Annotated in this window: 54 protein-coding genes (2 of these 54 cut by a window edge); 40 read left to right on the forward strand and 14 right to left on the reverse strand. The window is 64.4% G+C overall.

Translation table 11 applies throughout. The features are described 5' to 3' along the window. The 4 genes from hflK to ABIB73_RS11460 all read left to right on the forward strand — a co-directional run. Positions 1–813 carry the 3' portion of an FtsH protease activity modulator HflK gene (hflK, locus tag ABIB73_RS11445; protein ID WP_354224003.1) on the forward strand. It extends 324 nt beyond the left edge of the window, so the window shows 813 of its 1,137 coding nt (coding positions 325–1,137); the start codon falls outside the window, past its left edge; the stop codon is at positions 811–813. Beyond that, entirely contained in the window at positions 810–1,706 is an 897-nt protein-coding gene (gene hflC / locus ABIB73_RS11450) for a protease modulator HflC (RefSeq protein WP_354224005.1), read from the forward strand. The genes hflK and hflC overlap by 4 nt, the downstream gene beginning before the upstream one ends. Positions 1,707–1,777: 71 nt before the next feature. Continuing rightward, positions 1,778–1,984 carry a DUF2065 domain-containing protein gene (locus ABIB73_RS11455; protein ID WP_188100998.1) on the forward strand — a complete coding sequence of 69 codons (207 nt, stop codon included), beginning with the start codon at positions 1,778–1,780 and terminating at the stop codon, positions 1,982–1,984. Between the two features lie 157 nt (positions 1,985–2,141). Further along, positions 2,142–3,659: a Do family serine endopeptidase gene (locus tag ABIB73_RS11460; RefSeq protein ID WP_354224007.1), complete on the forward strand. Its 1,518-nt coding sequence runs from the start codon at positions 2,142–2,144 to the stop codon at positions 3,657–3,659. A gap of 119 nt (positions 3,660–3,778) precedes the next feature. On the opposite strand, the gene serB is transcribed toward ABIB73_RS11460, so the two are convergent. Beyond that, positions 3,779–4,684 (reverse strand): phosphoserine phosphatase SerB, encoded by a 906-nt coding sequence (serB, locus tag ABIB73_RS11465; protein WP_354224009.1) that lies wholly within the window; start codon positions 4,682–4,684, stop codon positions 3,779–3,781. An 11-nt stretch (positions 4,685–4,695) separates the two neighbouring features. Between serB and miaA the strand changes: the two genes are divergently transcribed. The 8 genes from miaA to ilvC all read left to right on the forward strand — a co-directional run bounded on the left by miaA (position 4,696) and on the right by ilvC (position 12,695). Then, positions 4,696–5,652 carry a tRNA (adenosine(37)-N6)-dimethylallyltransferase MiaA gene (gene miaA / locus ABIB73_RS11470; RefSeq protein ID WP_354224011.1) on the forward strand — a complete coding sequence of 319 codons (957 nt, stop codon included), beginning with the start codon at positions 4,696–4,698 and terminating at the stop codon, positions 5,650–5,652. A 329-nt stretch (positions 5,653–5,981) separates the two neighbouring features. Next, entirely contained in the window at positions 5,982–7,757 is a 1,776-nt protein-coding gene (locus tag ABIB73_RS11475; RefSeq protein ID WP_354224013.1) for an acetolactate synthase 3 large subunit, read from the forward strand. 4 nt (positions 7,758–7,761) lie between these two features. Then, positions 7,762–8,733: a threonine dehydratase gene (locus ABIB73_RS11480; RefSeq protein WP_354224015.1), complete on the forward strand. Its 972-nt coding sequence runs from the start codon at positions 7,762–7,764 to the stop codon at positions 8,731–8,733. A 22-nt stretch (positions 8,734–8,755) separates the two neighbouring features. Then, on the forward strand, positions 8,756–9,298 hold the full coding sequence (gene ilvN / locus ABIB73_RS11485) for an acetolactate synthase small subunit (RefSeq protein ID WP_354224017.1): 543 nt from the start codon (positions 8,756–8,758) through the stop codon (positions 9,296–9,298). A gap of 3 nt (positions 9,299–9,301) precedes the next feature. After that, positions 9,302–9,991, forward strand: a complete 690-nt coding sequence (locus ABIB73_RS11490) for a class I SAM-dependent methyltransferase (RefSeq protein ID WP_502918413.1) — start codon at positions 9,302–9,304, stop codon at positions 9,989–9,991. A gap of 65 nt (positions 9,992–10,056) precedes the next feature. After that, positions 10,057–10,932: an EamA family transporter gene (locus tag ABIB73_RS11495; protein ID WP_354224019.1), complete on the forward strand. Its 876-nt coding sequence runs from the start codon at positions 10,057–10,059 to the stop codon at positions 10,930–10,932. A gap of 7 nt (positions 10,933–10,939) precedes the next feature. Beyond that, positions 10,940–11,542, forward strand: a complete 603-nt coding sequence (locus tag ABIB73_RS11500) for a LysE family translocator (protein WP_354224021.1) — start codon at positions 10,940–10,942, stop codon at positions 11,540–11,542. A 133-nt stretch (positions 11,543–11,675) separates the two neighbouring features. Then, positions 11,676–12,695: a ketol-acid reductoisomerase gene (gene ilvC / locus ABIB73_RS11505; RefSeq protein WP_354224023.1), complete on the forward strand. Its 1,020-nt coding sequence runs from the start codon at positions 11,676–11,678 to the stop codon at positions 12,693–12,695. A 423-nt stretch (positions 12,696–13,118) separates the two neighbouring features. Here the strand turns inward: ilvC and ABIB73_RS11510 are convergent, their stop codons facing one another. Continuing rightward, positions 13,119–13,739 carry a hypothetical protein gene (locus tag ABIB73_RS11510; RefSeq protein ID WP_354224025.1) on the reverse strand — a complete coding sequence of 207 codons (621 nt, stop codon included), beginning with the start codon at positions 13,737–13,739 and terminating at the stop codon, positions 13,119–13,121. 105 nt (positions 13,740–13,844) lie between these two features. On the opposite strand from ABIB73_RS11510, the gene ABIB73_RS11515 reads away from it, so the two are divergent. Both ABIB73_RS11515 and ABIB73_RS11520 read left to right on the forward strand, forming a co-directional pair. After that, a complete protein-coding gene (locus tag ABIB73_RS11515) occupies positions 13,845–14,510 on the forward strand; it encodes a TetR/AcrR family transcriptional regulator (protein WP_354224027.1) in 666 nt (221 codons plus the stop codon). A 239-nt stretch (positions 14,511–14,749) separates the two neighbouring features. Continuing rightward, a complete protein-coding gene (locus tag ABIB73_RS11520; protein ID WP_354224029.1) occupies positions 14,750–16,462 on the forward strand; it encodes a sulfatase-like hydrolase/transferase in 1,713 nt (570 codons plus the stop codon). Positions 16,463–16,601: 139 nt separating this feature from the next. On the opposite strand, the gene ABIB73_RS11525 is transcribed toward ABIB73_RS11520, so the two are convergent. Both ABIB73_RS11525 and ABIB73_RS11530 read right to left on the reverse strand, forming a co-directional pair. Further along, on the reverse strand, positions 16,602–18,161 hold the full coding sequence (locus tag ABIB73_RS11525; protein ID WP_354224031.1) for a glycine betaine ABC transporter substrate-binding protein: 1,560 nt from the start codon (positions 18,159–18,161) through the stop codon (positions 16,602–16,604). Next, on the reverse strand, positions 18,158–18,940 hold the full coding sequence (locus ABIB73_RS11530) for an ATP-binding cassette domain-containing protein (RefSeq protein WP_354224033.1): 783 nt from the start codon (positions 18,938–18,940) through the stop codon (positions 18,158–18,160). Before ABIB73_RS11530 ends, ABIB73_RS11525 begins: the two co-directional genes overlap by 4 nt. A 134-nt stretch (positions 18,941–19,074) precedes the next feature. Between ABIB73_RS11530 and ABIB73_RS11535 the strand changes: the two genes are divergently transcribed. Continuing rightward, complete coding sequence (locus tag ABIB73_RS11535; RefSeq protein WP_354224035.1) at positions 19,075–19,893, forward strand: ABC transporter ATP-binding protein; 819 nt, start codon at positions 19,075–19,077, stop codon at positions 19,891–19,893. Further along, positions 19,893–20,681, forward strand: coding sequence for an ABC transporter permease (locus ABIB73_RS11540; protein ID WP_354224037.1), 789 nt, complete (start codon positions 19,893–19,895; stop codon positions 20,679–20,681). Before ABIB73_RS11535 ends, ABIB73_RS11540 begins: the two co-directional genes overlap by 1 nt. 48 nt (positions 20,682–20,729) lie before the next feature. Here the strand turns inward: ABIB73_RS11540 and ABIB73_RS11545 are convergent, their stop codons facing one another. After that, positions 20,730–21,179 carry a cupin domain-containing protein gene (locus ABIB73_RS11545; protein ID WP_354224039.1) on the reverse strand — a complete coding sequence of 150 codons (450 nt, stop codon included), beginning with the start codon at positions 21,177–21,179 and terminating at the stop codon, positions 20,730–20,732. A 138-nt stretch (positions 21,180–21,317) separates the two neighbouring features. Here ABIB73_RS11545 and ABIB73_RS11550 point away from each other — a divergent pair, with 138 nt between their 5' ends. The 9 genes from ABIB73_RS11550 to ABIB73_RS11590 all read left to right on the forward strand — a co-directional run bounded on the left by ABIB73_RS11550 (position 21,318) and on the right by ABIB73_RS11590 (position 29,148). Then, complete coding sequence (locus tag ABIB73_RS11550; protein WP_354224041.1) at positions 21,318–22,346, forward strand: ABC transporter substrate-binding protein; 1,029 nt, start codon at positions 21,318–21,320, stop codon at positions 22,344–22,346. Between the two features lie 29 nt (positions 22,347–22,375). Next, positions 22,376–23,080, forward strand: a complete 705-nt coding sequence (locus tag ABIB73_RS11555; RefSeq protein WP_354224043.1) for an NUDIX hydrolase — start codon at positions 22,376–22,378, stop codon at positions 23,078–23,080. Positions 23,081–23,175: 95 nt separating this feature from the next. Further along, a complete protein-coding gene (locus tag ABIB73_RS11560; RefSeq protein ID WP_354224045.1) occupies positions 23,176–24,498 on the forward strand; it encodes an ABC transporter substrate-binding protein in 1,323 nt (440 codons plus the stop codon). A gap of 15 nt (positions 24,499–24,513) precedes the next feature. Next, complete coding sequence (locus ABIB73_RS11565; protein ID WP_354224047.1) at positions 24,514–25,281, forward strand: ABC transporter ATP-binding protein; 768 nt, start codon at positions 24,514–24,516, stop codon at positions 25,279–25,281. A 3-nt stretch (positions 25,282–25,284) separates the two neighbouring features. Next, positions 25,285–25,989 carry an ABC transporter ATP-binding protein gene (locus tag ABIB73_RS11570; protein ID WP_354224049.1) on the forward strand — a complete coding sequence of 235 codons (705 nt, stop codon included), beginning with the start codon at positions 25,285–25,287 and terminating at the stop codon, positions 25,987–25,989. A 13-nt stretch (positions 25,990–26,002) separates the two neighbouring features. Beyond that, complete coding sequence (locus ABIB73_RS11575; protein ID WP_354224051.1) at positions 26,003–26,884, forward strand: branched-chain amino acid ABC transporter permease; 882 nt, start codon at positions 26,003–26,005, stop codon at positions 26,882–26,884. Then, positions 26,881–27,900: a branched-chain amino acid ABC transporter permease gene (locus tag ABIB73_RS11580; protein WP_354224053.1), complete on the forward strand. Its 1,020-nt coding sequence runs from the start codon at positions 26,881–26,883 to the stop codon at positions 27,898–27,900. The genes ABIB73_RS11575 and ABIB73_RS11580 overlap by 4 nt, the downstream gene beginning before the upstream one ends. Then, positions 27,860–28,783: a polyphosphate kinase 2 family protein gene (locus ABIB73_RS11585; RefSeq protein WP_354224055.1), complete on the forward strand. Its 924-nt coding sequence runs from the start codon at positions 27,860–27,862 to the stop codon at positions 28,781–28,783. Before ABIB73_RS11580 ends, ABIB73_RS11585 begins: the two co-directional genes overlap by 41 nt. Before the next feature lie 122 nt (positions 28,784–28,905). Beyond that, on the forward strand, positions 28,906–29,148 hold the full coding sequence (locus tag ABIB73_RS11590; RefSeq protein WP_354224286.1) for a DUF3551 domain-containing protein: 243 nt from the start codon (positions 28,906–28,908) through the stop codon (positions 29,146–29,148). Between the two features lie 522 nt (positions 29,149–29,670). Here ABIB73_RS11590 and ABIB73_RS11595 read toward each other — a convergent pair. Further along, entirely contained in the window at positions 29,671–30,150 is a 480-nt protein-coding gene (locus ABIB73_RS11595) for a hypothetical protein (protein ID WP_354224057.1), read from the reverse strand. 164 nt (positions 30,151–30,314) lie between these two features. Here ABIB73_RS11595 and ABIB73_RS11600 point away from each other — a divergent pair, with 164 nt between their 5' ends. The 11 genes from ABIB73_RS11600 (at position 30,315) to ABIB73_RS11650 (ending at position 44,883) form a co-directional block, all read left to right on the forward strand. After that, positions 30,315–32,654, forward strand: a complete 2,340-nt coding sequence (locus ABIB73_RS11600; RefSeq protein ID WP_354224059.1) for a mechanosensitive ion channel family protein — start codon at positions 30,315–30,317, stop codon at positions 32,652–32,654. 183 nt (positions 32,655–32,837) lie between these two features. After that, on the forward strand, positions 32,838–33,836 hold the full coding sequence (locus ABIB73_RS11605; RefSeq protein ID WP_354224061.1) for a tripartite tricarboxylate transporter substrate-binding protein: 999 nt from the start codon (positions 32,838–32,840) through the stop codon (positions 33,834–33,836). 163 nt (positions 33,837–33,999) lie between these two features. Further along, complete coding sequence (locus tag ABIB73_RS11610) at positions 34,000–35,652, forward strand: NAD-dependent malic enzyme (protein ID WP_354224063.1); 1,653 nt, start codon at positions 34,000–34,002, stop codon at positions 35,650–35,652. Between the two features lie 135 nt (positions 35,653–35,787). Further along, entirely contained in the window at positions 35,788–36,180 is a 393-nt protein-coding gene (locus tag ABIB73_RS11615) for a BlaI/MecI/CopY family transcriptional regulator (protein WP_354224065.1), read from the forward strand. Further along, positions 36,177–38,696: a M56 family metallopeptidase gene (locus tag ABIB73_RS11620; RefSeq protein WP_354224067.1), complete on the forward strand. Its 2,520-nt coding sequence runs from the start codon at positions 36,177–36,179 to the stop codon at positions 38,694–38,696. Before ABIB73_RS11615 ends, ABIB73_RS11620 begins: the two co-directional genes overlap by 4 nt. Before the next feature lie 194 nt (positions 38,697–38,890). Then, positions 38,891–40,816 carry a serine hydrolase gene (locus tag ABIB73_RS11625; RefSeq protein ID WP_354224288.1) on the forward strand — a complete coding sequence of 642 codons (1,926 nt, stop codon included), beginning with the start codon at positions 38,891–38,893 and terminating at the stop codon, positions 40,814–40,816. Positions 40,817–41,007: 191 nt separating this feature from the next. After that, the gene (locus ABIB73_RS11630; protein ID WP_354224069.1) at positions 41,008–42,477 is read left to right on the forward strand and encodes a DUF1800 domain-containing protein; all 1,470 of its coding nucleotides are present in this window, start codon (positions 41,008–41,010) and stop codon (positions 42,475–42,477) included. Positions 42,478–42,479: 2 nt separating this feature from the next. Then, positions 42,480–43,730 (forward strand): DUF1501 domain-containing protein, encoded by a 1,251-nt coding sequence (locus ABIB73_RS11635; protein WP_354224071.1) that lies wholly within the window; start codon positions 42,480–42,482, stop codon positions 43,728–43,730. Positions 43,731–43,760: 30 nt separating this feature from the next. Then, positions 43,761–43,928 carry a hypothetical protein gene (locus tag ABIB73_RS11640; RefSeq protein WP_354224073.1) on the forward strand — a complete coding sequence of 56 codons (168 nt, stop codon included), beginning with the start codon at positions 43,761–43,763 and terminating at the stop codon, positions 43,926–43,928. Positions 43,929–44,081: 153 nt separating this feature from the next. Further along, positions 44,082–44,612 (forward strand): septal ring lytic transglycosylase RlpA family protein, encoded by a 531-nt coding sequence (locus ABIB73_RS11645; RefSeq protein WP_354224075.1) that lies wholly within the window; start codon positions 44,082–44,084, stop codon positions 44,610–44,612. A gap of 118 nt (positions 44,613–44,730) precedes the next feature. After that, the gene (locus ABIB73_RS11650) at positions 44,731–44,883 is read left to right on the forward strand and encodes a hypothetical protein (protein WP_354224077.1); all 153 of its coding nucleotides are present in this window, start codon (positions 44,731–44,733) and stop codon (positions 44,881–44,883) included. Between the two features lie 106 nt (positions 44,884–44,989). On the opposite strand, the gene ABIB73_RS11655 is transcribed toward ABIB73_RS11650, so the two are convergent. The 3 genes from ABIB73_RS11655 to ABIB73_RS11665 form a co-directional block, all read right to left on the reverse strand. After that, positions 44,990–45,295: a hypothetical protein gene (locus tag ABIB73_RS11655; protein ID WP_354224079.1), complete on the reverse strand. Its 306-nt coding sequence runs from the start codon at positions 45,293–45,295 to the stop codon at positions 44,990–44,992. A gap of 95 nt (positions 45,296–45,390) precedes the next feature. Further along, positions 45,391–45,666 carry a hypothetical protein gene (locus ABIB73_RS11660; protein WP_354224080.1) on the reverse strand — a complete coding sequence of 92 codons (276 nt, stop codon included), beginning with the start codon at positions 45,664–45,666 and terminating at the stop codon, positions 45,391–45,393. A gap of 132 nt (positions 45,667–45,798) precedes the next feature. After that, a complete protein-coding gene (locus tag ABIB73_RS11665) occupies positions 45,799–48,489 on the reverse strand; it encodes a flavin-containing monooxygenase (RefSeq protein WP_354224081.1) in 2,691 nt (896 codons plus the stop codon). A 189-nt stretch (positions 48,490–48,678) separates the two neighbouring features. Between ABIB73_RS11665 and ABIB73_RS11670 the strand changes: the two genes are divergently transcribed. Further along, positions 48,679–48,927 (forward strand): hypothetical protein, encoded by a 249-nt coding sequence (locus ABIB73_RS11670; protein ID WP_354224083.1) that lies wholly within the window; start codon positions 48,679–48,681, stop codon positions 48,925–48,927. A gap of 83 nt (positions 48,928–49,010) precedes the next feature. Then, positions 49,011–50,483, forward strand: a complete 1,473-nt coding sequence (locus ABIB73_RS11675) for a carboxylesterase/lipase family protein (protein ID WP_354224085.1) — start codon at positions 49,011–49,013, stop codon at positions 50,481–50,483. A 7-nt stretch (positions 50,484–50,490) separates the two neighbouring features. Here ABIB73_RS11675 and ABIB73_RS11680 read toward each other — a convergent pair whose 3' ends face one another. Beyond that, entirely contained in the window at positions 50,491–50,670 is a 180-nt protein-coding gene (locus tag ABIB73_RS11680) for a hypothetical protein (RefSeq protein ID WP_354224087.1), read from the reverse strand. A gap of 158 nt (positions 50,671–50,828) precedes the next feature. Here ABIB73_RS11680 and ABIB73_RS11685 point away from each other — a divergent pair, with 158 nt between their 5' ends. Next, positions 50,829–51,626: a DODA-type extradiol aromatic ring-opening family dioxygenase gene (locus tag ABIB73_RS11685; RefSeq protein ID WP_354224089.1), complete on the forward strand. Its 798-nt coding sequence runs from the start codon at positions 50,829–50,831 to the stop codon at positions 51,624–51,626. Between the two features lie 62 nt (positions 51,627–51,688). Here ABIB73_RS11685 and ABIB73_RS11690 read toward each other — a convergent pair whose 3' ends face one another. The 3 genes from ABIB73_RS11690 to glgC are packed head-to-tail and all read right to left on the reverse strand — an operon-like array spanning position 51,689 to position 54,690. After that, complete coding sequence (locus ABIB73_RS11690) at positions 51,689–51,949, reverse strand: SemiSWEET transporter (RefSeq protein ID WP_354224091.1); 261 nt, start codon at positions 51,947–51,949, stop codon at positions 51,689–51,691. Between the two features lie 30 nt (positions 51,950–51,979). Continuing rightward, positions 51,980–53,431 carry a glycogen synthase GlgA gene (gene glgA, locus ABIB73_RS11695; RefSeq protein ID WP_354224093.1) on the reverse strand — a complete coding sequence of 484 codons (1,452 nt, stop codon included), beginning with the start codon at positions 53,429–53,431 and terminating at the stop codon, positions 51,980–51,982. Beyond that, positions 53,428–54,690, reverse strand: a complete 1,263-nt coding sequence (gene glgC, locus ABIB73_RS11700) for a glucose-1-phosphate adenylyltransferase (RefSeq protein ID WP_354224095.1) — start codon at positions 54,688–54,690, stop codon at positions 53,428–53,430. Before glgC ends, glgA begins: the two co-directional genes overlap by 4 nt. Positions 54,691–55,044: 354 nt before the next feature. Between glgC and ABIB73_RS11705 the strand changes: the two genes are divergently transcribed. Next, positions 55,045–55,458, forward strand: coding sequence for a hypothetical protein (locus ABIB73_RS11705; protein ID WP_354224097.1), 414 nt, complete (start codon positions 55,045–55,047; stop codon positions 55,456–55,458). Between the two features lie 132 nt (positions 55,459–55,590). Here the strand turns inward: ABIB73_RS11705 and ABIB73_RS11710 are convergent, their stop codons facing one another. Next, a protein-coding gene (locus ABIB73_RS11710; RefSeq protein WP_354224099.1) for an ABC transporter substrate-binding protein crosses the window boundary here: on the reverse strand, positions 55,591–55,841 show its 3' end. 730 nt of this gene lie beyond the right edge of the window; only the last 251 of its 981 coding nucleotides appear in the window; its start codon lies beyond the right edge, outside the window; it ends in the stop codon at positions 55,591–55,593.

Here is a 55,841-nt window from a genome sequence, read left to right on the forward strand (position 1 = left end):
ACAGTGCTGCTGCCGAAGGCGCTGCGCGTGTCCACCATTTCCATCGGCATGACGCTGATCGACGATCCGGCCCGGCGCGGCCGCTCGATCCGCGACGTGCCGGAAGAGAGCCTGATGCTGACCGGCGACGAGAACATCGTCGATGTCGACTTCACCGTGTTGTGGCGCATCAAGCCCAACGGCGTCGGCAACTTCCTCTTCAATATCCAGAATCCCGAGGGCACCGTGAAGGCGGTCGCCGAAAGCGCGATGCGCGAGGTGATCGGCCGCTCCAACATCCAGCCGATCCTGACTGGAGCGCGGACGCAGACCGAAACCACGGTGCAGGACCTGATGCAGAGGACACTCGACGGCTACGGCGCCGGCATCCAGATCGCCCAGGTGCAGATGCAGAAGGTCGACCCGCCTGCACAGGTGATCGATGCGTTCCGCGACGTGCAGGCGGCGCGCGCCAATCTCGAGCAGTTGCAGAACGAAGCGCAGACCTACGCCAACAAGGTCGTGCCGGACGCGCGCGGCCGCGCGGCGCAGATCATCCAGGCGGCCGAAGGCTACAAGGAGCAGGCGGTTGCCGAGGCCAAGGGCCAAAGCTCGCGCTTCCTGAAGGTGTACGAGGAATACAAGAAGGCGCCCGACGTGACGCGTGAACGGATCTATCTGGAGACGATGGAGCGCGTCCTCGGCGGCTCCGACAAGCTGATTTATGACGGAGGCTCCTCGGGCCAGGGCGTCGTGCCCTATCTCCCGCTCAGCGAATTGACGGCCAAGCGGCCCGCCACGACCGGCCAGCAGTCGAGCGGAGGCACCCGATGAGGTCTCCGGTTACAGGTATCGTCGCGCTTCTCGGGCTTCTCCTGGTCCTGATCGTCGCCTACATGTCGCTGTTCACGGTGCAACAGACCGAGCAGACCATCGTGCTGCAATTCGGTAAGCCGGTCGACGTCGTCACCGATCCCGGGCTGCACTTCAAGGCGCCCTGGAATTCCGTGATCAACATCGACAAGCGGATCCTCGACCTCGAGAACCCGTCGCAGGAGGTCATTGCGTCCGACCAGAAGCGCCTCGTGGTCGACGCTTTTGCGCGCTACCGCATCAAGGACGCGCTGCGCTTCTATCAGAGCGTGGGTTCCATTCAGGCCGCCAACCTCCAGCTCACATCGCTGCTGAACGCGGCGTTGCGCCGCGTGCTCGGCGAGGTCAACTTCATCACCGTGGTGCGTGATGAGCGCGAGAAGCTGATGGGGCGCATCCGCGAGCAGCTGGACCACGAAGCCGACGGCTACGGCATCGAGGTCGTCGACGTCCGGATCCGGCGCGCCGATCTGCCGGAGCAGAACAGCCAGGCGGTCTACCAGCGCATGCAGACCGAACGTCAGCGCGAAGCGGCCGAGTTCCGCGCGCAGGGCGGTCAGAAGGCGCAGGAGATCCGCTCCAAGGCCGATCGCGAGGCAACCGTAATCATTGCCGAAGCGAACTCGACCGCCGAGCAGACGCGCGGCGTGGGTGACGCCGAGCGCAACCGTCTGTTCGCCGAAGCTTACGGCAAGGATGCTGACTTCTTCGCCTTCTACCGGTCGATGACGGCCTATGAGAACGGGCTGAAGGCGAGCGACACCCGTTTCCTGCTGCGGCCGGATTCGAATTTCTTCCGCTATTTCGGTAACCCGAGCGGAAAGACGGCGACCGAGACACCGGCGAAGCCGTAAGCTAGACCTAGGGCGGCACTTCTGCCGCCCTTCGTCCAGACAAGAACAGCATAACGGGAGGTTCCAATCCGATGAGGTCCATTGCGTTCGCCGACTTCCTCATCGGCTTAGGCATCCTGTTCGTGCTGGAAGGCTTGATGTTCGCGGCAAGTCCCGCCTGGATGCGCAAAGCGATGAAGAGCGCAATCGCCACGCCGGACAACATCCTGCGCGCGGTCGGGATCGGTTCGGCTGTCGCCGGATTGATCCTGATCTGGGTTATGCGGCGGCCCATTTAGAGGGCTGCACCAACGCCAAAGTGAAGGCGAAGGGCCGGTTTTCGCCGTATTGTCCGGGTCTTGAGGCCGGTTAAGGTCCGTGCTTGCGCCGTCCCCCTGTTCGAGCGCAGTCTTCGGGCGAATCCTTGGCGTCGAATCCTTTTCTCTGGAGACCACAATGACCGCTGCCATCATTGCCCCGTCCCGCTTGCGCCCGATCCGCTTGCGATTTGGGCTGGCCGCGCTCGCCTTCGGCGCTTTCAGCGCTTTCGGTTCGCCGGCCCATGCGCGCGGACCGGAGGGCATCGCCGACGTCGCCGAGAAGGTGATCGACGCGGTCGTCAACATCTCGACCTCGCAGACCGTCGAAGCCAAGGGTGGCGGCGGCAGCAACACCATGCCGCAACTGCCGCCCGGCTCGCCCTTCGAGGAATTCTTCGACGACTTCTTCAAGAACCGTCGCGGCCCCGGTGGCGGCAGCAAGGGCGGCGATAACGGCAACGGCCCGCCGCGCAAGACCAACTCGCTCGGCTCCGGCTTCATCATCGACACCTCCGGCGTCGTCGTGACAAACAATCACGTCATTGCGGACGCCGACGAGATCAACGTCATTCTCAACGACGGCAGCAAGATCAAGGCCGAGCTGGTCGGCGTCGACAAGAAGACCGACCTTGCCGTGCTGAAGTTCAAGCCGCCGAAGCCGCTGGTTTCGGTGAAGTTCGGTGACTCCGACAAGCTGCGCCTTGGCGACTGGGTGGTCGCGATCGGCAACCCCTTCAGCCTAGGGGGCACCGTGACGGCCGGCATCGTCTCGGCCAAGAACCGCGACATCTCGTCGGGGCCCTATGACAGCTACATCCAGACCGACGCCGCCATCAACCGCGGCAATTCCGGCGGCCCGTTGTTCAACCTCGATGGCGACGTCGTCGGCGTCAACACGCTGATCATCTCGCCCTCCGGCGGCTCGATCGGCATCGGCTTCGCCGTGCCGTCGAAGACGGTCGCGGGCGTGGTCGACCAGCTCCGCCAGTTCGGCGAATTGCGGCGCGGCTGGCTCGGCGTCCGCATCCAGAGCGTCACCGACGAGATCGCCGAAAGCCTCAACATCAAGCCGCCGCGCGGCGCACTGGTCGCCGGTATCGACGACAAGGGCCCGGCGAAGCCTGCCGGCATCGAGCCCGGCGATGTCGTCGTCAAGTTTGACGGCAAGGACATCAAGGACCCGAAGGATCTCTCCCGCGTCGTCGCCGACACTGCGGTTGGCAAGGAGGTCGACGTCGTCATCATCCGCAAGGGCGAAGAGCAGACCAAGAAGGTCACGCTCGGCCGCCTGCAGGATCCGGACAAGGTGCAGGCCGCGGTGAAGACCGACGAGCCCGCGCCAGAGAAGCCGGTGACGCAGAAGGCGCTCGGCCTGGATCTCGCGACGATCAGCAAGGATTTGCGCACGCGCTACAAGATCAAGGACACCGTCAAGGGCGTGGTCGTCACCAATGTCGACGCCAATTCGGACGCCGCCGAGAAGCGGCTCTCCGCCGGCGACGTCATCGTCGAGGTCGCGCAGGAGGCCGTCTCCAGCGGCGCCGACATCCAGAAGCGGGTCGATCAGCTCAAGAAGGACGGCAAGAAGTCCGTGCTGCTGCTGGTCTCGAATGGCGATGGCGAACTACGGTTCGTGGCGCTGAGCGTGCAGTAAGGCAGGCTGCTCGCCTCTCGTCATGCCCGGGCTTGACCCGGCCATCCACGCCTTTGCCGCGCGGACAGACTCAGACGTGGATGACCGGGACAAGCCCGGGCATGACGACGGAGAGGACGTTAGCCCTCCACAAACTCGTCCCGCCGATACCCCTGCGCATACAACAGTGCGGTGAGATCGCCATGGTCGATCCGTGCCGCCGCGGCAGCCGCCACGGCCGGCTTGGCGTGATACGCAACTCCCAGCCCCGCCGCCTGGATCATCGCCAGATCATTGGCGCCGTCGCCGACGACGACCGAGTCGATGTCGTCGAGATCGAACGACTCCATCAAATCCACCAGCGTCGCGAGCTTTGCGGCGCGGCCCAAGATCGGCTCCTTCACCTCGCCGGTGAACTTGCCGTCACGCACAACGAGCTCGTTGGCGCGGTTCTCCTGGAAGCCGATCTTGGCGGCAACAGCTTTGGTGAACAGCGTGAAGCCGCCGGAGACGAGGCAGGCATAGGCGCCGTGCGCGCGCATGGTCGCTACCACCTCGCGGCCGCCCGGGGTCAGGGTGATGCGTTCGGCCAGCACCTTGTCGACAACGCCGACGGGCAGGTCCTTCAGCAGCGCGACGCGCTCGCGCAGCGCCGGCTCGAACTCGATCTCGCCGCGCATCGCGCGTTCGGTGATAGAGGCGACATGCGCCTTCAGCCCGGCAAAATCGGCAAGCTCGTCGATGCATTCCTGACCAATCATGGTGGAATCCATGTCGGCGAGAAAAAGCCTCTTGCGCCGGAAGCCGGCCGGCTGCACGACGATGTCGATGGGCAGGTCGCCGCGGAGTTCGCGCAACCGCTGTTCAATGGCGTGACGGTCGCCTTCGAGGTTACTGTCGGCGCCGAAGGGAATGTCGACCGCAACCCCGTCGAACAGCCAGTGCGCAGGTAGCGCCTGGGGCAGCACGGCGCGGGCGCCGTCGACGATGGTGCTATCGAGCGCGGGATTGTTGGGATTGCAGATCAGCGTGGCGACGAGGGACATTTGAGGTTTTCGTGAGCGAGGGGCAAGTCGGCAGAAGGCATGTTGGCAAGGCCGTGCTTATCGCAGGCCCGACCGCCAGCGGCAAGTCGGCGCTGGCGCTGGAGCTCGCGCTTGCCACCGGCGGCGTCGTCATCAATGCCGATTCCATGCAGGTCTATCGCGACCTGCGCATCATCACGGCACGCCCCACAGGGGCTGAGGAGGCGCGGGTACCGCACCGCCTCTATGGCCATGTCGACGCGGCCGTGAATTTTTCCGCCGGCGCCTGGGTGAGCGACGCGGCGAACGCGCTGGGAGAAGCGCAAGAGCAGAGGCGACTGCCGATCTTCATCGGCGGCACCGGGCTCTATTTCAAGGCGCTGACGGCGGGTCTCTCCGTGGTGCCGCCGATCCCTGCCGGGGTTCGCGAGGGCGTGCGCGCGCGGCTGGAGCGGAACGGCGTCGAGGCGCTGCACTCCGAACTCGCGCGCCGTGATCCGCGCGCGGCCAAGCGATTGAACCTGCGCGATCGCACCCGCATCGCGCGCGCGCTCGAAGTGATCGAGGCGACCGGGCGCTCGCTGCTCGATTGGCACCGCGAGGGCGAGCCGCCGCTGTTGCCGAAGGACAGTTTTCGCGCGGTGTTCCTCGCTCCCGAGCGCGACGAGCTCTATGCCCGCATCGATGCCCGCTTCGACGCCATGCTCGGCGCCGGCGCGTTGACCGAGGTCGAGCGGTTCGCGGCTCGCGGCCTCGATCCGCTGTTGCCGGCCATGAAGGCCCATGGCGTACCGGCGTTGATCCGGCACCTGCGCGGCGAACTCAGCCTGGAGGAGGCCGCCACCATCGGCCGAGCCGACACCCGCCACTACGCCAAGCGCCAATTCACCTGGTTCCGGCACCAATTGCCCGAGTTCGAATGGGTCAAGCCGGAGGAGGCGAGGGGATGGCTGTCGGCCGCCGTGAACGCGGCGCGGGACCCCGGCTGACGCGCATTTGTGTCCGGGTTCCCGAATTTCCCTCTCGCCGAACCCCGGGAACACCGCTACACTGCCAAAATCGCGCGGGAACGGCCGCATTGCCTTGACATCCGGGCTCTGGCCGCTATGTTTCGCGCAACCTTTGGGAAGCTGGGCACCTGCCATGCGTAACATTATTACCAAACTCCTTATCGCCGTCGTACCCAGGCACACCGCCGGGGGTGGCTAGCTGCCATCCACATGACAGGCGGTGTGCATGGGCCCTCTTCGGGGCCTTTTTTATTTCCCGAACCAGACACGAACGAAGCCGCTGACAACAGCGCATCCGGAGCAAGCCAATGAGTGACAAGAGCCACGATCCGAACCAGATGACCGGCGCCGCGATGATCGTCCGCGCGCTCATCGATCACGGCGTGACCGACATCTTCGGCTATCCCGGCGGTGCGGTGCTTCCGATCTATGACGAGATCTTCCAGCAGAGTGAAATCCAGCACATCCTGGTTCGCCACGAGCAGGGGGCAGGCCACGCCGCCGAGGGCTATGCGCGTTCGACCGGCAAGCCGGGTGTTGCGCTGGTGACCTCGGGGCCCGGCGCCACCAACATGGTGACGCCGCTGACCGACGCGTTGATGGATTCGATCCCGCTGGTCTGCATCTCCGGCCAGGTGCCGACGCATCTGATCGGCAACGACGCGTTCCAGGAATGCGATACCGTCGGGATCACGCGCCCCTGCACCAAGCACAACTGGCTGGTGCGCGACGTCAACGATCTCGCCAAGGTCCTGCACGAGGCGTTTTACGTTGCGACCACGGGCCGTCCGGGCCCGGTGCTGGTCGACGTGCCGAAGGACGTGCAGTTCGCGACCGGCACCTATCATCCGCCGCGCAAGTCCGACGTGCACCGCTCCTATGCGCCGCGGGTGAAGGGCGATGCGACGCAGATCCGCAAGGCGGTGGCGCTGCTCGCCAATGCCAAGCGCCCCGTGATCTACAGCGGTGGCGGCGTCATCAATTCCGGTCCCGAGGCGACCAAGCTGTTGCGCGAACTGGTCGAGGTCACCGGTTTCCCGATCACCTCGACGCTGATGGGCCTGGGCGCCTATCCGGCCTCGGGCAAGAACTGGCTCGGCATGCTCGGCATGCACGGCACCTACGAAGCCAACATGACCATGCATGATTGCGACGTCATGCTGTGCGTCGGCGCGCGCTTCGACGACCGCATCACCGGCCGCGTCGATGCGTTCTCGCCGGGCTCGAAGAAGATCCACATCGACATCGATCCGTCCTCGATCAACAAGAACATCCGGGTCGACGTGCCGATCATCGGCGATTGCGGCAATATCCTCGGCGACATTCTCCAGGTGTTCAAGGCCGAGGCGAAGAGGCCCGACGTCAAGGCGTGGTGGCAGCAGATCACACAGTGGCGCGCCCGCAACTCGCTCTATTACAGGAAGAGCAACGACGTCATCCTGCCGCAGCACGCGATCCAGAGCCTGTTCGAGGCGACGCGTGGCAAGGATACCTACATCACGACCGAGGTCGGTCAGCACCAGATGTGGGCGGCGCAGTTCTTCGGCTTCGAGGAGCCGCATCGCTGGATGACGTCGGGCGGTCTCGGCACCATGGGCTACGGCCTGCCGGCCGCGGTCGGTGTGCAGGTGGCGCACCCGGACAGCCTCGTCATCGACATCGCAGGCGACGCCTCGGTGCAGATGACGATGCAGGAGATGTCGACGGCGGTGCAGTACGAGCTGCCGATCAAGATCTTCATCCTGAACAACCAGTACATGGGCATGGTGCGGCAGTGGCAGCAACTGCTCCATGGCAACCGGCTGTCGCATTCCTACTCCGAGGCGCTGCCGGATTTCGTCAAGCTCGCGGAAGCTTATGGCGGCGTCGGCATCCAGGTGCACAAGCCTTCAGATCTCGACGGCGCCATCCAGGAGATGATCTCGGTCAAGCGCCCGGTGCTGTTCGACTGCCGCGTCGCCGCGCTGGAAAACTGCTTCCCGATGATCCCCTCCGGCAAGGCGCATAACGAGATGCTGTTGCCGGAGCAGGCCAACGACGAGGCCACGGCAAAGGCATTTGCCGGCGGCAAGGCGCTGGTGTGAGGCCATGTTCGACCTGAAGGAGCTCGAGCGCGCGCATGCGATCGTGGGGCAGGCGGTGCCGGCGACGCCGGCACGCGGCTGGCCGCTGCTCGCTGAACGCCTTGGCACCGAGGTGGTGGTCAAGCACGAGAACCACACGCCGATCGGGGCCTTCAAGGTGCGCGGCGGGCTGGTCTATCTCGAACGGCTGAAGCGCGAGCGGCCGGACGTCCCGGGCATCATCTCGGCGACACGCGGCAATCACGGCCAGAGCCTTGCCTTTGCCGCGAGCCGCCACGGCGTGCCGGCGGTGATCTATGTGCCCCGTGGCAATTCGGTCGAGAAGAATCGCGCGATGAGGGCCTTTGGTGCCGAGCTTGTCGAGCACGGCGAGGACTTTCAGGCCGCGCGCGAGGAGGCGGGACGCCATGCGCAGTTCGCCGGACTTCACATGGTACCCTCGTTCCACACCGATCTGGTGCTGGGCGTTGCGACCTATGCGCTCGAGCTGTTCCGGGCGGCCTCGGATATCGACATTCTCTACGTTCCGATCGGGCAGGGCTCCGGCATCTGCGGCTGCATCATGGCGCGCGATCTCTTGGGCCTGAAGACCGAGATCGTCGGCGTGCAGTCGACCGAGGCGCCGTCCTACGCGCTTTCGTTCGCGGCAGGCCACGTCGTGACGACCGAGACCAGCAACACGCTCGCCGACGGCATGGCGACGCGCATTCCGGATGCTGACGCGTTCGCGCTGATCCGCAAGGGCGCCTCGCGCATCGTAGAGGTCACCGACGACGAGGTCGCTACGGCGATCCGCGCCTACTGGACCGATACGCACAATCTTGCCGAGGGTGCTGGCGCTGCCGCGCTCGCCGCGGCGCTTCAGGAAAAGTCCAAGCTGTCCGGAAAGCGCGTCGGTCTCGTGCTCTCGGGCGGCAATATCGATTTCGATCTGTTCCGCCGTTGGGTCGGGACGGATGCGCCAGCGACGGCGTGACGAGAGAATAGAGGGGACGATAATGAACCAGCCCGCATCCGCCTATTTCATCGAGGAACGTCACGATCCCACCGAGACGCACACGCTCTCGGTGCTTGTGCAGAACGAGCCGGGCGTGCTCGCGCGCGTCATCGGTCTGTTTTCAGGGCGTGGTTACAACATCGAGAGCCTCACGGTCTCGGAGACCGAGAGCCAGAAGCATCTCTCGCGCATCACCATCGTCACCACGGGCACGCCGATGGTGATCGAACAGATCAAGCATCAGCTCGACCGCATGATCCCGGTCTACCGCGTCGTCGACATGACCCAGACCAAACGCTCGATCGAGCGCGAGCTTGCGATGGTGAAGGTGCGCGGAGAGGGCGATCACCGCGTCGAGGCGCTGCGGCTGGCGGACGCGTTCCGCGCCCGCGTGATCGATGCCACCACCGAGAGCTTTGTGTTCGAGATCACAGGCAATACCGACAAGATCAATCAATATATCGACTTGATGCGCCCGCTCGGCCTTGTCGAGGTGTCGCGCACGGGCGTTGCCGCGATCGGCCGCGGGCCTGAAGGGATGTGAGCCATGCTGGCGCGCGACTGGTACTATAACGAGCGGAACCGGATGGGCATCGAGCCCGCGGTGGCGTCGATCTATGACGCCCACGACGATGCCGATTTGCGGGCGCGCGCCGCGCTGAAAATGCTTGGAGTACAGCGCGGCTGGCGCATTGCCGACATCGGCTGCGGCAATGGCGTGCTGGCGACCGAAGCTGCACTGATGGGTGCCGAGGTCGACGCCATCGACATCTCGCCGGCAATGCTGGCGCTCGCCGCGATCTATGCCCGCGACCGCAAGGCACCCGTGCGTACGCAATCGGCAGGCCTGCTCAGCTTCGCCTATCAGCCGGAATCCTATGATCTGATCGTCAGCGAGTTCACGCTGCATCATCTGCCGGACTTCTGGAAGGCAGTGGCAATGTCGCGGATCTATCGCGCGCTGAAGCCGGGTGCGACCTTCTACCTGCGCGATATCGTCTACGCTTCGATGCCCGACGCGGTCGAGCGCGACGTCGAGCAATGGGCGGACTTCCACACCAAGAACCACGATTTCTCCCGCGAGAGCGTGGTGACGCATATGCGCGACGAATACTCCACCTTTGGCTGGGTGATGGAGCGGATGCTGGCCGATGTCGGCTTCGCGCTGGTTTCGGCCGACTATCACGCGCCGATGCACGGCACTTATCTCGTGCGCAAACCCAATTCTTCGACGTAAAGGCCGGCGAGCAAGGTCAGACCAGAACAACAGGGCTGCACGACAGAGCAGAACCGAGAACAACAATGAAGCCGGCCGATATCCTCATCGCCATCCTGGTGGCGATCATCTGGGGGCTTGCCTTCGTGGCGAGCCGGATTGCGCTCGACGAGTTTTCGCCGGAGCTGATGACGGCGATGCGCTTCAGCATTGCCGCGGTGCCTTGCCTGTTCGTTCGCAAGCCGAAGATTGCCTGGTCGCTCCTGATCGCGATCAGCTTCACGCTGTTCCTCGGCCAGTTCTTGTCGCAGGCCTATGGCATCGCCCATGGCGTGCCGGTGGGGCTCACCAGCGTCGTCGTGCAGAGCCAGGCGCTGTTCACGATCGGCTTGGCCGCGATCGCATTCGGCGAGCGGCCGACGCCGGCGCAGACGCTGGGCATCGTGATCGCGGCAATCGGCCTGCTGATGATCTGTGGCACCGTGGGTTATGATTTCAGTGTCGCTGCTTTCTCAGTGCTGATGATCGCTCCTGTCAGCTTCGCTGTCGGCAACATCCTGTTGCGCGGTGCCCGCGGCGTGCCGATGTTCGATCTGTTCGCTTGGCTGTGCCTCACGTCCGCAGTGCCGTTGTTCGCGTTGGCGCTGGTCGTAAACGGGCCGGCGCCGACCTGGCAGTCGCTGATCCATATGTCGCTGACCGGCCTCGTCTGCCTGCTGGTGATCGGCGCGGTCTCCACAAGCATCGCCTATTGGTTGTGGGGCCGGCTGCTGCGTGACTATCCGGCTGCGCAAGTGGTGCCGTTCGCGCTGCTCGTACCGTTCGTCGGCTCGGCCGCCTCCAGCATCGCGTTCGGCGAGAAGTTCGGCCCGTTGCGGCTCGCTGGCATGCTGACCGTGATCGGCGGCATCGCGGTGATGGTGCTGGCGAAGCGGCCGCAAGCGCTGCCGAAGACCGCGTGAGGTGAATATGGCCTACTCGCTCTTCTATGCCTTCCTCGCCTTTATGGTGGTGATGTACTTCACCCCCGGGCCGAACAACATCATGCTGCTGGCCTCGGGCCTGACCTACGGCTTTCGGCGCACCATCCCCCACATCGCCGGTATCGTTATCGGCTTCGCCTTCATGGTCGGTACCGTCGGCCTCGGGCTCGGCACGGTGTTTTTGGCCTATCCGATCCTGCAGACCATTTTGAAATATGCCGGCGCCGCCTACCTGATTTATTTGGCCGCAATGATCGCCTTCTCCGGCCCGGCCAAGCGGGGCGAGGGAGATGGCCGCGGCCCGATGACCTTCTGGGGTGCGGCCATGTTCCAGTGGATCAATGCCAAGGGCTGGGTGATCGTGATCGGGACCATCACCGCCTATGCGGCGATTGCCCAGTTCCCCGTCAACATCGCGATCCAGACCCTGATCAGCCTGCTCGTGGGCACGGTCTCGACCGTGGTCTGGGCCTTTTTCGGCACTGCACTGCGGCCGGTCCTGACCTCCGAACGGCTGGTCCGTGCCTTCAATATCCTGATGGCGATCCTGCTTTTGGCGTCGCTCTATCCTGTCTTCATGGATGCATGATGCCGCAGATTTCCATGCAGAAACGGGTTTCCCAGGGGGCTGAAAATGCTCTAGACAGCCCCCGAAATCCGCAAATCTCACCGTCCGAGACCTGACCCACGGCCGATTCTGGCCCACACCCGAGGAAACGACTATGCGTGTTTATTACGATCGCGACGCCGACCTGAACCTGATCAAGGGCAAGAAGGTCGTCATCGTCGGCTACGGCAGCCAGGGCCACGCTCACGCGCTGAACCTGAAGGATTCCGGCGTCAAGGAAGTCGCGATCGCGCTCCGCAAGGGCTCGGCCTCGGCCAAGAAGGCGGAAGCCGCCGGCTTCAAGGTGATGGAAGTCGCCGAAGCCGCCAAATGGGCCGACCTCGTCATGATGCTGACCCCGGACGAGCTCCAGGGCGACATCTATCGCGAGCACCTGCACGACAACATGAAGAAGGGCGCAGCCCTCGTCTTCGCGCACGGCCTCAACGTCCATTTCAACCTGCTCGATCCGCGCGCCGACCTCGACGTGCTGATGATCGCGCCGAAGGGCCCCGGCCACACCGTACGCTCGGAATATCAGCGCGGCGGCGGCGTGCCCTGCCTGATCGCGATCGCCAAGGACTCGTCCGGCAACGCCCATGACCTCGGCCTGTCCTACGCCTCCGCTATCGGCGGCGGCCGCGCCGGCATCATCGAGACCTCGTTCAAGGAAGAGTGCGAGACCGACCTGTTCGGCGAGCAGGTGGTGCTCTGCGGCGGCCTGGTCGAGCTGATCAAGGGCGGTTACGAGACCCTGGTCGAAGCCGGCTACGCGCCGGAGATGGCCTATTTCGAGTGCCTGCACGAAGTGAAGCTGATCGTCGACCTGATCTATGAAGGCGGCATCGCCAACATGAACTACTCGATCTCCAACACCGCCGAGTACGGCGAGTATGTCACCGGCCCGCGCATCGTCACCGACGAGACCAAGAAGGAGATGAAGCGGGTGCTCAACGACATCCAGTCCGGCAAGTTCGCCCGCGACTGGATGCTCGAGAACAAGGTCAACCAGACCTCGTTCAAGGCGACCCGCGCCAAGCTCGCCCAGCACCCGATTGAGGAAGTCGGCGCCAAGCTGCGCGACATGATGCCCTGGATCAAGAAGGGCGCACTGGTCGACAAGAGCAAGAACTAAGTCGTCGCCGTAGCGACGCGGCGTATCGCTTACGCCGCGTTGGGACACGGGAGCGAAAACACAAGCTTCGCTCGCCAAACTAATTCTTAAACCTTCGCGACTATATCTGAGCGAGATCGCAAACAGCGGTCTCGCTCTTTTCATCTCGTTTCATCTCGCGCGAAGCATTGCTGCTTCATTCAAATTCTTCGCGAATTGAAGTGCCCTCCGAGCACCAAGAACTGACACTTAAACCACATTCTTGGTCTCACGTCGTTTCTCGGCACTTCTCCCAAGCTCGCAGCCGTCAAAATGTGAGCATCTTCATAGTCGAATACGCGGCTCTTCATCTGCTCTCTCATCGCACGATCGATCTTGCCGTGGGACGCTTGCGTGCAACTTCATCTTAAGAAGCGACACCCGCTGCGCCTTCTTGCGCGAGTACTATTGCGCTTCGACAGTCTGGCGGGTCGGGCGCGAGGCCATCGCGATCAGCCGCAGCGCCATCACGGCGAGCAGCGGAACGAGGAACGCGGCATAGAGCGGCATCGCCGGCACGCGTTTGCCGAAAGACACCATGAACTGGAACCAGAGATAGTAGCCGCCTACAAGGTGCAACGCGCGCCAGGCGCGCGGCCCGAGCAGCGCGGCCGTGCGGTCGAGCGAGGTTGCGCTCATGGCGGTGATGAAGGCATAGCCGATGCCGCCGAAGATGTAGGAGGCGGCCGATGTGGCCTCCGCAAAGCCGGCTGGATCCATTTTGGCGAACGTGACGATCGCAACCGCATGGATGGCATGGGAAGCCGCAAAGCTCAGGCCGAGATGGCGGCGGTTGCGGCGCTGCCATCGCGTCCAGGCATTGGGCCAGAGTCGCGCCAGCGCCGCGGCGCTGAAGGCGAGGCAGAACAGGAGCAGCGAGCTGTGCGCCGTAAATCGGATTACCATGCGTACGCCCTCGACCTCGAACTGCCGCATCGAGGCGATCCACAGGCTGAGGGCCATCAGGCTCAGGGTGAGGGCGGCAAGCAGCCGCCAGCCTTCGAACCAGCTTTGACGTGGCGACATGGCAATCTCCTCCATTATGTAATCATCGATTACATTTCGGACGGCAATATCGTCAACGGTGTAATCGCTGCTTACATTCACGTTCGGGTGATGCTAGAATGCGCCATGCCCGCCCGTCAGACGCCCAGGCCGCGCGCCCGCCGCCAAACACCCGAAGCCCGGCCCTATCATCACGGCGACCTCCGGCGTGTCCTGATCGACGCTGCGCTGCAACTTGCTGCCGAGGGCGCCGAGGTTTCCGTGCGCGAGGCGGCGCGGCGAGCCGCGGTGTCGCCGGGGGCGCCGTTCCGGCACTTCCCCAACCGCGATGCATTGATGGCGGCGGTGGCCGAGGAGGCGCAGCGGCGCTTTCGTACCGAGATCGAGGCCGGGCTGGGCCAAGCACCGGTCGCCGACCCGCTGGCCCGTTTCCGTGCCTTCGGCCTTGCCTATCTGCGCTGGGCAATGCGCAACCCGGCGCATTTCGAGATCATCTCCACGGGGCGTTATTTCGCCCATGGCAGTTCGGCCGAGCTCACGCGCGACAATGCCGAACTGGTCGCGTTGACCGAGCGGATGCTGGCTGAGGCGGCGGAGCAGGGCCTGCTGCGGTCGGCGGACCTCAAGCGCATCCAGATCGCCGGCCGCGCCCTGGTCTATGGCTTTGCCCGAATGAATCTTGACGGCCATTTCCCGCGCTGGGGCGTGCAGGAGGACGAGGTCGAGCGGATGGCGGAGGGGGTGATAGACCTCTTCATCGCCGGGATCGAGAAGCCGGGCCGAACTCCCTGACCCTCATGGTGAGGAGCGCGCCCTTGCGCGCGTCTCGAACCATGCGGGCCCGGGCGAAGCATGCGGCCCTTCGCCGCCCGCTAACATTAAGCGAAGGTCGGTCCGTGACGCGCGTTGCTTGTCCGTGACCGTTCAATTACAGTTTTATGACAGGGTGCAGGCTTCCGGATGCACCAAACGCCGCAGGCCGGCCAGACGGCTTGGCATCACCGTGCCGGACCAGCTGTTGCGTGTCGTCAATGGCGTCCGCGCCCAATCCAGGTCCTTCTGTCGCAACCGCCGTGCTGGCGGGCGTCGCCGCGCTCGGCATCTGGCGTCTGCTTGCGGTCGCCGCGCCGCATCTCGCAGCGCTCGCGTTGATGTACGAGACCGAGACCGATTTCGGCTCGCGGCTCAGCTTCGCCCTTGCTTGGGGCATTCTCAACTTCTTCTGGATCACGCTGCTCCGGCGTCCCGCACTCTCGGGCGCGCTGTCGCTGACCGTGGTCGTCGTGCTGGTGCTGTTGTCGCGGCTCAAGCACGACGTCGTGCAGATGACGGTGAACTTCATCGACCTGATGATGATCGACCGCGACACCATCGCGTTCCTGTTCACGATCTTCCCAAATTTGCGCTGGTCGGTGATCGGGGCCGGCCTCGTCACGCTGCCGCTGATGTATGCGCTGTGGTGGCTCGATCCGTTTCGCATCCGCCGCCTGCCGGCGCTCGCTTCCATGCTCGCGTGTCTTGCCGCACTTGTGGGCTATTCCGTCTATCATCCGGACGAGGCCTGGCGCGGCTATTACGACGACGGCTATCTCTCAAAGTTCTTTCGCTCCGGCGTCAGCGCGGTTTCCGACTTCGCGCAATACGGCTTCATGGAGTCGGCCGCCTCGACCAATGAGCGGCTGAACATGCCGCTGGTAGATGCCTGCCATCCCGCCGGCCGCCGGCCGAACATCATCATGGTCCATGATGAATCGAGCTTCGACATTCGCGCCGCGCAGGGCATCAAGGTGCCGCCGGGTTATGGCAGCCATTTCAAATCCTGGGACGGCAAGGAGCGCACGTTCCTGGCTGAGAGCAACGGCGGCCCCAGCTGGTTCACCGAATATAACGTGCTCGCCGGCCTCTCCTCGCGTTCGTTCGGTCGCTTCGCCTATTTTGTGACGCGCATCGCTTCCGGCCGCGTCGAGCGCGGCCTGCCCCTGGCGCTGCGCCGCTGCGGCTACGACACCATGTCGCTCTATCCCGCCTATGGCGGCTTCATGGGCGCGCGCAGCTTTCAGATGACGACCGGCGTCGAGCGCTTCTTCGATTCGAAGGATCTCGGTGCCAAGGACGTCGAGCCGGACAGCTTCTTCTACGACAAGGCTCTCCGGCTGATGGGCGAGCGCACGCCCAACAAGCCGCTGTTCACCTTCATCTATCTCGGCGCCAATCATTTCCCCTGGGAGACCCGCTTCCGGCCCGACCTGATGCCGAACTGGCGCCGGCCGGGCAACGTGCCGTCCATCGACGAATATCTGCGCCGGCAGGCGATGAGCGCCGAGCAGTACAAAGCCTTCATCGCCGGCCTGAAGAAGACGTTCCCGGGCGAGCCATTCCTGATCGTGCGCTATGGCGACCACCAGCCGGAGTTCGCGCCGCAGATCCTCGAGCCCGGACTCGACGAAGGCTCCATCGGCAAGAAGCTCGACGATTACGATCCGCGCCTCTACGCGACCTACTATGCGATCGACGCAGTCAATTTCGAGCCGGTCAGAAGCGATGCCGTGATGGACACGATCGACGGCCCCTATCTGCCGCTGGTGATCCAGGAAGCCGCGGGCATCCCGCTCGATCCATCCTTCGCCGAGCAGAAGGAGATCATGCTTCGCTGCAAGGGCATCTTCTACGGCTGCAAAGACGGCGGCGAGGCGCGCCGCCTCAACCGGCTGCTGATTAATGCGGGGATGATCCACGGGCTTTAGCTTCTTTCGCCGGACTCGCGGGGTCGCGAGCGGCGCTTTTTGTTTGTCCGTCATCCTGGGGTGCGAGTGTTGCGATGCAAGCGCATCGCAACACGAGCCTCGAAGGATGACGGGGATTTAGCGTACGTCGAGCCCGGCGTCACTGCCTCTTGATCTTCCCCCACAGCCACTTCGCTACCGCCTCCGGCGAGGACGTCGCGTCATTGCCGGCGGCGCGCAAATTTGCTTCCCGCATCGTGGCAATGTCGATCGTCCCCAGCAGCGGCTTCAGCGCGGTCTGCAATCGCTCGTCGCCGGCGCGCTTCGGTGCGAGCAACAGGATCGCGTCGTAGGGCGGTATCGCGTGCCTGGGATCGTCCAGCACGACCAGATCGTATTTCGCGATCAGCCCGTCGCTGGTATAGCCGGCGATCACGTCGACCTCGCCGCTGGCGACCGCCGCGTACATGAAGTCCGGCTGCATCTGGCGTTGCGCGCGAAACTGAAGCCCATAAGCTTTTTGCAGCGCCGCCCATTCCGGGCGCGAGAAGAATTCGTAGTCGCCGGCGATCGACAGGGTCGATGCATGTGCCGAGAGATCGGCAATCGTGCGGATGCCAAGCGTCGCGGCGCGCTGCTTCGGCATCACCAGCGCGTAGGCGTTCTCGAAGCCGAGCTCGCCGAGCAGGGTGATGTTGTCCTTTGCGAGCGCCGTCTTCAACTCCGCCAGTAGTTCCGCGCGCGGCCTGATGTCGGTGCGATGCAGCTGGTTGGCCCAGAGCGTGCCGGAATAGTCGACATAGAGATCGATGTCGCCGGCCTTCAGTGCCCCGAAGATCACGCTCGAACCGAGGCCCGATCGCGTCGTGGCCGGAAGGTCGGCCGTCTGGAGGCGATCCCTGAGCAGCGCCGACAGCACATATTGCTCGGCGAAGGTCTTGGCGCCGACCACATAGCCCGATGATGAACGCCCCATGGTCGGCACCAGCGTCGCCGCGACCAGTGCTGCGATTCCGGCCACGCCGAACCCCGCGCGCAGGCGGCTGCGGTGGCGCAGGCCGCTCTCGATCAGGCCGAGCAGTTGATCGACGGCGAGCGCAAGCAGGGCCGAAGCAAAGCAGCCGAACAGCACGAACACCCAGTTCTGGGTCTGAAGGCCGGCAAAAATGTAGTTGCCAAGGCTGGTTTGCCCGATCGGCGTCGACAGCGTCGCGGTGCCGATCACCCACACCGCGGCGGTGCGAATGCCCGCCATCATCACCGGCAGCGCCAGCGGCAGCTCGACCATGACGAGCGACTGCCGCACGGTCATGCCGACGCCCTCAGCGGCTTCGATCAGTGCCGGGTCGATGCCGTTCAGGCCGGTGATGCCGTTACGCAGCACCGGCAGCATCGAATAGAGCGCCAGCGCGAGCATCGCCGGCAGGAAGCCGAAGGCCGAGAAGGAGACGCCGAACCAGGCGAGCGTCACCGAGGCTGCCGCGAGCAGCAGCGGATAGAACAGCGCGAGCAAGGCCAGTCCCGGCACCGTCTGCACGATGCTGGCGAGCGCGAGCAGGATGCTGCGTGGCGCCGGCCGGTTGCGGGTGAGGATCGCCAGTGGCAGGCTGATGACCAAGCCAAGTGCGAGTGCGGCGAGGCTCACCCGCACATGGTTGCCGAGATAGTCGGGCAAATGCGACAGCGCCTCGCTCCAGCGTGGATCGGAGAAGAGGCTCATGCCGCACCGCTCTGCGGCAGCAGCGCATTCAGCCGCTCGACCTGGCGCCGCGGCGTGCGCAACAGCTCCAGCACATAGCCGTCGCTGCTTTTCGAGAGTGCTGCCGGCGTGCCCTGTGCCTGCAGCTTTCCGCCGCGCATCACCGCGATGCGATCGGCGAGCAGGATCGCTTCCGTCATGTCGTGCGTGATCATCACGGTGGTCAGGCCGAGCTTGCGGTGCAGGTCGCGAAAATCATCGCCGAGCGCATCGCGGGTGAGGGGATCGAGTGCGCCGAACGGCTCGTCCATGAGCACGATGCGGGGGCGTGCCGCGAGCGCCCGCGCCACGCCGACGCGTTGGCGCTGACCGCCGGAGAGCGCCTCCGGAAGCCGGTCGCGATGCGCGCTACGGTCGAGCTGCACGAGCTCGAGCAGCTCATCGACGCGCGCGGTGATGTCCGCCGCCGGCACGCCCAGCAGCTTTGGCGTGATCCCGATATTGTCGGCGACGCTTAAGTGCGGGAACAGCCCGCCGCTCTGGAAAACGTAGCCGATCCGGCGCCGCAGGGCGACCGGGTCGACGTTTTGCACGTCCTCGCCCTCGACCGTGATCGTGCCGCCATCCGCTTCGATCAGCCGGTTGGTGAGCCGCAGCAGCGTCGTCTTGCCCGAGCCGGAGCCGCCGACGATGGCCAGAAACTCACCCTCGGCAATATCGAGCGAGACGTCGTCCACGGCCTTGAGGGAGCCGAAGCTTTTGGTGACATGTGCATAGCCAATCATCGGCCTGGAAGGCATCGGGCGGGGGCTCACTTCGCTGGCCCGCCCATGGAGGCGGGGATGACAAGACCCATGCGTACCATGCTTGGCCGGTTGATTGAACTTGGCCGCGCGAGAGGCTAAGGCATCGATCCGGGTTCGGGAGGAAACACATGACAACGCCCACGGCAGTGGCGCTGGAAGATGCCAAGGTTGCGTTCCGGTTGGGGGACGGGCGGGTCTATACGGCGGTGGAGAAGGCGCATCTCACGGTCGCCCAAGGCGAGTTCGTCGCCATCGTTGGTCCGACCGGCTGCGGGAAATCCACGCTGCTCAACGTTGCCGCGGGGCTCCTGAAACCAGCCGCCGGCAGCGTCAAGATATTCGACCGGCTGCTCGCCGGGCTGAACCGGGATGCCGGCTACCTGTTCCAGGCCGACGCACTGTTCCCCTGGAAGACCGCGCTCGACAATGTCGCGATCGGGCTCGAGATCATGGGCACCCCACGCGCCGAGGCGCTGGCACGTGCGCAGAAATGGCTGACTTCCGTCGGCCTCGGTGCCTTCGCCAACCGTTACCCGCACATGCTCTCCGGTGGCCAGCGCAAGCGCGTCGCGCTCGCGCAGGTGCTGATCCGCGACCCAAAGATCCTCCTGATGGACGAGCCGTTCGGGCCACTCGACGCGCAAACGCGTCAGGTGATGGGCAATCTGCTGCTCGACCTCTGGAACGCGGACCGCAAGGCCGTGCTGTTCGTGACCCATGATCTCGAAGAGGCGATCGCTCTTGCCGACCGCGTCGTGATCATGTCGGCAGGGCCGTCCTCGCGGATCATCGGCGACTGGCGGGTAACGCTGCCGCGCCCGCGCGACATCTTCGAGGTGCGGCTCGACAAGGAATTCCATGCGCTCCACCGCGAGATCTGGAGCGTACTCAAGGACGAAGTGATGAAGGGCTACGCGCAATCTACCCAAGCGGCGGAGGCGGTCTGATGTCGCGCCTGACATTGCTCTCGCTGCAAGTGCTGGTCGCCATCGTCTGCATCGTCCTGTGGCAGGTGCTGTCGACCTTCCCCGTGTTCGGCAAGATCCTGCTGCCGCCGTTCTTCTTCTCCAACCCGGTCGACGTATTCGACCAGATCGTCAAATGGTTCTGGAGCGGCGTGATCTGGAAGCATCTCTGGATCACGCTGGTGGAATCGATCCTCGCCTTCGTGATCGGATCGCTCGGCGGCGTCCTGGTCGGCTTCTGGTTTGCGCGCCAACCGCTGGTCGCCGCGGTGTTCGACCCCTACGTCAAGATGGTCAACGCGCTGCCGCGCGTGGTGCTGGCGCCGATCTTCGCGCTGTGGCTGGGGCTCGGCATCTGGTCGAAGGTCGCGCTCGGCGTGACACTCGTGTTCTTCATCGTGTTCTTCAACGTCTATCAGGGCGTCAAGGAAGTCAGCCGCACCGTGCTCGACAATGGCCGCATGCTCGGCATGAGCGAGGGGCAGTTGATGCGGCACGTCTATTGGCCGTCGGCGCTGTCGTGGATGTTCTCATCGCTGCACACCTCGGTCGGCTTCGCCGTGGTCGGTGCGGTCGTCGGCGAATATCTGGGATCGGCCGCAGGTCTCGGCTATCTGATCCAGCAGGCCGAAGGCGTGTTCGACGTCGCCGGCGTGTTCGCTGGCATGTTCGTGCTGTCGGCGTTCGTCATCCTGATCGACATGGGCGTGACGCTGGTGGAGCGTCGCCTGCTGGTGTGGCGGCCGACCGCCTCGGATGGACGCGGCTAGCCGCAAAAGGGACGCGCGCATCGGCGCGAGCCCCGATAGCGCGAAGTCTCAGTCCAAGAGCTTGGTATCGTCGGGCGTCTGCGGCGGCGTCTTGATCGCGATGGCCTTGACCTGCCCGCTGATCGGCTTGGTGCCGCCATGCGGCGTGCCCTTGGGGATGATGACGAGATCGCCCGGCTTCACCGTGACTTCCTTGTCGCCGAGCCAGATCGTCCCGGTCCCGTCGAGGATGTACTGGATCTCGTTGGTGTTGGGATGCATGTGCTTGGGCACGTTGCCGACCTGAATCGACACAGTGGCGCCATCGGCGCCCATGAACATCTTGGAGCGGTAGCCGACAGTGTTGGCGGGCCCCAGCGCCTCGCCTTCCATCTCGCCTGTATGGATGATCTGCGGGGTGATGCTCTCGGCGGCGAGCGCCGGCCGCAGCAGGTGGGTCGCGCCGCATCCAGCGGCAAAAGCGGTGGCGATCGATAGCCCGATTGCAAGGCGATTCATGGATGATCCTCCCCATCAAGAATTATTGTTGTTCGCGCATGCTATTGCACCGAAAAGCCAATGGCCAGTGCACTTAGGCAGTGCTTCTCAAGCCTGTCTCGCTGCTTTATGGTGCCGCCAGCCGAACGGAGGAAACCAATGAAGAACACGATTGCCAGGCTCGCCGGCGCGCTGCTCGCGCTGACGCTCACCACCGGTCTTGCCGCGGCGCAAAGCAAGGTCACGATCGCGATCGGCGGCGGGGCCTGCCTGTGCTATCTGCCGACGGTGCTGGCAAAGCAGCTCGGTGAATACGACAAGGCCGGCCTCAATGTCGAGCTGGTCGACCTCAAGGGCGGCTCGGACGCGTTGAAGGCCGTGCTCGGCGGCAGCGCCGACGTGGTCTCCGGCTATTTCGACCATTGCGTCAATCTGGCCGCCAAGAAGCAGGAGCTCCAGGCGTTCGTGGTCTATGACCGCTATCCCGGCCTCGTGCTGGTGGTCGCGCCCTCGCACACGGGCGACATCAAGTCGGTCAAGGATCTCGCTGGCAAGAAAGTGGGCGTCAGCGCGCCCGGCTCCTCCACCGACTTCTTCCTCAAATATATGCTCAAGAAGAACGGTCTCGATCCAGCCGGCACCGCCGTGATCGGCGTCGGCCTCGGCGCCACCGCGGTCGCTGCGATGGAGCAGGGGCAGATCGACGCGGCCGTGATGCTCGATCCGTCCGTCACCGTGCTCCAGGGCAGCCACAAGGATTTGCGCATCCTCAGCGACACCCGTACGCAAAAGGACACGCTCGAGACGTTCGGCGGCGAATATCCGGGCGGCGCGCTGTACTCGACCGCGGCCTGGGTCAATGGCCACGAGAAGGACGTGCAGGCGCTCACCAATGCGATCCTCGGGACGCTCGCCTGGATCCATTCGCACTCGCCCGAAGAAGTCATGGCGAAGATGCCGGAGGAGATGGTCGGCAAGAACAAGGACCTCTATCTCGCCGCGCTGAAGAACACGATCCCGATGTTTTCCGAGACCGGCAAGATGGACCCGAAGGGCGCGGACGCGGTGCTCGCGGTGTTCAGCGTTGGCTCGCCCGAGGTTGCGAACGCCAAGATCGACGTCAGCAAGACCTTTACCAACAAGTACGTCGACCAGGCCAAGAAGACCACGGGCATGAACGCCAAATAGCTGACGCGATCCCGCGGTAATCAGGCGTCATGACCTCATCGACCATTCATCGCGTCACGACGCTTGATCTTGCGGTGCGCCCGATCGCGTGGCCGTTCGCGGAGGAACGGCGCGCCGAGATCGCGGCGCATTTCGCCGAGAAGCAGCGTGAGCGGCCAAAAATCTGGAACGGCCGAATCCTGCTCGGGCGCGACGCCGTCTTCACGGACGGCCATCTCGCCGGGACCTATTTCGAGACCGATTTCGCGAGCTTCCTCGCCTGGCGCGACTGGGGCTTTCCCGATCCTGCCGTGTTCAACGGTTTCGGCATGGGTGCGCTACGTGCCTCCGACGGTGCCTTTCTGATGGGCGAGATGGCGCACCACACCGTCAATGGGGGGCGCATCTATTTCCCGTCGGGCACGCCCGATCTCGATGACGTCAGGGACGGTGTGCTCGATATTCCCGGTAGCGTCGTCCGCGAGATCGAGGAGGAGACCGGCCTGATCCCTGCCGACTACGCAGCGGAAGCAGAGTGGCACTGCGTCGTCACCGGCCAGGCGATTGCAATGATGCAGATCCTCAACCTGGATATGCCGGGTGAAGCGGCTCGCACCCGGATCGAAGCCAATCTGGCTGACCAGGCCGAGCCCGAGCTGTCGGCGATCCATCTCGTGCGCGGAATGGATGATCTCACGCCGACCATGCCGCGATTTGTCACGGCCTTTATTGCGCAGCAGTTCGCCTCGCGCTGATGCGCGAGGCTTGACATCGCTTCGCCCAGCCCATGTGATGGGCGTAAAAGCAAAAACAACAAAATTGCAATGCACAATCGTCCAGGGAGGTTTAGATGCGCCTGCGCATGGCTGCCCGCTTGGTCCGCGGGCTGTTGATCGCGATTGCGGCGATGGGCTTGGGCGTGTCCGCCAAGGCTCAAGACAAAGCTCAGGACAAGAAAATCAAGATCGGCGTGATTTTCGACCTGACCGGCCCGCTCGCGGGCGGCGGCTCCGAGCTCGAATATCTCGGCACCAAGATCATCCTCGACCATTTTAGCAAGACCGGCGTCGAGGGCTACAAGGTCGAGGCGGTCTATGCCGACGCGCAGAGCAAGCCCGACATTGCCATCAATGAATCTGTCCGCCTGCTCGAGCAGGAGAAGGTCGACATGGTGCTCGGCTTCTTCTCCTCGGCACAATGCGTGCCGGTCGCAGCCCGCGTCGAGCAGCTCAAGAAGTTCATGTGGATGACGACCTGCATCTCGTCGTCCGTGTTTGCCGACAAGAACTACAAATATGTCTTCCGCCCGCAGGCAAGCGGCGACCAGTTCGGCATGATGACGATGGATTTCATCGCGCAGAACGCCAAGGAGAAGTTCGGCAAGGAGCCGAAGGACCTCCGCGTCGCCATCATCCATGAGGACGGTGCCTATGGCGTCGACGTCTCCAAAGGCAACGAGGCGGGCGCCAAGAAGGCCGGCTTCAACGTCGTGCTGAAGGAAGGCTACTCCGCGACCGCACCAGATCTCTCCGCGCTGGTGACCAAGCTGAAGCGTGCAAAACCCGACGTGATCTTCCACACCGGCTACAATCCGGACATCACGCTGCTGCTGCGCCAGGCCCGCGAGCAGGGCCTGAAGTTCGGCGCGCTGATGGGGCATGGTGCGGGCTACGGCGTCTATGAGAAGCTGAAGGAAGGTCTTGGTGCGGACGCCACCTATCTCTTCAACACCGACCCGATCTCGATCTGGCTTGCCAACCAGAAGACCATGGATCCGAAGCTTGCGACTGTCATCAAGATGGTCGGCGAGGAGTTCGACAAGATCAGGCCCGGCGTTGCCATCCGCTCGGCCCATGTCGGCATCGGCGCGTCCAACACTTACGTGTTCATGAATGATGTGCTGCCGCGCGCGATCAAAAAGTATGGCGGCGTCGATCCCGATGCGCTGCGCAAGGCCGCGCTCGAGACCGACATTCCCGAGGGCGGCACCATGCTCGGCTTCGGCGTCAAGTTCTACGGCGAGGGCACGCCGATGGCGGGCCAGAACGAGCGCTCGTTCCCGGTCGTGATCCAGTATATCGACGACAAGTCCTCAGTGGTGTGGCCCAAGAGCCAGGCGCAGCGCGAGGCCGTGCTGCCGCTGCCGAAAGGCACCACCTACAGCAACCAGTAGCGGCGGAGAGCTTTGGTGTTGGAAGTCAACGGGCTGGTGAAGCGGTTTGGCGGCTTCACCGCCGTCAACAACGTGTCGTTCAGGGTCGAGCAGGGCGAGATCCTCGGCCTGATCGGCCCCAACGGCTCGGGCAAGAGCACGATCTTCAACATGCTCTCCGGCACGCTGGCGCCAAGCTCCGGATCGATCCTGTTCGGGGGACATGAGATCGCTGGCCTCGCGCCGCACCGGATTATCAACCGCGGCATCGGCCGGACCTTCCAGATCCCGCGCCCGTTCCGTCGGCTGACCATTTTCGAGAACGTCGCGCTCGCCGGCTTCTACGGCCAGGGCCGTCATAGCCGTGTCAAAGCCGAGGAGGCGGCGGAACGGTCGCTCGCGCTTGTGGGCCTGCCGACCGATCGTCACGCCAGCGTCGACGGCCTCGGCGCGGCCGGCCTGAAGAAGCTTGAACTTGCGAAAGCGCTCGCCACCGCGCCAAAACTGCTGCTCGCCGACGAGAGTCTTGGCGGCCTCGACGAGGCCGAGATGGGTCAGGCTGCCGACATGTTGCGCAACATCCGCGATGAGCTCGGCATCACCATCATCTGGGTCGAGCACATCATGGGCGTGCTGATGCGCGTGGTCGACCGCGTCATGGTGCTCGATCACGGCGAGAAGATCTCGGAGGGGCCGCCGAGCGACGTTGCCGGCGATCCGCGCGTGATCGAGGTTTATCTCGGCACCGACGCCGAGACCACGCAAGCCGCGGCCGCCGCAGCGCGCCGCCGCGCGGGAGGCTAGACGATGCTGGAACTGCGGTCCGTCAGCGCCGGCTACGGCACCTTCCAGGCGCTGTTCGACGTCAATCTCGACGTGAGAGCGGGCGAAGCGGTTGGCGTCATCGGCCCGAACGGCGCCGGCAAGACCACGCTGATGCGCGTCATCTCCGGCCTGGTCCGCCCCTCGCGCGGCTCGATCGCGATGGAAGGCGCCGACGTCGTGAAGACGCCGCCGCACAAGATCGTCAGCCTCGGCATTGCGCATGTGCCAGAGAACCGGCGGCTGTTTCCGCAGCTTTCGGTCGACGACAATCTGAAGATGGGTGCCTTCATGAAGGAGGCGCGCAGCCACTATGCCGAGCGGCTGGAGGTCGTGTTCGATCTGTTTCCGCGGCTGAAGGAACGCCGCCACCAGATGGCCGGCACCATGTCCGGCGGCGAGCAGCAAATGTGCGCGATCGGTCGCGCGCTGATGTCGAATCCAAAGCTGCTGCTGCTCGACGAACCTTCTGCCGGGCTCGCGCCGGTCGTGGTGCAGCAAGTGTTCGAGCTGGTGAAGCGGATCCGTGCGCGCGGGCTGACGGTGCTGATCGTCGAGCAGAACGTACAGCAGGTGCTGCGAGTGGTCGATCGCGCCTATCTGATCGAGGCCGGAACAATGCGTGCGTCGGGTAGCTCGGCAGAGATGCTGGCGAGCGATACGGTCAAGGAAGCTTATCTCGGGGTGTGAAGGGCATGCAGGCATGCAAGCATTTTTGGACATCTTCGACATCTATCTGCTGGAGGCCGTCATCAACGGCATCCTGCTCGGCGGCGTGCTGGCGCTGCTTGCGCTCGGGCTCAATCTGATCTTTGGCGTCATCGACGTGACCTGGATCTGCTACGCCGAGCTCGTGATGATCGGCATGTACGCCATGTATTTCATGGTGCAGTATTACGGCATCAGCTATTTCATCGCCGCGCCGCTGACCATCATGCTCGTCGCGATCCTCGGTGCTCTCTTGCACTATCTCGTCATCGCGCCGCTGCTGACCGCGCCGCCGATCAACCAACTACTCGCGACTGGCGGCGTGCTGTTCGTGCTCCAGAGCTTTGCCACCGTCGCCTTCGGCGTCGACTTCCGCAATCTCGGCATCCGCCTGCCGGTGCTGGCCTTCGGCGACATGAATTTCAGCTACGCGCGACTGCTCTCGTTCGCGGCCGCCTTGGTCGGCATGGTTGCGGTCTATCTGTTCATGACGCGCACCTTCACCGGCACCGCGATCCGCGCCATCTCGCAGGACCGGCAGATCATGGCGCTGATGGGCGTCGACACGAAGAGGGTCTATCTCATCACCTCGGCGCTTGGCGGCGCGCTGGCCGGGCTCGCCGCCTGCCTGCTGGTGCTGCAATACGACGTGCATCCGTTCGTCGGCCTCTCCTTTGGACCGATCACCTTCCTGATCTGCGTGCTCGGCGGCCTCGGCAATTTCATCGGCGGCTTCATCGCCGCCTTCGTGTTTGCGGAGATCATCTCGCTCGGCGGTCTGTTCTCCGATCTTGAATGGGGCTATGTGCTCGCCTTCGCCTTCTTCATCGTCATGATGTTCATCCGGCCCGCGGGCCTGCTTGCGAGGCGCCGATGATGGGGCAGGGGCGGCTTGTGGCGTGGGCAGTGGGACTGGCGGCGCTGATCGCGCTGCCGTTCGTCTATCGCGATCCCTATCATCTGCACCTCCTGGTGCTGATCCTGATCTGGTCGTTCGCCTATACGTCGTGGTCGATGATGGGGCGGTTCGGCCTGGTCTCGCTGGGGCACGGCGGCTTCATGGGGATCGGTGCCTATGTCACCGCGCTGTTGTGGAATCATCTCGGCTTGTCGCCCTGGATCGGCATTCCCGTCGGCATGGTCGCGGCCGGCGTGCTGGCGCTGATCGTCGGTTATCCCTGTTTCCGCTTCCGGATCACCGGACACTATTTCGTGCTGGTGACGCTGGCGCTCTCCGGCATCGTGCTCCAGGTCATCACGGCGACCCGCGACTATACCGGCGGCTCGCTCGGCTATACGCCGAACCGCGCGTCAGGCAACAAGCTCCTGGCGCTGCAATTCGACGACAAGACGACCTGGTACCTGATCGCGCTCGCGGTCTGGCTCGGGGGCATCATTGTCTGGCACTTGGTCGACCGCAGCATGAGCCGCTATGCGCTGGAGGCGATCTCGGAGGACGAGGACGCCGCGGCCGCCGCCGGCGTCGACGTCACCGTGGAAAAACTGAAGATCACGCTGATCAGCGCTTTGATGACGGCGCTGGCGGGCGCGATCTACTGCCAGTACCAGATGTTCATTACGCCCGACACGGTCAGCGGCATCGCCGTGTCGCTCCAGATGGTGTTCGCCGCCATCGTCGGCGGCCTCTTCGTCTCGCTCGGTCCGACCGTCGGTGCCGTCATCACCATTCTGCTGGCAGAGACCCTGCGGATCGGCTTCGGCACCAGGGCGGTCGGCTGGGACAACCTCGTCTATGGCGTTTTGCTCGTGCTCTTCATCATATTCCTTCCCAAGGGCATCCTTGGTAGCGTGCTCGACCGATTGAAGCCGCAACGCAAGGTGTCCCGCGCTCATGAGCAAGAAACCGTCCAAATCGCTCGCCCAGGAACTTGATCGCTACATTACGCCATTCCGCTACGACGGTGCCGGTAAGTTTCGCCTCAGCAGGCACAAGACCAACGAGAAGGGCGATCTCGACAAGGAACAGGCGCAGGAGATCCTCGACGCCAACAAGAAGCGGCTGATCGAGTTCCAGGAGAAGCTCTACGCCCAGGATCGCTGGTCGCTTCTGATCGTGCTCCAGGGCATGGACGCCGGCGGCAAGGACTCTGCGATCAAGGCGATCTTCGAAGGCATCAACCCCCAGGGCTGCGAGGTTCACGCCTTCAAGCAGCCGAGCAGCAACGAGCTCGACCACGATTTCCTCTGGCGCCACGTCATCGCTCTGCCGGAGCGCGGCCATATCGGCATCTTCAACCGCTCCCATTACGAGGAATGCCTGGTGACGCGGGTGCACCCGGAGATCCTGGCCAAGGAGAAGCTGCCGCCAAAGCTCGTCACCAAGAACATCTGGAAGGAACGGTTCGAGGACATCTCCGCGTTCGAGCGCTATCTCTGCCGCAACGGCACGGTGGTGCTGAAGTTCTTTCTCAACCTTTCCAAGCAGGAGCAGCGCGAGCGCTTCCTCGACCGGCTGGATACTCCAGCCAAGCAGTGGAAATTCTCGATGGGCGATATCAAGGAGCGCGCGCTTTGGCCGCGCTATCAGGCGGTCTACCAAGACATCGTGCGGCACACGGCGACGCCTCATGCGCCCTGGTATGTCGTGCCCGCCGACCACAAATGGTTTGCCCGCGTCGTGATTGGCTCGGTGATCAACGCCGAGCTCGATCGGCTGGACCTGCGCTTCCCCCGCGCCGACAAGGCTTCGCTGGCCGAGTTCAAGAACGTGCGCAAGGCGCTGGAGCGCGAAGGAAACGGGCGCGGGAAGCAGTGATGCCTGCGATGGTTGCGGTTCTCGCCGGTGCAGGCTTTAACGAACTCCGCAGTTGTCCTACGGTTGACGTGCAGAAAGTGCGTTCCTGATTCGAGGTTGATGTGGCCAAGACCGCTCTCGCTGTGTCCGCGCTTGCGTTGGTTCTGATGAGCGTGCCCGCACGGGCGCAGATCTATGACCCGCGCTCCCCGGTCTGTCTGCACGTCTTCGGTGAATTAGAGGGTGAGCGCATGGACTGCATCTTCTCCTCGTTCGCCCAGTGCCAGGCCGCAGCGTCGGGGCGCCCCGCGACCTGTCTGATGAATCCCTATTTTGCACAGGCATCCGCGGTGCCGCCGGCGAGGACGGGGCGGCGCGTTCGCTAGACCTCGGGATTAGGTAGGTGCGAAAAGCGAAGCGTGCCCACTAATCTTTGTCCGGGAGAGGCGGTGGGCACGACGCTGACGCGCCTTTGCCACCCTACGATCTCCGTTCAAGCCACCCCTCAATACCCGCTGTCTCATGCGGCCAAATCTGTCGCGGGAACAGGATGGAACGCGCCTGCAAATGTGATTCTAGAGCCCGTTGATCTCGCTTGACAGTTTTGTGTCACGGGAGGACCATCACTGAGGTCGCTAATAAGCGACGCGTAACGTCCACCTCAAGAGCAAGGGGAGGTCTATGACACCACCTCCGCAGATCCAGCCGCGTTAAGTGCGATGGAGCTCGTTCGGACTATCGCATAGCGGCAGACACCGCGAACGGCACGCCGGGTCAAGGTTTAGAGGGCTGCATCAGTAAGGCAAAGCCCCTACCTGCCCGGCGCTGTGCGTTTTGCGCCAAGCGCAACCACGCATTCTTCTGCACGCCGAAGATCACCCAGCCACTGATAATAGACCGGCTGCTTGTCATGCAGCGCGATGCGGTCGTTGGGCGGACGGTCGACGTTGCCCCAGAGATAGAGGCTTCTTGTCACGGCAAAGAATTCCTGCGTTCTTCAGCGCATAGGCGTCCGGTGGCCGCATCAACCGTGACGCCCTCGATCTTGGACGAGAAATGTCCGCCACCATCGCCCTGTCCGGGCTTGACCGAAACCGCCTGACTTTGAAGAAGGTCATGATCTCGGGCTTCGCGCCGCAGTCGACGACGATGTCGATCTGATGCTTCAGCGACGCGACGATCTCCTTCAGATTCGGCAGGTCCTGCGCAGCGCTGGTGTCGACGGTGATGCCGCGATAGGTAAACGTCGCTCCGCTCTGCGCGGATAGGGATCGCGTGTCGAGCAGGGCCGCCACGCCCGCGAGCACGAGCCGGCGCCGATCGAAGTGTGTCATGTGAAGTCCCCCAAATCCGGCCGCTATCGCATGCTTTTGTGCGGCATTGGTCATAGCGCAGTTCCATCATGCCTGCGTTGCGGCAAATGCCAAGAGATTGTCGCCTCATCGGCAAACTTCCGACACAGGATCGGGGCGAATAACGCTGATCCGACATGACGCAGTGCTTCGCGCGGTCACGATTCCGCCGGCGCATTTCATTTTTTTAAGGAATCCGCGTGTCGCATAAGCTTGCCCCGGCGCTTCTCGCAGCCCTCTTCCTCGCAATCTCTTCCCTCTCCACAGCGCGCGCCGAGCCGGCTGCGCCGGCCACCAACGCCGCCGCCGCATTGTCGCCTGATGAGGCGAGGCGCGCGCTGGAGACGCTCCAGGACGACCAGAAGCGCGCGCAGATGATCGATACGCTACGCGCCATTGCCAATGCTTCGGGTCAGCGGCAGCCGGCGGCTCCGGCTTCCGAGCAGAAATCGCCGATCCCGCTCTCGGCCGATGGCCTCGGCGCGCAGCTCCTGCTCACGGTGTCGGAGCAGATCGGCGAGATTTCGCGAGAGGTCGCTGATATGGCCCGGACGCTTACGCACTTCCCCGCCTTCTATTATTGGATCGTGCGGACCGCCAATGATCCCGCCGCCTACAATCTCCTGATCGAGATCGCCTGGAAGCTCGCCCTGGTGTTCGGTTGCGCCCTCTCGGCGGAGTGGGTCATCTTTCGCCTGATCCGGCGTCCGGTCGCGTTCCTCGAAGAGCGCATGCCGCAAACCGCGCGCCTGCCGGCGCAGGCGCTGCCCATCGTCGATCCGCCATCATCCGCAGCCGACGTCGCGCCCGAGCCCGAATTGCACAAGCGCCGTCACAGCCTTGCGCGCGTCTGGCAATTGTTGCTGCGGCTGCCCTTCGTACTCGGCCGCCTGGTGCTCGAACTGCTTCCGGTGTTGGTCTTCGTCGGCCTGGCGACCGCACTGCTCGGAACGGAGATCGGCGAGCCCGCCACCGTCCGCCTCGTGATCCTCGCGGTCGTCAACGCCTACGCGTTCTCGCGCGGGCTCATCTGCGTCGTCCGTGCGCTGGCGGGGCCGTTCGGCCTGTTTCCGCTGCGCGCCGAGACCGCGGCCTATATCGAGATCTGGGCGCGCCGCATCGTCGGCATCGGCGTATCTGGCATCGCCTTTGCCAATGTCGCGCTGCTGCTTGGTCTGCATCGCGCGGGCTACGCGGCGCTGCTGCGCATGGTGATGCTGGTCGTGCATCTCTTCATCGTCGTCATCATTCTGCAATGCCGCCGCCAGGTTGCGGAAACCATTCGCGCGCCGGCCGGGCGCCAAGGGATTGCAGCACGTTTGCGCAACCGTATCGCCGATGGATGGCATTATCTCGCCATTGCGCTCGATCTTGCGCTGTGGGCGGTCTGGGCGCTGAACATCCGCAACGGCTATTCGCTGCTGCTGCAATATTTCGTGGGCACCGTCGGGGTGGCGCTGATCACGCGCGTCGCCATCATGGTGACGCTGAGCCTGATCGACCGCGGCTTTCGCATCAATCCGGAGATCCTCCAGCGCTTTCCGGGGCTGGAGATCCGCGCCAACCGCTATCTGCCGCTGCTGCGCAAGATCGTCTCGGGCATCATCGCCCTCATCGGCTTCGTGGCCGTGCTCGAGGTCTGGGGCGTCGACGCCATCGTCTGGTTTTATGGCGGCCAAATCGGCAGCCGGCTGATCTCGGCGGTGGTGACGATCGGCATCGCCGTATTCATTGCTGCGGCGATCTGGGAAGCCAGCAACGCGCTGCTGGATCGCCAGATCAATACGCTGTCGCGCGACGGACACTATGCCCGCGCCGCGCGCCTGCGCACCTTCCAGCCGATGCTGCGGACGGCGTTGCTGTGCCTGATTGCGACCGTCGTCGGCCTCACGACGCTGAGCGAGATCGGCGTCAATGTCGCGCCGCTGCTGGCCGGTGCCGGCATCGTCGGCATTGCGATCGGCTTCGGCTCGCAGAAGCTGGTGCAGGACCTCATCACCGGCCTGTTTCTGCTTTTGGAGAACACGGTCCAGGTCGGCGACACCGTCAGCGTGTCCGGTCTCACCGGCGTGGTCGAGAACGTCTCGATCCGCACCATCCGGCTGCGCGCCGGCGACGGCGCCGTGCACATCGTGCCGTTCAGCGCGGTGACGACCATCACCAATGCCAGCCGCGGCGCCGGCAACGCCTCCGTCAGCGTCAACGTCGCCTACAAGGAGGACACCGACCGCGCCGGCCAGATTCTCAAGGACATCGTCGAAGAGATGCGCGGCGAACCGGAATTTCGCGGCGTGATCCGCGGCGACCTCGAGCTCTGGGGTATCGATAAGGTCGACGGCGCGATGGTGTCGATCGTCGGCCAGATTCGCTGTACCGAGGCCGGCCGTTGGCCGGTCCAGCGCGAGTTCAACCGCCGCATGAAGCAGCGCTTCCAGCAGAACGGCATTGAGGTCGCATCTGCCACCCACACCATTTTGATGCAGATCGCTCCACCGGCCGATGCCGCCACCAACCTGACGCCGCGGCGAGCGGCGGGGTAGGGCATGATCCGGAAAAGTGTGCAGCGGTTTTCCCTCGCGACAAACGCGGTACGCGTTTGCGCGGAGATCATGCTCAAACAATAATCTCCGCAAAAATTCCCGCTTGCCTCCGCCCGCCCGGCAGCGTTCACTCCGCCCTAGTCCGCTACCGACATGCGGGCGACAAGAAGGGTGGAGAGACTGATGCGGGGGCAGTGGGCCGGATTGCGCCGTCATGTGATTGTCATTTGCGCGTTGATCGGATCTGCGGTGTGGACCGCACCTGGCAGCGCCCAGCCGTTTCCCTCACGCCCCATCACCCTCGTGGTGCCGTTCGCAGCGGGCGGCCCGACCGATACGCTGGCGCGGATCCTGTCGGAACGGATCGCGGCCGAGCTGCATGCGACGATCGTGGTCGAGAACGTGGCCGGCGCCTCGGGCAGCATCGCCGGCGCTCGCGTCGCGCGCGCGGCCGCGGATGGCACAACGATCACCATCGGCCATTGGGGCACGCATGTGCTCAATGGCGCGATCTTCAAGCTGCCCTATGACGTGGTCGCGGATTTCGAGCCGGTTGCGCTGGTCGCGATGGGGACGCAGCTCATCGTCGGCCGGAAGACGCTCAAGGCCGACAATCTCAAGGAGTTGACCATCTGGCTGAAGGAGAACCCCGGCAAGGCCACCGCCGGGACCGCTGGTGCCGGCACCGGCGCCCATGTCGCCGGCGTCTTCTTCAAGGAAAAGACCGGCACGGACTTCCAGTTCGTGCCCTATCGCGGCGCCGGGCCCGCCATGATCGATCTCGTCGCAGGCCAGATCGATATCATGTTCGACCAGGCCTCGAACTCGCTGCCGCAATACAGGAACGGTGCGATCAAGGCGTTCGCGGTGACCTCGCCGACGCGGCTCGCATCCGCGCCCGACATTCCGACTGTCGACGAGGCGGGCCTGCCCGGCCTCTACATCTCCTACTGGCACGGCATCTGGGCGCCGAAGAACACGCCGAAGGAGATCGTCACGAAGCTCAATGCGGCCATCGGCGCCGCGCTTGCCGATCCGTCCGTCAAGCAGCGCTTTGCCGAATTGGGGCAGGAGATACCGCCATCGGACCGGCAATCGCCCGCAGCACTCGGCGCTTTTCAGAAGGCGGAGACCGAGAAATGGTGGCCGATCGTGAAGGCCGCCGACATCAAGCCGGAATAGACTCGCCTCGTTAACCTTTGCGTCGCGCGCAAACTGCGATCCGCACGAAAATCTCGCTGCGGTGCGAGATCACAATCGCTGCCTGAGAGGCAACGTCCTTGATCTCAGGGGAGCACTGGCCGACAATGTTTGCAGTTCAATAAGAAACTCCTTGGGGGAATTCGTGAATAGACCTGCCCGGGTCGTTGCCCAGTCGACATCATCCAATTCGCTGCAAGGCATGGCGTTGCTGCGCGATCCCCTGCTCAACAAGGGTACCGCCTTCACGGAAGCAGAGCGCGCTGCGCTCGGCTTGCGTGGCCTGCTGCCGCCCTGCGTGCTGACGATCGAGACGCAGGCGGAGCGCGTCCTCACCAATCTGCGCACGCTACCGACAGATCTGGAAAAATACGTTGCGCTGAACGCGCTGCATGACCGCAACGAGGCGCTGTTCTTCCGTGTCGTCGTCGACAACATCGACGAGATCCAGCCGATCATCTACACGCCGACCGTCGGGCTCGCCTGCCAGAAATACGGCCTGATCTTCCAGCGGCCGCGCGGCATGTTCATCTCCTCGCGTGATCGCGGCCAGATCGCCGAGATTCTGAAGAACTGGCCTTACCCGGCAAAACTCATCGTCGTGACCGATGGCGAACGCATCCTTGGGCTCGGCGATCTCGGCGCCAACGGCATGGGCATTCCGGTCGGGAAGCTCTCGCTCTATTCGGCCTGTGCCGGCGTTCATCCCGAACATTGTCTGCCGATCGTGCTCGACGTCGGCACCAACAATGAGGAGCTGTTGAACGATCCCTATTATCTCGGCCTGCGCGAACGACGGCTCACGGGCGAGGCCTATGACAGCTTCGTCGACGAATTCATGGTCGCCGCGCAAAAGACCTTTCCGGGCGTGCTGATCCAGTTCGAGGATTTCGCCAACCATTCGGCGTTCAAGCTGCTGCACAAGTACCGCGATGAGTCCTGTGTCTTCAACGACGACATCCAGGGCACCGCGGCGGTGGCGCTCGCGGGCCTGTTCTCGGCGCTGCGTGTCAGCGGCGGCAAACTCAAGGACCAGAAGATCCTCTTCCTGGGCGCGGGCGAAGCGGCCACCGGCATTGCCGATCTCGTCGTCTCCGCGATGATGGCGGAGGGGGCTTCCGAGGCCGAGGCGCTGCGGCGCAACTGGCTGGTGGACTCTCGAGGCCTCGTCGTCAGCGGCCGCGCCGGCCTCTCCGGCCACAAGCTCCGCTACGCCCATACCGATCAGGCGTCGATTGCCGACTTCCTCACCGCGATCAAAACGCTGAAGCCGACGGCGATCATCGGCGTCGCCGCGGTCGGCGGCGCCTTTACGCCCGACGTGCTCAAGGCGATGGCCGGGCTCAACGACCATCCGATCGTGTTTGCGCTGTCCAACCCGACCTCGAAGGCCGAATGCTCGGCGGAGGATGCCTATCGCTATACCGAGGGCCGCGCGCTGTTCGCCTGCGGTAGCCCTTATGACCCGGTCAGGCTCAACGGCCGCACCTTCGTGCCGCGCCAGGGCAACAACTCCTACATCTTCCCCGGCGTCGGTCTCGGCGTCATCGCCAGCCGCTCGCGGCTGGTGACGGACGAGATGTTCATGGCCGCCGCCCATTCGCTCGCCGATTGCGTCGGCAAGGAGGACCTTGCACAGGGCAGCCTCTATCCGGCACTGCCTCGCATCCGCGAGGTTTCGGCCGGCATCGCCGCCGCGGTCGCAGACGTCGCCTATCAGCGCGGGCTGGCGGACGGACCCGCGCCCAACGACGTGAAGGGCCTGGTCCAGTCACAGATGTACGAGCCGCGGTACTGAGCCAACGACCCCGGCCGGATAGCGGTTAGGTCAGCACGGTGATACCATTTCAGGTGGAATCGCCGTTGCGCGGCGCGGCCGTATATGCGACGATCCGTAGCGTTACAAGAAAACTCAATCCGCAGGTCAGATGCCATGGACGATCGTTTGCCCGAACTGGGCGACCTCGAGCACGAGGTCATGCAATTGGTTTGGGCCCACGGTCCGGTGACGGCCGAGGTCGTGCGCGAACGGCTGTCGCGGCGTCTGAAGGAATCGACGGTCCGCACGGTGCTGCGCCGGCTTGAAGAAAAGGGCTATGCTCACCACACCGTGGACGGACGCACCTACGTCTACCACGCCGCCGAACCGCGCGCGCGGGTGGCGGCCAAGGCCGTGCAGCGCATTGTCGACTGGTTCTGCAACGGCTCGATGGAGGAGGTCCTCGTCGGCATGGTGGACAACGCGATGCTCGACCAGCAGCAATTGCGCACGCTGGCCGACCAGGTGGCGAAGGCGAAGAAAGCGAGGGGAGTGAAGAAAGAATGATCGCAACTCTGGCTGAGGCGGCGCTGCGCTCCTTCGTGCTGGGAGGCGTCGTCTGGTTTGGTCTCAACCTGTTTCGTTCGCGCAACCCGCACGTCCATATGACGGCGTGGGTCATCGTGCTGCTGGCCTCGCTCGCGATGCCCTTCGTGATGCATTGGCCGACGCTCACCATCGACCGGCTGCCCTTGTCCGTACCGGTGCCGGACGAACTCTGGCCGGCCGATATCTCGATGCTGGAGACGCCGCAGCCGGCGCTGCCGACCGCGCCTGGCGCGGCCCTTGCCCTGCCGGCCAGGACTGCCGTCGCGATCGACTGGTGGCTGGTGACCAGCATCGTCTATGCCGGCGTCGCCGGTCTGTTGCTGTTGCGGCTCGCCGTTGGCCTTTGCCTGACCTGGCGCCTGGCGCGGGCGGCGAAGCCGATGAACGGTCCGCAGATGGTCGATGCCGATGTGCGCGTCAGCCGCGACGTCGGCGGTCCCGTCACCTTCGGCTCGACCATTCTGGTGCCGCCGCAATTCGCCGGGTGGGATGCCAAGAAGCGCCTCGCGGTGCTCGCGCATGAGGGCGCGCATGTCGCCAATCGCGACTTCTACATCCTGCTGCTCGCCTCCCTCAACCGCGCGATGTTCTGGTTCAGCCCGTTCTCGTGGTGGCAGCTCGCGCGTCTCGCCGAGCTCGCCGAGATCATCAGCGACGCCCAGGCGATCGAGGTGATCGATGACCGGCTGTCCTACGCCGAAATCCTGCTCGACGTTGCAACGAGCGTAGAACCGCGGCCGGTAGAGCTCGCGATGGCGCGAGCCTCGACTGTACGCGGCCGCGTCGAACGTATCATCGCGGCGGCTGCCATGCCCGTGGCAGTCGGCTGGCGCAAGCGGCTGTGGATCGCGGGGGCGATCGTGCCGGTCGTGATCGTGTCGGCCGGCATGATCGCGTATCGCACCCCGGATCCCGCACCCATGGCCGCAGATCTCGGCGAGGTGCCGGCCGAGCATTATCGCCCCTTCGTCAATTTCTACGCCATGGGCCCGGCCTCGGTATTCGCCATCTTCCGCGAGGGCGACGAGCTCTACGGACAGCTCACCGGGCAGCGCAAGCTGCGCTTGACGATTGGCAGTGACGACACGGTCTCCTACGCGGCCTCGTTCGGCGAGATCACGTTCCCGCTCGATGCGGAGCGTCGATCCTCCGAACTGATGCTACACATGAATGGCCGCGACGTGCGCGCAGTTCGCGTCGCCGAGATGCCGAGGCCGGCCGTCGACCCGGCGTCGCTCGATCAGTATGTCGGATGGTACAGGACCGCGCCGAACCGCGTGCTCACCGTGCGGCGCGACGGCGATCGGCTTCAGGTGCAGGAAACCGTGCAGGGCCGGGCCGTGCTCCTCGCCGAAGGTGCCGACGTCTTCTCCATCCACGGCGACAATCTCTTGATCTTCCTGCGCGACGAACAGGCGAGAGTCTCGCGCGTTCTGGTCCAGAACGCGGTCTTCGGCGCCCGCCTGGCGCCGCGGATCGACGCGGCGGTGGCTCAGGCGATTGAGGCGGACTTCGCGCGCCGCGTCGCAGAAGTGCCGGATCGCTTCCGGGAGCAGGTTCCGGTCGACGGCGGCAAGGATGCGATCCTGCGCGGGATCGAGGATCTGCGCCACGGCACGCCGAATTATGATCGCATGAGTGCGCCGCTCGCCGCCAAGATCCACCGCCAGCTCGACGAACTGCACGCGACGTTCGTGGCGCTCGGTGCGGTCGAGTCAATCTTCTTCCGCGGTGTCGGTCCCGGCGGCTACGACATTTATGGCGCGAAGTTCGAGAACGGCTCGGCGGAATTCCGCCTGCTGCTCGAGCCCGATGGGAAGGCCAGCGACGTGATTTTCCGGGCCGACGGCAATGACGAGCTCGGCGGCATTGTCTCCTGCGCGGAGGAGGCGAATGTGCGCGGCCGCGCTGGCACGTCACCGATCCGGATCATGGTCTATAACGAGACAGGCGACGACATCCAAATCTTCAATCTCGACGCCGAGGGCAAGCGCAGGATGCAGAGCGTCGTCAGGCCCAACGTGTCCTGGGCCTCGCTGACCACCGTGAACAATCCCTGGGTGATTGCCGACAAGTCGGGGCGATGCCTGGAGCTCCTGGTGCCGGGCCGGCAAACGCGCTTCCACAACGTCGAGACCTCGAATCGCGGCGCGCGGCCGGGGCGCGTGGCGCGCCGTGCCGTTCCGATCGCCAATGGCGAGGAGATGCTGCGCCGCTACATCGAAGGCGTCGGCAAGGGGCAGCCGGACTACGACCACATGACGTCGGAGGTCGCCGACATCACGCGTCAGCAGCTTCCGTTCGACCAGGCGATCCTGGCGCGGCTCGGAGTGTTGCGTGCGGTATCATTCCGCGGCGTCACCGCGCTCGACAGCGACATCTATGTCGCCCAGTTCGCCAACGGCTCGGCGGAATGGCGCATCGGCGTCAGGAACGGCACGATCACCAAGATCGCGCTCGGGCCGAATTTCTAGAGTGGTCCAAATCTGAGATTGGTACTCGCCCGACCGGCGCTTGAGCGGTCGGAATCGCCCTGAAGCGACAATTTCAGGGCGGCTGTGCGCATGCGGAGATATCGGGATGAAACTCATCGCATCGATGTGGACGATTCCAATCGCACTTTGCCTGTTGGGGACGGCGTTCGCCGATGACCTCACGACACCAGGTGATGCGAAAAAGCCTGGGATTCTCGGCCTCGCGTCTGGCGCGAATCGCGCCGTGGTATCAGGCGCGCTTCGATTCTTTCTCGCAGTCGGATGGCCTTGTCCCTGGCGCCGTCGTCCCAATCGCAAGGGGCGGCAAGCTCGCCTATTTGCAGGCCATCGGATTTCAGGACCGCGCCAAGACTGTCCCGATGAAGACGAATTCCATCTTCTGGATCGCCTCGATGTCCAAGCCGGTGGCCAGCGTCGCCGCGATGATTTTGGTGGACGATGGCAAGCTCGACGTCGAGGCGCCCGTCTCGCAGTATTTGCCGGAGCTTGGGGACATGCGGGTCGCTTTCCAGACGACGGACCCGGCCACAGGCGAATCGGACTACGGCCTCGGTCTGCCAAGACCACCAAAGCGCCCGATGACGGTTCGGGATCTGTTGCGCCATACGTCTGGCCTCATCTATCCGGAGCTCGATTTTGCCTATCCGGAACGGGGCCTTGCGGACGCGAGCGCCGATCTCGGAATTCGGACGATCCATGGGCTCTATGGCCTTAGGGCCGTGTTCCGACGCGACAGGACGTTGGCGGATTTCGTGTCCAGTCTGGCCGGCCTTCCGCTCGCCCACGAGCCGGGCGAGGTCCATGAATATGGCTGGAGCATTGATGTGCTGAGCCGGGTTGTCGAAGTCGCTTCCGGTCAGCCTTTCGACCAATTCCTTCAGAGCCGCATCTTTGAGCCGCTGCATATGGTCGACACGGGCTTCTACGTGCCGAAAGAGAAGCTCGACCGCCTCGTCGATTCTCCCATGCCGGAACGGCCGCCGATCTGGGACGTCACGACGCCGCCGAAGCTGTTTTCTGGTGGTGGCGGACTCGTCTCGACCGCATCGGATTATCTCCGCTTTTGTCAGATGCCGTTGAACGGAGGCGAGCTCGATGGCGTGCGCGTGCTCAGCCCGCAGGCTGTGAACCAGATGACGGCGAACGCGCTGCCATCAGGTGTCAGCATCTTCGGAGAAGACGAGGTTGGCGCCCGCGCCGGAACAACCTTCGGACTTGGCTTCGCCATCCGCGCCGATCCAGTCCAAAGCTGGATACCGGGCGCGGTCGGAAGCCTTTCCTGGGCGGGGCTTTGGGGCACGTATTTCTGGATCGATCCGGCGGAGCAATTGATTGGCCTACAGATGGTCCAGGCGACTCCCGGCAGCAAAGGGCGCCAAGCGGTGCTGTACTCGGGGATCAATCGCCTCGTCTATGGCGCATTGACGATTCCCGAGTCGTCCGCCGTTCCGCCGGCTGTGCCGGTGATCCTGAGCACGGAAGCGCTCGCCGATTATGCCGGGACCTATGACTTCGGCGCCACGGTGAGCTCGCGTGACAGGCAGGGCTTGGCCGATGGCAAGACCGGATGGCTTGGAATCGGGAATTTCGTCGCCATGGAGCAGGAGGGCCTGAGGATCAACAAGCCGAACCTCGGCAGCAGCCCCGCAGCCAAGGCCGGTGTGATGGCGGGCGACCTCATCACTGAAATTGACGGCGCGCCGCTCAAAGGCCTCTCGCTCGCCGATGTCCTGGCCAAGCTGCGCGGGCCGGCCAACACGACGATCAAGATGAAAATCGTCCACAGGGGCCAAGGCAGCGCGAGCGATCTCAGCGTCGTGAGGGCCACCCGCCGTGTCAATGCGGTCCAACTTCAACTTCGCGTCGAGCATGGCAAGCTCATTGCGGAAGCGACGGGGGCTTGGCCGATCCTCGAATTCGAGAAAGACAAGGCGGCTCCGTTTGTGGCGACATCAAGCAACGAACTCACCGCAGACGACGAAGATCATAGCCGGATCGCTTTCGTCAGGGACGCCGCAGGCAAAGTCTCTGGGCTCATCCTGAATCCCGGGCCTTGGGAGCAGCATGCGGCGAAGATCGCGCTCGGGCCAAATTTCTAGGTCGCTCACGCGCATCCGCCGGCCTGCGGATGCGCGCTCGTTCCACCGAGACAGTGCAGCGGCGCCTTCAATCCTGAATCCTGGCTTGCGCAATCCTATCTCTAATGCTACGATAAGTAGCATTACGGTTCGTAGCCTGACGTGGCGCATCGCGCTGCCGTCGGCTGGCTCGAAAGAATTGGGCGTTCGCCATGAGCAATTCTGCAAAGGCTGAAGCTGTGCTGGCGCTTCATCGTTTCGGGATGGGCCCGCGACCGGGATCGATTGCCGCTGTCGGGACCGACCCGCGCGGTGCGCTGATCGCAGAGCTCGACCGGCCGCTGGTGCTCACCGCAGCGGCGAGCCTGCCCTCCAGTGCGAAGGCCTATCGCACCGTGGCCGATGCCAATGCGCGGCGAGCGGCGCGCGCCAAGCAGGCGCAGCAGCAGGCGAAGAAGCAGCAGGTGGCTGCGGTGCCGGTCATGTCCGAAGACCAGCCTCAAACGCAGGGTCAGGCGGCGGGCCAGAGCGCGGAGAAAGACGCCGCCGAGATCGCAGCCAAGCAGGCGGCCGAGGCCGTCCCCGATCCCGGACGCCCGATGTATTTGCAGGAGGCCAAGCGGCGCACCGAAGCCGCGCTTGCCGCCGACATCGGCTTCGCCGAGCGGCTGGTGTGGTTCTGGTCCAACCATTTCTGTATCTCGGCCAACAGGATTCAGAGCATGTCCGGCGCCTATGAACGCGAAGCCATTCGCGCCAACGCGCTTGGCCGCTTCGTCGATCTTGTGCTGGCCACCGAGGGCCATCCGGCGATGCTGTTCTATCTCGACAATCTCGGCTCGATGGGCGCGAACTCGATCGCCGGCATCAATCGCAGCCGCGGCCTCAACGAGAACTTTGCGCGCGAGATCATGGAGCTGCACACGCTCGGTGTTCGCGCTGGCTACACCCAGGACGACGTCATCAGTTTCGCCAATGTGCTGACGGGATGGACGCTCGTTCCGCCCGGCGACAATCCCGAGCATGGCGGCGAGTTTACCTTCAATCCCCGCCTGCACGAGCCGGGCGGGCAGACCGTGCTCGGCAAGCGTTATGAGGAGGAGGATGCCGAGCAGGGCCGCGCCGTGCTGCGCGATCTCGCCGTGCATCCGGCCACAGCGACCCACATCGCGACCAAGCTCGCACGGCATTTCGTGGCGGATGAGCCGCCGCCGGCGCTGGTCGAGCTGATGGCGAAGACGTTTCGCGATACCGAGGGCGACCTCAAGCAGGTCGCGATCGCGATGGTGTCGTCGGACGATGCGTGGCGCGGGCCGCCGTTGAAACTCAAGCGTCCTGGCGAATGGGTTATCGGCATGGTGCGCGCGACGGGGATCACCGTTGTCGATCCCGTTCGATACACCGGGGGCCAGGAGCTGCTCGGCGAGGCGCTGTGGCGTCCGCCGGCGCCCAAGGGCTACCCCGACGACGAGGCGAGCTGGATCGACGGTGTTGGCCGGCGGCTCGACGTCGCCAACAATTTCGCCGAGCGCATCACCGGCACCGCGGATCCGCAGGAGATCATTGAAAACGTCTTCGCATCCGAGATCGCGCCCGAGGTGAAGCAGGCCGTCGGCCGCGCCGAGAGCCGGCAGCAGGCGCTGGCGCTGTTGTTCATGTCGGCGGATTTTCAGAGGAGGTGAGCATGGGCTTCGTCAATCATTTGCCCACGCGGCGCGAGCTTCTGGTCGGCTCAGGCGCGCTGTTCGCGTGGAGCCAGATGCCGCGGCTTGCGCGCGCGGAGGGGCGCGATCCTCGCCTGCTCGTCATCGTCCTGCGTGGCGCGCTCGACGGCCTTGGCGCGGTCGCTCCGGTCGGCGATCCCGACTGGATCTCGTTGCGCGGCGATCGTGCGCTGGCGCTGGACGGCAAGCCGCCCGCGCTGCCGCTTGATGCTTTCTTCGCGCTCAATCCGGCAATGCCGAACCTGCACCGGCTCTACAGGAGCGGCAAGGCCTCGATCGTCCACGCCACAGCGACGCCCTATCGCGAGCGCTCGCATTTCGACGGTCAGGACGTGCTGGAAAGCGGCATTTCCAAGCCTGGTGTGACCGGCTCAGGATGGCTCAACCGCGCGCTGCTCGCGCTGGAATCCGGCGGGCGTGTTGATCCGCGTGGCAGCCGCGCGCTCGGCATCGGCTCGGTCACGCCGCTGGTGGTGCGCGGGTCGGCGCCGGTGATGACATGGGTGCCGCAGAAGCTGCTGCCGGCGAGCGAGGACACGCAGAACCGCCTGCTCGATCTCTATCAGCACACCGACCCGAAGCTCGCGACCGTGCTTCAGGCGCGCATGAAGCTCGCTTCGCTGGGCGGCGCGCCCGGCACGGGCGATCCGATGTCGGACGATCCGACATTGATGCCGCCCGGCATCGCGCGTGTACGCGCCTACTTCGCCGAAGCCGCCGGCACCGCCGCGCGCTATCTCGCCAAACCCGATGGCCCGCGCGTCGGCGCCATGGGTTTCGTCGGCTGGGACACGCATATCGCCGAAGGCGCGGCCTCGGGCCAGCTCTACAATCTGCTCGGTGCACTCGACGGCGCGTTCGCAGCGATTGAAGGCAACATGGGTGAGGCCTGGCATGAGACCGTGGTTGCCGTCGTCACCGAGTTCGGCCGCACCGCGCGCATCAACGGCACGCAGGGCACGGACCACGGTACCGGCACGGTCGCCTTCCTCATTGGCGGTGCGCTCGCCGGTGGCCGGGTGATCGCGGACTGGCCGGGCCTGAAGCCCGCGCAGCTGTTCGAGGACCGCGACCTCAAGCCGACCACGGATTTGCGCGCCGTTCTGAAGGGCCTGCTCAGGGATCATCTTCGCGTCGAAGAGAAGGTGCTCGTTGAAACGGTCTTTCCGGGCAGCGCAGATGTCAAAGCGATGGGGGGCCTCGTCGGCTGACGACGGGGCCTTTGCAACCGGATCGGGTCCATGATGTGCGCACTGACACAACGGGAGCTCGACTTTCTCGCCAGCCTGAAAACGGGGTGGCGACGGCTCTATCGGCGCGAGCTGGTGTGCCTCGTGAAGGCCGACGCCGAGACCGGTGAGGCTCAGGCTGATGCGCGCCCGATCATCTGGCGCGTCGTATCGGGTTGATTTTTTCGCAAGCCTGTCCCGATTCAGGACACGCGACTGTGGTGGAATCGCCACAGCCGGCGCGAAACGGTGGTGGCCCCAAGGCCGCTTTTGTTCAGCCAAGGTTCTGCCCTCATTGCCCACCGAAACTCTGGGTTGTTCGGAGGGCGTATCATGTCTCGCTTTGCACGTGCCGAAAGTGCCCGGATTTCCCTCGCAACCTCGTTCCGGTTGCTGCTCGCCATCATCGCTGCCGCATCGCTTGCCGCTTGCGCGCAATCGCCGGTCGGCCGCCAGAAGGCAGATCTGACCGGCACAAGCCGGCAGGTTGCGGTCGAGCGGCCGCACCGGGTGCGAGTGGCGGCGCTGCATCCGCGGCCGATCAGCCGGGTGCGCGTCCCTGATGGTAGAGAGGACGCAAAGCAGACCGCCGCGCATGGCGTCGCCAGCTTCTATTCGGACACCGAGACCGCGAGCGGCGAGAGGTTCGACAAGAACGAACTGACCGCGGCCCATCCCACCCTGCCATTCGGCACAAAGCTGCGCGTCACCGACGTCTCATCCGGCCGCTTTGTGACCGTCAGGGTCAACGATCGCGGCCCCTATGTCCGCGGACGCGTCGTCGACGTCTCGCCTTCCGCGGCCGAGGCGCTCGGCATGGTCGACAAGGGCATCACCAATGTCAGGCTCGACGTCGTGCGATAAGGCGCGTTCATCGACCTGAGACGCCAGCGCGCTTAACCGCCTGTTAGTCGCTTCTCGAGCACCATGGATGCCCAAACAACTCGGGGCTCCAATTTGGGGTCCTTTGGGGAGGCGGCGCTTGAACACGATCCAGTATCTCGAAGATCAGGCCGCGCGCGCCGAGCGGTTGGCCAAACGGATCACGGATACGCTGACGATCGAAAAGCTCCTGACCTTCGCAGGCGAACGCCGCCGCGAGATCGAGGTCATCGCCGCCAGGCGGCGGGCTTAACTCCAGCAAAGCATGCTCTGAACGCATTCGCCCCGCTGCAAAGCGTGCGACTTCTTCTCTCGTTCCGCGTCATCTGAACCATGCAGGAGGAGGCGGCGATGCGCGATCAGGTGTGGCTCTCGACGAAGTCGCTGAGATAGTCGGGAAGCCGGATGCCGTCGATATCGCAACGCGCGCGAATTTCGCCGGCGATCTCGGTCGAGATGTCCTTCATCCAATGTTCGAGCGTGTTGAACGAGATCACCTTGATGGGGTCGTTGAAGCAGCCGGCGACGAGCTCGCCGATCGTGGCCTCGAGGTCGCTCCGCTCGACGCGGATTTCAGTCCCCTTGTTGCGGCGATCGATCACCACGAACAGGGTCTGATCTGCGCCATAGGGCACGGTCGGACTGGGCACGCTGGCTTCAAGCATCTCAGGCACTCACGCCTTGGCTTCCGATCCCCGATAACGGGAACAACCGGTAGAAGGTTCCTGCCTTTGTGAAAGGCCTGTCGTGCGGACGGCGGTCAGAGATATTCCCGCAGCCGTGACAGCTCGATGATGTGCTCGGGCGACAGAATATCCGTGACCAGCGGTGGCTGCGACGCCGTGTGGATCTCATAGAGGTGTCGGGTTGCGGCCGGCTTCTCCATGAAGGCCGAGATGCATTCGTCGAGCGTGCCTTGGCTCACCTGGTAGGGCTCCCGGTCCGGTCTTCGCTGGTTTGCGAGCGACGGCCATTTATGCAGCACCGCAAGCGCGCCGAAGTCGACCTTTGAATCCGTAGCTGATGCGCCCCCCATCGTCCTCGCCTCACGCAAAAAGAACCCCAGCACGCAAGGCTTGCGTGCCGGGGTCCACACCAATCGCTGCATCTCAATGCCACGTCGACCAACGCGGCGGCCGGGAAATAGTTCCCGACCACCTTGTCGCTGTTAGCTCGCGGCCGCGGCGATCTTGTGCCCCGGGCTGGCAAGACCGTGGCTGTTCTCGTCGCCGCGCCGCACCTCTGGCGGAAGCCCGGCAAAGCGACGTAAGGCTTCTGCCATCTGCACTCGGCCCGACACGCCGGTGATGACCACGTCGACCATCGTGAAGGACGAGTGGAAATGACCGCGCGCCTTGAGTTGCTCAACGCGGACGCCGGCAGCTGCCATCGCATCGGCATAGGCGATGCCCTCGTCGCGCAACGGATCGAACTCGCAGGTGACCACGAAGGCCGGAGGCAGACCTGAAACCTTGCCCCGCAGCGGCGAGACGCGCGGATCGGTGCGGTCGGCCGGTGAGCAGTAGAGGTCCCAGAACCAGTACATCAGCGAGCGCGTCAGGAAGTAGCCGGTCGCATTGTCGTTGTAGGAGGAACGATCGAAAGTGCAGTCGGTGACCGGGCAGATCAGAAGCTGGCCGCCGATCTCCGGCCCGCCGCGGTCGCGTGCGAGCTGGCAGGTGACGGCGGCGATGTTGCCGCCGGCACTCCAGCCCGCCACCAGCACCGGGCCCGGCTGGCCGCCGAGCTCGGCCGCATGCCCGGCGATCCAGCGCGCTGCTGCATAGCCGTCCTCGGCCGCCGCGGGAAAACGATGCTCCGGTGCGTGGCGATAGCCGACGCTGACGAAGATCATGCCGGTCCGCCGCACCATGTCGCGGCAGAACGGATCGTCGGACTGCTCGTCGCCGAGCACCCAGCCGCCGCCGTGAAAGTAGACCACGATCGGATGCGGCCCCGGTGTTGCGGGCTTGTAGACCCGATAGGGAAGCGGTCCGTCGGCGCCGGGCAGCGTGCCATCGGTCACGGCGCCGATCGGCCGTCCCGCAGGACGGCCCTTGTTGAACTCGTCGACGAAGGCACGCGCGCCGAGTGCGCCCATCGACTCGATCGGCGGCAGGTTCAGCGTTGCGAGCAGGTTCAGCACCAGCCGCACGTCCGGTTGCAGCCGCACGACCTCGCCGTCATTGCACTGCGCGGCGCCGTCGGGGCCGGTGAGCTTGAAGCCGAGCATGCCGCGGCTCGCAACCTCGTCGCAGATGCTGCGATAGGGACCGACGCCACCGGTATAGGGCATCAGCGCGTGCACCTTGCCGGGCACGTTGGCGCCCGTGTACCAGGTGTTGGCGAGCCGGTGCAGCGTCAGCGTCGCGCAATCGGCCATGTGCTGGCCCCAGCTGGCCTGCGCCATCTCGGTCGGCTCGATCGTGGTGAAGCCGGCATCGCGCAAAGCCTTGAGCCGGTCGACGACCCAGTCGACATGCTGCTCGATCGAGACCGCCATGTTCGACAGCACCGACGGACTGCCGGGTCCCGTGATCATGAAGAAATTCGGGAAGCCTTCGACTGTGAGCCCGAGATAGGTCTGCGGTCCATGCGCCCAGACGTCGGACAGCGACTTGCCGCCACGCCCCGTGATCGGATGCACGGCGCGGATCGCGCCGGTCATGGCGTCGAAACCGGTCGCGAACACGATGACGTCGACGTCGAAGCTACGCTTGCCGGTGCTGATACCGTCGGCGGTGATCGCCTTGATCGGCTCCTGGCGCAGATTGACCAGCGTGACGTTCGGCCGGTTGTAGGTTGCGTAGTAGTTGGTATCGAGGCAGGGCCGCTTGGCGCCGAACGGATGGTCGTGCGGCGTGAGCGCTGCGGCAGTTTCGGGATCCTTGACCGCGGCGCGGATCTTTTCGCGGATCAGGTCCTGGACGATATTGTTGCCATCGATATCGACGCCCTGATCGGCCCAAAGCTGCGTCAGGATGTAGACGAGGTCGCCCTTGCCCCACGCTTCTTCGAAGCGCGCGCGCAGTTCGGCGTCGCTCAATTGCCAGCTCACCGCCATCTGCTGCGGATAGGGCACGCCGGTCATCGACTGGCGCGCCTGCTCGCGATAGGCGGGGCGGTCGCCTTGCAGGAGGCTCATGCGATCGGACGGCGATGGACCATTATGGGCGGGCAGCGCGAAATTCGGCGTGCGCTGGAACACGGTCAGCTGCGCGGCCTGTTCGGCGATCAGCGGGATCGACTGGATCCCCGATGAGCCGGTGCCGATCACCGCGACGCGCTTGCCGGCGAGATTGACGCCGCCATGCGGCCAGCGGCCGGTGAAATAGACCTCGCCGTTGAAATCCTTGACGCCATCGATCTCCGGCGGTTTCGGCGCGGAGAGGCAGCCGGTCGCCATGATGTAATGGCGGCAGGAGACCGGCGCGCCGTTGTCGGTGCTGAGCTGCCAGCGCTCACTCGCCTCGTCCCATTTGGCTTCCGTGACCTTGGTCTTGAGGCGGATGTCGCGCCTGAGATCGTAGCGGTCGGCGACGAAGCCGAGATAGCGCAGAATCTCCGGCTGGGTCGCGTATTTCTCCGACCAGGTCCAGGCCGTCTCGAGTTCCGGATCGAAGGTGTAGCTGTAGTCGATGGTCTGGATATCGCAGCGCGCGCCGGGATAGCGGTTCCAGTACCAGGTGCCGCCGACATCGCCGGCCTCTTCGAGGGCGACGATGCTGAATCCGGCCTTGCGCAGGCGATGGAGAAGATAGAGGCCGGCAAATCCGGCGCCGACCACGGCGACGTCGACCTGTTGGGCTGTTCCACTCGCCGCTTTGGAATCACGTGCGGCGACCATTGCGTCAGGCATGGCATTCCTCCCGAGTATTTTGTTTGCCGGCAGGCTAACGCTGCAGGTTCGGCTTGTCATCAGGACAAGTGCAATCTTCGGTAGTCGTTTGCGGCGTCATCGTGGCGGCGCGAACGTTGCTTCAATGCACGCATCGCGATGCACAATGGCCGTGCTTGCCCGGACTAATCATGCCCGATCCGTCTGTGTATGCTTGCGGTTACAAGCCACGCGTACCGACCGGGCGTCATGACAGAGTTGAGTGAGCGAACCAAAGCCAACATGGACGTCGTCCTGGAGGAGACGTGTCGCCAATTGCCGCACGGCGGCGATCACGACAGCCGCAGGCTCATCGCCGAGCGGCTGATCGAAGCGGCACAATCCGGCCATTCCACGCTCGGCGAGCTCGGCATCATCGCGCGACGCGCGCTGGCGGAGATTATCGCTAAAGGCGGCTAGGCGTGCCGCCGGGAAGCTTGCCTCGCCGCCCGCCGCGGACGTAACCTGCCGGGGAACTTTACCGCGCATCGAGATCCCCGAAGATGCGGTCCCTGCTCGCGCTCGCTGCGGCTTCTGTCGTCCTCTGCTGCGCCGGTGTGGCGGTGGCCCAGCCGGTTGGACAATTTCCATTCGCCCTGACGCGCGAGGGCCAGATGCTCGGCGCCGTCGAAGGCGAGGTGGCCTCTTTCAGGGGGCTCGCTTACGCGATGCCGCCGGTTGGTGCGCTGCGCTGGCGTGCACCGCAGGCAACGCCGGAGAGCTCGGAGATGCGCACCGCCTACGACTACGGCGCGCCCTGTCTCCAGCCGTTGACCCCGGGCGCCAGCGAAGATTGCCTCACGCTCAACGTGTTTCGTCCCTTTGGCGTCGACGGCCCCTTACCAGTGATGGTGTTCATCCACGGCGGCAATTTCGTCACGGGCATCGTGAATGATCCGCTGTTCGACGGCGCAAGGCTCGCGCAGGCCGGCCTCATCGTGGTGACCGTGAATTATCGCCTGGGCGCGTTCGGTTGGCTCATGCATCCCGCGCTGCCGGAGCGCGGCTCCGGCAATTACGGCCTGATGGACCAGATCGCGGCACTGCATTGGGTGCACGACAACATCGCGGCCTTCGGCGGCGATCCCAACAACGTCACCCTGTTCGGCAACGGCGCTGGCGCGACATCGATCGCGCTGTTGATGCTGTGTGCGCAAGCGCGCGATCTGTTTCAGAAGGCCATTCTTCAATCGGTGCCCGGCCGAGCGCGCCTGCATTCGTCGCAGGAGGCCGAGGCCGTGGGCAGGCAATTCGTCGCCGCGCTCGGACATGAGACGGATTTGCGCGCAGCCACGCCAGCACGGCTGCTTGCCGCTGAAAAAAATCTGCTGGAAAAATCGCTGCACAGTTTTGGGCCGGCGGTGGATGGAAGCCTGGTGACGGAAAACATCGCCGCGGGATTTGCGGCAGGACATCAGAGCCGCATTCCCCTGATCATCGGCTCGAACGACGACGAGACGCGTTTCGACGGCGAGCTGGAGATCAAGGAGGCGTTTGCATCCGCAGGCGATGGCATCGACGAGCTGCGCAAGCTCTATCCTGGCGCCGCCAGGCCGTCAGACTTTGCTGCCAGTTTCTACACCGACAAGGTCTTTTCCGAGCCGGTGCGGTTGCTGACCCGGCTTCATGCCGCAAGCGGAGCGCCCACCTTCCGCTATCGCTTTTCTTACGTGCCGGAAGCCAGGCGCGGAAATCCCGACGAAGGGCACGGGCGTGAGTTGCAGTTCATCTTCGGTGTGGAAGGCGTGCCCGGTGCGGGTATGTTCTCGCGAGGAGATCGCGAGGTCGCAAACCGCATGCGCGCCTACTGGATCAATTTTGCAAAGAGCGGCGACCCCAACGGTGCAGAGCTGCCGCATTGGGACTTGGCCACAGGCCGGGATCGCCTGCTGTTGATCACGAACGATCGCATCGCGAGCGGCGACGACCCCTGGTCGGAGCGTCTGGATCGGGTCGCAGGTGAGAGCAAAAAATGAGCAGGACTTACGCCGCGAGTTCGACGCGGGGCGCCGGGCTCAGTCGATCTTCCTCCAGATAGTCCATCGCGCCGTCCTTCTCTACGGCGTAGAATTGCTGGCCGTCCCTCGACCTGTAGGCGGCGCGAACGACGCCGCGGCGGCCCTTGTCACTGTTGACGACGTCCCCCAGCGCAAACTTCTTCATCTCACGTCCCGCTTGTCTTCTGGCCGACTGCTTCGGCCACGGCTGGATTGTGGGAGGCAAATCGTTAACGACTTGCTAACCATGATGGGTTGCCTATGCTCGCCGCCGATTGCGCCGCTGTTACACGCGCATGTTGCGAAACAGGCGAGCCGACATCCATGACGCGATTTCCAACCTTCTTCCTGTCTCACGGCGGCGGCCCGTGGCCGTTCATGGAGGACAGGCGGGTGCAATATGCCAGGACTGCCGCCGAGTTCGGCCGGTTGCCGCAACTTCTGCCGGCAAAGCCGAAGGCCGTGCTCGTCATCACCGGCCATTGGGAGGCCGACGCATTCACGGTATCGACCTCAGCGCATCCGCCGATGGTGTATGATTATTACGGCTTCCCCGAGCACACCTATCAGCTCAAATATCCGGCGCCGGGAAAGCCCGAGCTCGCGGCGGAAGTGAAGGCGCTGCTCGCGCGCGCGGGCCTCGATTGCCGGGAGGATGCCAACCAGGGTTTCGATCACGGCACCTTCGTGCCGCTCGGCCTGATGTATCCGAATGCCGACATGCCGATCGTGCTGTTGTCGCTGAGATCGAGTTACGATGCGGACGAGCACATCAGGGCCGGGCAGGCGCTCGCCTCGCTGCGCGACGAAGGCATTTTGATCATCGGCAGCGGGCTCTCCTATCACAACATGCGCGGCTTCGGGCGCGCGGAATCGAAGCCTGTCTCCTATGACTTCGAGGCCTATCTGAACGAGGCCATCAGCGCGCCGGATGCAGCGCGGCGCAATGCGATGCTGGTCGATTGGCAGAACGCGCCGAGCGCGCGCCTGGCGCATCCGCGCGAGGACCATTTGTTGCCGCTGATGGTGGCGGCCGGTGCTGCCGGCAACGACGTCGGCCACCGCGTTTTCGTCGACGAGGTCGCGAATGTGGCGATGGCGTCGTATGCATTTGGGCGATGATCTTCTCCCTCGCCCCGCTTGCGGGGAGAGGGTTGACCGCAAGCGGGGAGAGGTGAACAACCTCACCCATATCTCAGCTTCATGAACAAGATGCCGCCGGCGAGCACCATGGTGATGGCGTTGGCGGCGACCAGCGGGGCATCGCCGCTGAGCAGGCCGTAGACCAGCCAGAGCGCCAGGCCGAGCACCATGACCAGGAACATGCCGAGCGAAATATCGCCGGTGGAGCGGGTCTTCCAGACCTTGATGACTTGCGGCGCGTAAGCGACGATGGTGCAGGTGGCGGCGGCAAAGCCGATCAGCTTGATCGCAAGGGGTTCCATGCCGGCTCTATAGCATGGATTCGACGGTGGTCACGCCGCGCGGCGGGATGCCATGAGGCTGCGATAGAGCGCGGCGTACTCGCCGGCCCGGTTGCGCCATGAGACGTCGGTTGACAGGCCGGCAAGCTGCAATTTTCGCCACGCCGATTTGTCATGGAAGGCGAAGCTCGCGCGTCCGAGCGCCACCGCGAGGTTTTCGGATGTGACCGGTCCGAAGGTAAAGCCCGTCGCCGCGTCGGCTGTGTCCCCTGCATCGATGACGGTGTCTGCAAGTCCACCGACGCGCGACACGATCGGCACGGCGCCATAGCGCAGCGCGCAGAGCTGGGTCAGGCCGCACGGCTCGAACCGCGACGGCACCAGAAGCGCATCCGCGCCGGCCTGGATGAGATGCGCGAGCGCCTCGTCATAGCCGATCACGGCCGTGATCCGGCCGGGATACGCGCGCGCAGCGCCCTGGTAGCGATCCTGCAAGTCGGTATCGCCGCTGCCGAGCAGCGCCAGCTGCATCCCTTCGCCCAGGATGGTGGGCATGGACCCGAGCAGGAGATCGAGCCCCTTCTGCCACGACAGCCGGCTGATGACGCCGAGCAGCAGCGCATCCGGCCGCGGATCGAGGCCGAGCCGCTGTTGCAGCGCCGCCTTGTTGGCCGAACGAAACGACAGCTCTTCGGCGCTGAAGCGATAGGCGATATGCGGATCGGCGTGAGGATTCCACACGGATGTGTCGATGCCGTTGAGGATGCCGCTCAGCACGCCAGCGCGCTCGCGCAAGAGGCCACCGAGCCCCATGCCGCCTTCGTCGCTCTGGATCTCTCGCGCATAAGTCGGCGATACCGTGGTGATGCGATCGGCCAATTGCAGGCCGGCCTTGAGGAAGCTGATCCCGCCAAAATATTCGACGCCATCGACGTTGAACGAGTCCCAGGGCAGGCCGATCGAACCGATCAGCTCGCGTGCGAACTTGCCCTGATACGCCATATTGTGAATGGTCATCACGGTGCCTGGTCGCGCACGATTGTCATAGTGCAGATAGGCCGGCGCGAGCCCCGCCTGCCAGTCATGGGCATGCACCACGTCGGGCACGAAGGCGGGGACGAGGCCGTGGCCGATATCGGCGGCGACGCGCGACAGCGCGGCAAAGCGCACGCCATTGTCGGGCCAGTCGACGCCGTCAGCCGTGACGTAGGGATTGCCCGGCCGCTCGTAGAGATGCGGCACGTCCAGCACGAACAGATCAAGCCCGTCGCGCGCGCCCGCGAGCAGGCGGCCCGGCCCGCCGAAATAGTCCGGCCAGCGCCGGATCTCCTCCGCGCCCGCGAGCCGCCGCATCACGTCGGGATAGCCCGGCATTAGTGTGCGCATCTCGACGCCATGCGCCTTCAGGGCAATCGGCAGCGCGCCGGCGACATCCGCGAGGCCGCCGGTCTTGACGATGGGGTAGACTTCAGAAACGACCGCGAGGACGCGAACAGGCGTCATGTATTGAGCCTGTCGATCATCGGCTGGGTGATCAGCGAGATGCCCTGCTCGGTGGTGCGGAAGCGCCTGGCGTCGAGTTCGGGATCCTCGCCGATGACCAGCCCCTCGGGGATTTCGACGCCGCGATCGATCACGACATTCTTCAATCGCGCGCCGCGGCCGACATTCACGTAAGGCATGATCACTGCATTCTCGACATTGGCATAGGAGTTGATGCGCACGCCGGTGAACAGCAGCGAGCGGCGCAGCGAGGCGCCGGAAATGATGCAGCCGCCCGAGATCAGCGAACTCACGGCGTAACCGCGCCGGCTCTCCTCGTCGTGGACGAATTTCGCAGGCGGGGTGATCTCGGCATAGGACCAGATCGGCCAGGCGCGATCGAACAAATCAAGCTCCGGCACCACGTCGGTGAGGTCGATATTGGCGGCCCAGTACGCGTCGACCGTTCCGACGTCGCGCCAGTAGGAGCGCGGGTCAGTGCCGGTTCGCACGCAGGAAGTGGAGAATTGGTGCGCGATCGCACGGCCGTTCCTGACGATATAGGGGATGATGTCCTTGCCGAAATCGTGGTTGGATTTCGGGTCCTCGGCGTCGCGCTTCAGCTCGTCGAACAGGAATTTCGCGTCGAACACATAGATGCCCATGCTGGCGAGCGAGATGTCGGGCTTGCCCGGCATCGGCGGCGGATCGGACGGCTTCTCCAGGAACGATTGGATCCAGCCGTTCTCGTCGACATGCATGATGCCGAAGCCCGAGGATTCCGCGCGCGGCATTTCGAGGCAGCCGACCGTGACGTCGGCGCCGCTGTCGACGTGCTGCCGCAGCATCACCTCGTAGTCCATCTTGTAGATATGGTCGCCGGCAAGCACCACGATGAAGCGGCAGGCATGGGACTCGATGATGTCGATGTTCTGGTAGATCGCGTCGGCCGTGCCGACATACCACATGTTCTCCGACACGCGCTGGCTCGCAGGCAGGATGTCGAAGCTCTCGTTGCGCTCGGGCCGGAAGAAGTTCCAGCCCATCTGAAGATGACGGATCAGGCTGTGCGCCTTGTACTGAGTGGCGACCGCGATGCGGCGGATGCCCGAGTTCACTGCATTCGACAGCGCGAAATCGATGATGCGGGATTTGCCGCCGAAATAGACCGCGGGCTTGGCGCGCCGGTCGGTCAGCTCCAGCAGCCGGCTGCCGCGCCCGCCCGCCAGGACGAACGCCAACGCCTGGCGGGCAAGCGGCTCATTTCCGGCGGCACTCATGTCATCCTCCCACACTTTGGCGCATGCCAAGGCCTTCGCGAGACGCCTCCAGGCCGCGCATCATTGGAACCGATAGTAACGGTACGAATAGTAAATCGGGAAGGTGCTTGTTGGTTGCGAACGCGCGGGAAGCTTAACGCTTTGCCGCCGCTCTCAGCCCTCCAGCGTCGTCGTGCCGGTGTCATACCGGCGAGGTGAAAGCGGCGCATGTCCGCGCCGGCTGATCACAATTGAGGCATGTGCGGGTATGTTGTGCGGTGCACGCAAATTCGAGACTTCGACTTGCCGCAAGGAGGCCCGACCATGGCGCTCGCGACCCTTCTCCGAGCGAAACGTCAGACAGGGAGCAAGACGATGAGTATCTGGAAAACGGCAATTGCCTGTTCGCTGGCCGGCGCGGTCATGGCCGGCCAGGTGGAGCCGGCGGCAGCGGCCCCGCTGCCGACCAACGTCGCAACCATGAAGGCTGCGGCAGGTCATGATGTCACGCAGGTGTATTGGCGCGGCTGGGGATGGGGCCTGGGTGGGCTGGCGGCCGGCGCGATCATCGGCGGCGCCATCGCCAGCAGCACGCCTTACGGCTATTACGGCGGTGGCCCGTACTATGGCGGCTATGGATACCCGGGGCCGGGCTACGGTTATGCGCCGGCGTATTATGGCTACGGACCGACCTACGCCTATCCGCGATACTACAGGCCCTACCGTCCATATTACGGGTATCGCTACGGCTACTATCGGCCGCGCCCGTATTACGGCGGCTATTGGTGATCTCGCCTGGCGCGCGCGGCTAGAGCGAGAGCCAGACGATCAGGCTCATGCAGGCGAAATGCGCGAGCACGATCGCGGCGAGATGCAGCGGGCCGGCCTTGAGACGAAGCCCGTGCATCTTGCCGCCTCCGCTCAGTTCGACCCTGCGGCTGCGGCGGTGAAGCTGCGGTCGACGGCCTGGTTGACGTCGAGCTTCTTCGGCAGGATGCCGTAGCGCGTCGAACGGTCGGAGGCTTCCTGCACCTCCTTCACCACGTTCTCGTCGATCACGATCGGGCTGGCGCGCTGCGCGGTGTAGGCCGAGAGCAGCACGTCCTCGGGCAGCTTGGTCAGCTCGGCCGTGCTCCTGGCATATTCGCCGAGACGATCCAGCGACCACAGCC

The sequence above is a fragment of the Bradyrhizobium sp. F1.4.3 genome, from assembly GCF_040548375.1.
Lineage (GTDB): Bacteria > Pseudomonadota > Alphaproteobacteria > Rhizobiales > Xanthobacteraceae > Bradyrhizobium.

What these genes read in the sequence shown, in the direction of transcription:
- ABIB73_RS11525 (WP_354224031.1), bottom strand. Translation starts at nt 18,161, where the DNA reads ATGAGCCTCTTCTCCGATCCACGCTGGAGCGAGGCGCTGTCGCATTTG.
- ABIB73_RS11560 (WP_354224045.1), top strand. Translation starts at nt 23,176, where the DNA reads ATGCGCCTGCGCATGGCTGCCCGCTTGGTCCGCGGGCTGTTGATCGCG.
- ilvN (WP_354224017.1), top strand. Translation starts at nt 8,756, where the DNA reads ATGAACCAGCCCGCATCCGCCTATTTCATCGAGGAACGTCACGATCCC.
- ABIB73_RS11545 (WP_354224039.1), bottom strand. Translation starts at nt 21,179, where the DNA reads ATGAATCGCCTTGCAATCGGGCTATCGATCGCCACCGCTTTTGCCGCT.
- ABIB73_RS11625 (WP_354224288.1), top strand. Translation starts at nt 38,891, where the DNA reads ATGCGAAAAAGCCTGGGATTCTCGGCCTCGCGTCTGGCGCGAATCGCG.
- ABIB73_RS11645 (WP_354224075.1), top strand. Translation starts at nt 44,082, where the DNA reads ATGTCTCGCTTTGCACGTGCCGAAAGTGCCCGGATTTCCCTCGCAACC.
- ABIB73_RS11540 (WP_354224037.1), top strand. Translation starts at nt 19,893, where the DNA reads ATGTCGCGCCTGACATTGCTCTCGCTGCAAGTGCTGGTCGCCATCGTC.
- ABIB73_RS11510 (WP_354224025.1), bottom strand. Translation starts at nt 13,739, where the DNA reads ATGTCGCCACGTCAAAGCTGGTTCGAAGGCTGGCGGCTGCTTGCCGCC.
- ABIB73_RS11490 (WP_502918413.1), top strand. Translation starts at nt 9,302, where the DNA reads ATGCTGGCGCGCGACTGGTACTATAACGAGCGGAACCGGATGGGCATC.
- ABIB73_RS11555 (WP_354224043.1), top strand. Translation starts at nt 22,376, where the DNA reads ATGACCTCATCGACCATTCATCGCGTCACGACGCTTGATCTTGCGGTG.
- ABIB73_RS11495 (WP_354224019.1), top strand. Translation starts at nt 10,057, where the DNA reads ATGAAGCCGGCCGATATCCTCATCGCCATCCTGGTGGCGATCATCTGG.
- ABIB73_RS11690 (WP_354224091.1), bottom strand. Translation starts at nt 51,949, where the DNA reads ATGGAACCCCTTGCGATCAAGCTGATCGGCTTTGCCGCCGCCACCTGC.
- glgA (WP_354224093.1), bottom strand. Translation starts at nt 53,431, where the DNA reads ATGACGCCTGTTCGCGTCCTCGCGGTCGTTTCTGAAGTCTACCCCATC.
- ABIB73_RS11665 (WP_354224081.1), bottom strand. Translation starts at nt 48,489, where the DNA reads ATGCCTGACGCAATGGTCGCCGCACGTGATTCCAAAGCGGCGAGTGGA.
- ABIB73_RS11480 (WP_354224015.1), top strand. Translation starts at nt 7,762, where the DNA reads ATGTTCGACCTGAAGGAGCTCGAGCGCGCGCATGCGATCGTGGGGCAG.
- ABIB73_RS11575 (WP_354224051.1), top strand. Translation starts at nt 26,003, where the DNA reads ATGCAAGCATTTTTGGACATCTTCGACATCTATCTGCTGGAGGCCGTC.
- ABIB73_RS11585 (WP_354224055.1), top strand. Translation starts at nt 27,860, where the DNA reads ATGAGCAAGAAACCGTCCAAATCGCTCGCCCAGGAACTTGATCGCTAC.
- ABIB73_RS11460 (WP_354224007.1), top strand. Translation starts at nt 2,142, where the DNA reads ATGACCGCTGCCATCATTGCCCCGTCCCGCTTGCGCCCGATCCGCTTG.
- ABIB73_RS11635 (WP_354224071.1), top strand. Translation starts at nt 42,480, where the DNA reads ATGGGCTTCGTCAATCATTTGCCCACGCGGCGCGAGCTTCTGGTCGGC.
- hflC (WP_354224005.1), top strand. Translation starts at nt 810, where the DNA reads ATGAGGTCTCCGGTTACAGGTATCGTCGCGCTTCTCGGGCTTCTCCTG.
- glgC (WP_354224095.1), bottom strand. Translation starts at nt 54,690, where the DNA reads ATGAGTGCCGCCGGAAATGAGCCGCTTGCCCGCCAGGCGTTGGCGTTC.
- ABIB73_RS11580 (WP_354224053.1), top strand. Translation starts at nt 26,881, where the DNA reads ATGATGGGGCAGGGGCGGCTTGTGGCGTGGGCAGTGGGACTGGCGGCG.
- ABIB73_RS11685 (WP_354224089.1), top strand. Translation starts at nt 50,829, where the DNA reads ATGACGCGATTTCCAACCTTCTTCCTGTCTCACGGCGGCGGCCCGTGG.
- ABIB73_RS11530 (WP_354224033.1), bottom strand. Translation starts at nt 18,940, where the DNA reads ATGCCTTCCAGGCCGATGATTGGCTATGCACATGTCACCAAAAGCTTC.
- ABIB73_RS11500 (WP_354224021.1), top strand. Translation starts at nt 10,940, where the DNA reads ATGGCCTACTCGCTCTTCTATGCCTTCCTCGCCTTTATGGTGGTGATG.
- ABIB73_RS11550 (WP_354224041.1), top strand. Translation starts at nt 21,318, where the DNA reads ATGAAGAACACGATTGCCAGGCTCGCCGGCGCGCTGCTCGCGCTGACG.
- ABIB73_RS11475 (WP_354224013.1), top strand. Translation starts at nt 5,982, where the DNA reads ATGAGTGACAAGAGCCACGATCCGAACCAGATGACCGGCGCCGCGATG.
- ABIB73_RS11670 (WP_354224083.1), top strand. Translation starts at nt 48,679, where the DNA reads ATGCTTGCGGTTACAAGCCACGCGTACCGACCGGGCGTCATGACAGAG.
- serB (WP_354224009.1), bottom strand. Translation starts at nt 4,684, where the DNA reads ATGTCCCTCGTCGCCACGCTGATCTGCAATCCCAACAATCCCGCGCTC.
- ilvC (WP_354224023.1), top strand. Translation starts at nt 11,676, where the DNA reads ATGCGTGTTTATTACGATCGCGACGCCGACCTGAACCTGATCAAGGGC.
- ABIB73_RS11605 (WP_354224061.1), top strand. Translation starts at nt 32,838, where the DNA reads ATGCGGGGGCAGTGGGCCGGATTGCGCCGTCATGTGATTGTCATTTGC.
- ABIB73_RS11660 (WP_354224080.1), bottom strand. Translation starts at nt 45,666, where the DNA reads ATGGGGGGCGCATCAGCTACGGATTCAAAGGTCGACTTCGGCGCGCTT.
- ABIB73_RS11640 (WP_354224073.1), top strand. Translation starts at nt 43,761, where the DNA reads ATGATGTGCGCACTGACACAACGGGAGCTCGACTTTCTCGCCAGCCTG.
- ABIB73_RS11675 (WP_354224085.1), top strand. Translation starts at nt 49,011, where the DNA reads ATGCGGTCCCTGCTCGCGCTCGCTGCGGCTTCTGTCGTCCTCTGCTGC.
- ABIB73_RS11535 (WP_354224035.1), top strand. Translation starts at nt 19,075, where the DNA reads ATGACAACGCCCACGGCAGTGGCGCTGGAAGATGCCAAGGTTGCGTTC.
- ABIB73_RS11515 (WP_354224027.1), top strand. Translation starts at nt 13,845, where the DNA reads ATGCCCGCCCGTCAGACGCCCAGGCCGCGCGCCCGCCGCCAAACACCC.
- ABIB73_RS11620 (WP_354224067.1), top strand. Translation starts at nt 36,177, where the DNA reads ATGATCGCAACTCTGGCTGAGGCGGCGCTGCGCTCCTTCGTGCTGGGA.
- ABIB73_RS11615 (WP_354224065.1), top strand. Translation starts at nt 35,788, where the DNA reads ATGGACGATCGTTTGCCCGAACTGGGCGACCTCGAGCACGAGGTCATG.
- ABIB73_RS11655 (WP_354224079.1), bottom strand. Translation starts at nt 45,295, where the DNA reads ATGCTTGAAGCCAGCGTGCCCAGTCCGACCGTGCCCTATGGCGCAGAT.
- ABIB73_RS11705 (WP_354224097.1), top strand. Translation starts at nt 55,045, where the DNA reads ATGAGTATCTGGAAAACGGCAATTGCCTGTTCGCTGGCCGGCGCGGTC.
- ABIB73_RS11570 (WP_354224049.1), top strand. Translation starts at nt 25,285, where the DNA reads ATGCTGGAACTGCGGTCCGTCAGCGCCGGCTACGGCACCTTCCAGGCG.
- ABIB73_RS11595 (WP_354224057.1), bottom strand. Translation starts at nt 30,150, where the DNA reads ATGACCAATGCCGCACAAAAGCATGCGATAGCGGCCGGATTTGGGGGA.
- ABIB73_RS11680 (WP_354224087.1), bottom strand. Translation starts at nt 50,670, where the DNA reads ATGAAGAAGTTTGCGCTGGGGGACGTCGTCAACAGTGACAAGGGCCGC.
- ABIB73_RS11520 (WP_354224029.1), top strand. Translation starts at nt 14,750, where the DNA reads ATGGCGTCCGCGCCCAATCCAGGTCCTTCTGTCGCAACCGCCGTGCTG.
- ABIB73_RS11630 (WP_354224069.1), top strand. Translation starts at nt 41,008, where the DNA reads ATGAGCAATTCTGCAAAGGCTGAAGCTGTGCTGGCGCTTCATCGTTTC.
- ABIB73_RS11455 (WP_188100998.1), top strand. Translation starts at nt 1,778, where the DNA reads ATGAGGTCCATTGCGTTCGCCGACTTCCTCATCGGCTTAGGCATCCTG.